Annotated in this window: 57 protein-coding genes and 2 pseudogenes (1 of these 59 running past the window's edge); 48 read left to right on the forward strand and 11 right to left on the reverse strand. The window is 46.7% G+C overall.

Annotated elements, in window-relative coordinates:
• From Q4G98_RS08940 to Q4G98_RS08955, 5 genes and pseudogenes are all read left to right on the forward strand, one after another.
• Window positions 1–968 (forward strand): annotated as a pseudogene (locus Q4G98_RS08940) (hypothetical protein); the annotation flags it as partial.
• Window positions 969–980: 12 nt separating this feature from the next.
• A complete protein-coding gene (locus Q4G98_RS08945; protein WP_177561359.1) occupies window positions 981–1,493 on the forward strand; it encodes a hypothetical protein in 513 nt (170 codons plus the stop codon).
• A 578-nt stretch (window positions 1,494–2,071) separates the two neighbouring features.
• Window positions 2,072–2,254: a hemagglutinin repeat-containing protein gene (locus tag Q4G98_RS12405; protein WP_366916991.1), complete on the forward strand. Its 183-nt coding sequence runs from the start codon at window positions 2,072–2,074 to the stop codon at window positions 2,252–2,254.
• Between the two features lie 266 nt (window positions 2,255–2,520).
• On the forward strand, window positions 2,521–2,763 hold the full coding sequence (locus Q4G98_RS08950; RefSeq protein ID WP_293662377.1) for a hemagglutinin repeat-containing protein: 243 nt from the start codon (window positions 2,521–2,523) through the stop codon (window positions 2,761–2,763).
• 108 nt (window positions 2,764–2,871) lie between these two features.
• Window positions 2,872–3,324, forward strand: a complete 453-nt coding sequence (locus Q4G98_RS08955) for a hypothetical protein (protein WP_177560579.1) — start codon at window positions 2,872–2,874, stop codon at window positions 3,322–3,324.
• 389 nt (window positions 3,325–3,713) lie between these two features.
• On the opposite strand, the gene Q4G98_RS08960 is transcribed toward Q4G98_RS08955, so the two are convergent.
• The gene (locus Q4G98_RS08960) at window positions 3,714–4,958 is read right to left on the reverse strand and encodes a M20/M25/M40 family metallo-hydrolase (RefSeq protein ID WP_298564474.1); all 1,245 of its coding nucleotides are present in this window, start codon (window positions 4,956–4,958) and stop codon (window positions 3,714–3,716) included.
• A 227-nt stretch (window positions 4,959–5,185) separates the two neighbouring features.
• On the opposite strand from Q4G98_RS08960, the gene Q4G98_RS08965 reads away from it, so the two are divergent.
• The 4 genes from Q4G98_RS08965 to Q4G98_RS08980 all read left to right on the forward strand — a co-directional run bounded on the left by Q4G98_RS08965 (window position 5,186) and on the right by Q4G98_RS08980 (window position 9,799).
• Window positions 5,186–5,746, forward strand: a complete 561-nt coding sequence (locus Q4G98_RS08965) for a DUF2284 domain-containing protein (protein WP_298564476.1) — start codon at window positions 5,186–5,188, stop codon at window positions 5,744–5,746.
• 167 nt (window positions 5,747–5,913) lie between these two features.
• Window positions 5,914–6,963, forward strand: coding sequence for an extracellular solute-binding protein (locus Q4G98_RS08970; RefSeq protein WP_298564477.1), 1,050 nt, complete (start codon window positions 5,914–5,916; stop codon window positions 6,961–6,963).
• A gap of 80 nt (window positions 6,964–7,043) precedes the next feature.
• Window positions 7,044–8,141 carry an ABC transporter ATP-binding protein gene (locus tag Q4G98_RS08975; protein WP_301961932.1) on the forward strand — a complete coding sequence of 366 codons (1,098 nt, stop codon included), beginning with the start codon at window positions 7,044–7,046 and terminating at the stop codon, window positions 8,139–8,141.
• Window positions 8,141–9,799: an iron ABC transporter permease gene (locus Q4G98_RS08980; protein ID WP_301961933.1), complete on the forward strand. Its 1,659-nt coding sequence runs from the start codon at window positions 8,141–8,143 to the stop codon at window positions 9,797–9,799. Before Q4G98_RS08975 ends, Q4G98_RS08980 begins: the two co-directional genes overlap by 1 nt.
• 66 nt (window positions 9,800–9,865) lie before the next feature.
• On the opposite strand, the gene Q4G98_RS08985 is transcribed toward Q4G98_RS08980, so the two are convergent.
• The 4 genes from Q4G98_RS08985 to Q4G98_RS09000 are packed head-to-tail and all read right to left on the reverse strand — an operon-like array spanning window position 9,866 to window position 11,380.
• A complete protein-coding gene (locus tag Q4G98_RS08985) occupies window positions 9,866–10,261 on the reverse strand; it encodes a hypothetical protein (RefSeq protein ID WP_298564483.1) in 396 nt (131 codons plus the stop codon).
• Window positions 10,258–10,851 carry a sigma-70 family RNA polymerase sigma factor gene (locus Q4G98_RS08990; RefSeq protein ID WP_293545799.1) on the reverse strand — a complete coding sequence of 198 codons (594 nt, stop codon included), beginning with the start codon at window positions 10,849–10,851 and terminating at the stop codon, window positions 10,258–10,260. Before Q4G98_RS08990 ends, Q4G98_RS08985 begins: the two co-directional genes overlap by 4 nt.
• 12 nt (window positions 10,852–10,863) lie before the next feature.
• Window positions 10,864–11,088 (reverse strand): hypothetical protein, encoded by a 225-nt coding sequence (locus tag Q4G98_RS08995; RefSeq protein ID WP_298564484.1) that lies wholly within the window; start codon window positions 11,086–11,088, stop codon window positions 10,864–10,866.
• Window position 11,089: 1 nt separating this feature from the next.
• Complete coding sequence (locus tag Q4G98_RS09000; protein ID WP_293545802.1) at window positions 11,090–11,380, reverse strand: hypothetical protein; 291 nt, start codon at window positions 11,378–11,380, stop codon at window positions 11,090–11,092.
• Between the two features lie 508 nt (window positions 11,381–11,888).
• Here Q4G98_RS09000 and Q4G98_RS12410 point away from each other — a divergent pair.
• The 3 genes and pseudogenes from Q4G98_RS12410 to Q4G98_RS09015 form a co-directional block, all read left to right on the forward strand.
• A pseudogene (locus Q4G98_RS12410) lies at window positions 11,889–12,185 on the forward strand (N-acetylmuramoyl-L-alanine amidase); the annotation flags it as partial.
• A gap of 42 nt (window positions 12,186–12,227) precedes the next feature.
• On the forward strand, window positions 12,228–12,398 hold the full coding sequence (locus Q4G98_RS09010; protein ID WP_301961935.1) for a hypothetical protein: 171 nt from the start codon (window positions 12,228–12,230) through the stop codon (window positions 12,396–12,398).
• 61 nt (window positions 12,399–12,459) lie between these two features.
• A complete protein-coding gene (locus Q4G98_RS09015; RefSeq protein WP_298564486.1) occupies window positions 12,460–12,687 on the forward strand; it encodes a DUF1659 domain-containing protein in 228 nt (75 codons plus the stop codon).
• Between the two features lie 30 nt (window positions 12,688–12,717).
• On the opposite strand, the gene Q4G98_RS09020 is transcribed toward Q4G98_RS09015, so the two are convergent.
• Complete coding sequence (locus Q4G98_RS09020) at window positions 12,718–12,888, reverse strand: hypothetical protein (RefSeq protein ID WP_298564487.1); 171 nt, start codon at window positions 12,886–12,888, stop codon at window positions 12,718–12,720.
• 578 nt (window positions 12,889–13,466) lie between these two features.
• Between Q4G98_RS09020 and Q4G98_RS09025 the strand changes: the two genes are divergently transcribed.
• The 8 genes from Q4G98_RS09025 to Q4G98_RS09060 all read left to right on the forward strand — a co-directional run bounded on the left by Q4G98_RS09025 (window position 13,467) and on the right by Q4G98_RS09060 (window position 20,504).
• Complete coding sequence (locus Q4G98_RS09025) at window positions 13,467–13,679, forward strand: DUF2922 domain-containing protein (RefSeq protein ID WP_293546195.1); 213 nt, start codon at window positions 13,467–13,469, stop codon at window positions 13,677–13,679.
• 5 nt (window positions 13,680–13,684) lie between these two features.
• Window positions 13,685–13,840, forward strand: a complete 156-nt coding sequence (locus tag Q4G98_RS09030; RefSeq protein WP_301961886.1) for a YvrJ family protein — start codon at window positions 13,685–13,687, stop codon at window positions 13,838–13,840.
• Between the two features lie 360 nt (window positions 13,841–14,200).
• Window positions 14,201–14,602: an Rrf2 family transcriptional regulator gene (locus Q4G98_RS09035; RefSeq protein WP_298564510.1), complete on the forward strand. Its 402-nt coding sequence runs from the start codon at window positions 14,201–14,203 to the stop codon at window positions 14,600–14,602.
• Window positions 14,603–14,648: 46 nt separating this feature from the next.
• A complete protein-coding gene (locus Q4G98_RS09040; RefSeq protein WP_298564512.1) occupies window positions 14,649–14,933 on the forward strand; it encodes a helix-turn-helix transcriptional regulator in 285 nt (94 codons plus the stop codon).
• Between the two features lie 20 nt (window positions 14,934–14,953).
• On the forward strand, window positions 14,954–15,160 hold the full coding sequence (locus Q4G98_RS09045; protein ID WP_298564514.1) for a hypothetical protein: 207 nt from the start codon (window positions 14,954–14,956) through the stop codon (window positions 15,158–15,160).
• A 71-nt stretch (window positions 15,161–15,231) separates the two neighbouring features.
• A complete protein-coding gene (locus Q4G98_RS09050; protein ID WP_301961936.1) occupies window positions 15,232–17,736 on the forward strand; it encodes an autotransporter outer membrane beta-barrel domain-containing protein in 2,505 nt (834 codons plus the stop codon).
• Window positions 17,737–17,959: 223 nt separating this feature from the next.
• The gene (locus tag Q4G98_RS09055; RefSeq protein WP_298564577.1) at window positions 17,960–19,993 is read left to right on the forward strand and encodes an autotransporter outer membrane beta-barrel domain-containing protein; all 2,034 of its coding nucleotides are present in this window, start codon (window positions 17,960–17,962) and stop codon (window positions 19,991–19,993) included.
• A 28-nt stretch (window positions 19,994–20,021) separates the two neighbouring features.
• On the forward strand, window positions 20,022–20,504 hold the full coding sequence (locus Q4G98_RS09060) for a hypothetical protein (RefSeq protein WP_298564518.1): 483 nt from the start codon (window positions 20,022–20,024) through the stop codon (window positions 20,502–20,504).
• Window positions 20,505–21,022: 518 nt separating this feature from the next.
• Here Q4G98_RS09060 and Q4G98_RS09065 read toward each other — a convergent pair.
• The 3 genes from Q4G98_RS09065 to Q4G98_RS09075 form a co-directional block, all read right to left on the reverse strand.
• Window positions 21,023–21,766, reverse strand: a complete 744-nt coding sequence (locus Q4G98_RS09065; RefSeq protein ID WP_298564519.1) for a pentapeptide repeat-containing protein — start codon at window positions 21,764–21,766, stop codon at window positions 21,023–21,025.
• 23 nt (window positions 21,767–21,789) lie between these two features.
• Window positions 21,790–22,494, reverse strand: a complete 705-nt coding sequence (locus Q4G98_RS09070) for an HAD family hydrolase (RefSeq protein WP_298564521.1) — start codon at window positions 22,492–22,494, stop codon at window positions 21,790–21,792.
• A gap of 91 nt (window positions 22,495–22,585) precedes the next feature.
• On the reverse strand, window positions 22,586–23,047 hold the full coding sequence (locus Q4G98_RS09075; protein WP_177561208.1) for an S-adenosylmethionine decarboxylase family protein: 462 nt from the start codon (window positions 23,045–23,047) through the stop codon (window positions 22,586–22,588).
• Between the two features lie 210 nt (window positions 23,048–23,257).
• On the opposite strand from Q4G98_RS09075, the gene Q4G98_RS09080 reads away from it, so the two are divergent.
• Both Q4G98_RS09080 and Q4G98_RS09085 read left to right on the forward strand, forming a co-directional pair.
• Window positions 23,258–25,417, forward strand: coding sequence for an ATP-dependent RecD-like DNA helicase (locus tag Q4G98_RS09080; protein ID WP_366916992.1), 2,160 nt, complete (start codon window positions 23,258–23,260; stop codon window positions 25,415–25,417).
• A gap of 52 nt (window positions 25,418–25,469) precedes the next feature.
• Window positions 25,470–26,156, forward strand: a complete 687-nt coding sequence (locus Q4G98_RS09085) for a ComF family protein (RefSeq protein ID WP_298564524.1) — start codon at window positions 25,470–25,472, stop codon at window positions 26,154–26,156.
• A gap of 41 nt (window positions 26,157–26,197) precedes the next feature.
• Here Q4G98_RS09085 and Q4G98_RS09090 read toward each other — a convergent pair whose 3' ends face one another.
• Window positions 26,198–26,815 (reverse strand): HD-GYP domain-containing protein, encoded by a 618-nt coding sequence (locus tag Q4G98_RS09090; protein WP_293548686.1) that lies wholly within the window; start codon window positions 26,813–26,815, stop codon window positions 26,198–26,200.
• A 442-nt stretch (window positions 26,816–27,257) separates the two neighbouring features.
• Here Q4G98_RS09090 and Q4G98_RS09095 point away from each other — a divergent pair, with 442 nt between their 5' ends.
• The 15 genes from Q4G98_RS09095 to Q4G98_RS09165 all read left to right on the forward strand — a co-directional run bounded on the left by Q4G98_RS09095 (window position 27,258) and on the right by Q4G98_RS09165 (window position 44,712).
• Window positions 27,258–28,040 carry a basic amino acid ABC transporter substrate-binding protein gene (locus tag Q4G98_RS09095; RefSeq protein WP_293663482.1) on the forward strand — a complete coding sequence of 261 codons (783 nt, stop codon included), beginning with the start codon at window positions 27,258–27,260 and terminating at the stop codon, window positions 28,038–28,040.
• Window positions 28,041–28,147: 107 nt separating this feature from the next.
• Complete coding sequence (locus tag Q4G98_RS09100) at window positions 28,148–28,927, forward strand: basic amino acid ABC transporter substrate-binding protein (protein WP_177561212.1); 780 nt, start codon at window positions 28,148–28,150, stop codon at window positions 28,925–28,927.
• Window positions 28,928–29,031: 104 nt separating this feature from the next.
• Window positions 29,032–29,688, forward strand: coding sequence for an amino acid ABC transporter permease (locus tag Q4G98_RS09105; protein WP_177561213.1), 657 nt, complete (start codon window positions 29,032–29,034; stop codon window positions 29,686–29,688).
• An 8-nt stretch (window positions 29,689–29,696) separates the two neighbouring features.
• Window positions 29,697–30,416: an ATP-binding cassette domain-containing protein gene (locus Q4G98_RS09110; protein WP_177561267.1), complete on the forward strand. Its 720-nt coding sequence runs from the start codon at window positions 29,697–29,699 to the stop codon at window positions 30,414–30,416.
• A 204-nt stretch (window positions 30,417–30,620) separates the two neighbouring features.
• Window positions 30,621–31,154 carry a ribosome-associated translation inhibitor RaiA gene (raiA, locus tag Q4G98_RS09115; protein WP_177561214.1) on the forward strand — a complete coding sequence of 178 codons (534 nt, stop codon included), beginning with the start codon at window positions 30,621–30,623 and terminating at the stop codon, window positions 31,152–31,154.
• 151 nt (window positions 31,155–31,305) lie between these two features.
• Complete coding sequence (gene secA, locus Q4G98_RS09120) at window positions 31,306–33,828, forward strand: preprotein translocase subunit SecA (protein ID WP_177561215.1); 2,523 nt, start codon at window positions 31,306–31,308, stop codon at window positions 33,826–33,828.
• A gap of 94 nt (window positions 33,829–33,922) precedes the next feature.
• Window positions 33,923–35,030, forward strand: a protein-coding gene (gene prfB / locus Q4G98_RS09125; protein ID WP_177561216.1) for a peptide chain release factor 2 whose coding sequence is annotated in 2 segments (ribosomal slippage) — window positions 33,923–33,994 and window positions 33,996–35,030 — 1,107 coding nt in all. Because the reading frame shifts where the segments join, the coding sequence is not laid out codon by codon here.
• A 40-nt stretch (window positions 35,031–35,070) separates the two neighbouring features.
• Window positions 35,071–37,173: a DUF5693 family protein gene (locus tag Q4G98_RS09130; RefSeq protein WP_298564528.1), complete on the forward strand. Its 2,103-nt coding sequence runs from the start codon at window positions 35,071–35,073 to the stop codon at window positions 37,171–37,173.
• A complete protein-coding gene (gene csaB / locus Q4G98_RS09135; protein WP_298564529.1) occupies window positions 37,166–38,257 on the forward strand; it encodes a polysaccharide pyruvyl transferase CsaB in 1,092 nt (363 codons plus the stop codon). The genes Q4G98_RS09130 and csaB overlap by 8 nt, the downstream gene beginning before the upstream one ends.
• A gap of 82 nt (window positions 38,258–38,339) precedes the next feature.
• Window positions 38,340–39,026, forward strand: a complete 687-nt coding sequence (gene ftsE / locus Q4G98_RS09140; RefSeq protein ID WP_021717958.1) for a cell division ATP-binding protein FtsE — start codon at window positions 38,340–38,342, stop codon at window positions 39,024–39,026.
• Entirely contained in the window at window positions 39,016–39,903 is an 888-nt protein-coding gene (ftsX, locus tag Q4G98_RS09145; protein ID WP_177561219.1) for a permease-like cell division protein FtsX, read from the forward strand. The genes ftsE and ftsX overlap by 11 nt, the downstream gene beginning before the upstream one ends.
• A 15-nt stretch (window positions 39,904–39,918) precedes the next feature.
• On the forward strand, window positions 39,919–41,052 hold the full coding sequence (locus tag Q4G98_RS09150) for a murein hydrolase activator EnvC (RefSeq protein WP_293548680.1): 1,134 nt from the start codon (window positions 39,919–39,921) through the stop codon (window positions 41,050–41,052).
• A gap of 30 nt (window positions 41,053–41,082) precedes the next feature.
• Window positions 41,083–42,231 (forward strand): S41 family peptidase, encoded by a 1,149-nt coding sequence (locus Q4G98_RS09155; RefSeq protein ID WP_177561221.1) that lies wholly within the window; start codon window positions 41,083–41,085, stop codon window positions 42,229–42,231.
• Between the two features lie 99 nt (window positions 42,232–42,330).
• Window positions 42,331–43,776, forward strand: a complete 1,446-nt coding sequence (locus Q4G98_RS09160) for a glucose-6-phosphate isomerase (RefSeq protein WP_298564533.1) — start codon at window positions 42,331–42,333, stop codon at window positions 43,774–43,776.
• A gap of 51 nt (window positions 43,777–43,827) precedes the next feature.
• Complete coding sequence (locus Q4G98_RS09165) at window positions 43,828–44,712, forward strand: ComEC/Rec2 family competence protein (RefSeq protein WP_298564535.1); 885 nt, start codon at window positions 43,828–43,830, stop codon at window positions 44,710–44,712.
• Between the two features lie 37 nt (window positions 44,713–44,749).
• Here the strand turns inward: Q4G98_RS09165 and Q4G98_RS09170 are convergent, their stop codons facing one another.
• The gene (locus tag Q4G98_RS09170; RefSeq protein ID WP_298564537.1) at window positions 44,750–45,577 is read right to left on the reverse strand and encodes a transglycosylase domain-containing protein; all 828 of its coding nucleotides are present in this window, start codon (window positions 45,575–45,577) and stop codon (window positions 44,750–44,752) included.
• 282 nt (window positions 45,578–45,859) lie between these two features.
• On the opposite strand from Q4G98_RS09170, the gene argC reads away from it, so the two are divergent.
• From argC to glmM, 11 genes are all read left to right on the forward strand, one after another.
• Entirely contained in the window at window positions 45,860–46,894 is a 1,035-nt protein-coding gene (gene argC, locus Q4G98_RS09175) for an N-acetyl-gamma-glutamyl-phosphate reductase (protein WP_298564539.1), read from the forward strand.
• Window positions 46,895–46,907: 13 nt separating this feature from the next.
• Window positions 46,908–48,113: a bifunctional glutamate N-acetyltransferase/amino-acid acetyltransferase ArgJ gene (gene argJ, locus Q4G98_RS09180; protein WP_177561226.1), complete on the forward strand. Its 1,206-nt coding sequence runs from the start codon at window positions 46,908–46,910 to the stop codon at window positions 48,111–48,113.
• A gap of 110 nt (window positions 48,114–48,223) precedes the next feature.
• Window positions 48,224–49,111 (forward strand): acetylglutamate kinase, encoded by an 888-nt coding sequence (argB, locus tag Q4G98_RS09185; protein WP_021717949.1) that lies wholly within the window; start codon window positions 48,224–48,226, stop codon window positions 49,109–49,111.
• 36 nt (window positions 49,112–49,147) lie between these two features.
• Complete coding sequence (locus Q4G98_RS09190; protein WP_177561227.1) at window positions 49,148–50,338, forward strand: acetylornithine transaminase; 1,191 nt, start codon at window positions 49,148–49,150, stop codon at window positions 50,336–50,338.
• Window positions 50,339–50,359: 21 nt separating this feature from the next.
• A complete protein-coding gene (gene argF, locus Q4G98_RS09195; RefSeq protein WP_177561228.1) occupies window positions 50,360–51,301 on the forward strand; it encodes an ornithine carbamoyltransferase in 942 nt (313 codons plus the stop codon).
• 128 nt (window positions 51,302–51,429) lie between these two features.
• Window positions 51,430–52,650 carry an argininosuccinate synthase gene (locus tag Q4G98_RS09200; protein ID WP_177561229.1) on the forward strand — a complete coding sequence of 407 codons (1,221 nt, stop codon included), beginning with the start codon at window positions 51,430–51,432 and terminating at the stop codon, window positions 52,648–52,650.
• Entirely contained in the window at window positions 52,650–54,062 is a 1,413-nt protein-coding gene (argH, locus tag Q4G98_RS09205; RefSeq protein ID WP_298564544.1) for an argininosuccinate lyase, read from the forward strand. Before Q4G98_RS09200 ends, argH begins: the two co-directional genes overlap by 1 nt.
• Window positions 54,063–54,192: 130 nt before the next feature.
• The gene (cdaA, locus tag Q4G98_RS09210; protein WP_044491756.1) at window positions 54,193–55,026 is read left to right on the forward strand and encodes a diadenylate cyclase CdaA; all 834 of its coding nucleotides are present in this window, start codon (window positions 54,193–54,195) and stop codon (window positions 55,024–55,026) included.
• On the forward strand, window positions 55,023–55,937 hold the full coding sequence (locus Q4G98_RS09215) for a YbbR-like domain-containing protein (protein ID WP_177561231.1): 915 nt from the start codon (window positions 55,023–55,025) through the stop codon (window positions 55,935–55,937). Before cdaA ends, Q4G98_RS09215 begins: the two co-directional genes overlap by 4 nt.
• Before the next feature lie 16 nt (window positions 55,938–55,953).
• Window positions 55,954–57,555 (forward strand): FAD-dependent protein, encoded by a 1,602-nt coding sequence (locus tag Q4G98_RS09220; RefSeq protein WP_366916993.1) that lies wholly within the window; start codon window positions 55,954–55,956, stop codon window positions 57,553–57,555.
• Window positions 57,556–57,627: 72 nt separating this feature from the next.
• A protein-coding gene (glmM, locus tag Q4G98_RS09225) for a phosphoglucosamine mutase (protein WP_177561233.1) crosses the window boundary here: on the forward strand, window positions 57,628–57,671 show its 5' portion. 1,297 nt of this gene lie beyond the right edge of the window; only the first 44 of its 1,341 coding nucleotides appear in the window; it begins with the start codon at window positions 57,628–57,630; its stop codon lies off the right edge, out of view.

Below are 57,671 nucleotides of genomic sequence, written 5' to 3' on the forward strand. Positions count from 1 at the left end.
ATATCGAAGACCTGAACCGCGATACCAAAAATACGCTGAACCAGCTGGAACAGATATTTGACAAGCAAACAGTAGCCGAACGTAAAGAAATGGCAGCCTTGTTTGGTGAATTGGCGTATAATGTAGTACATAATATTGATGGTACGCCTGAACAAAAGGCAGCTTTACACGCTCTTGTAGGTGGTATTATGAGCGAACTTACAGGCAGCGGCTTCTTGGCGGGAGCCAGTGGTGCAGCAGTAAACAAACTGTTGAGCGATGAACTGAAAAAGATTGCCGGAGACGATCCGGCGCTGCATCAATGGTTAAGCGCAGCGTTAGGAGCGGTGGTGTCCGATGTTGTTGCAGGCAATGCACAGGCAGGTTCAAGTGCGGCGGCCAGTGGGACGAAGAATAATGATTTAATGTTAACACCAGAAGAATTATCAGAATTAGTATTTGACAATGATAGAGCAGAAGAATATTGTAAGCAGCAAGGTATCCCTGCAACGCAAGAAAATATTGATAATTTAAAAACAGGATTTACTAATTTTGTTGAAGAAAATAGTGAGTCTGATGCTGTTATTGCAACAGGTGGTTTTGGTGTGGAAGGTAGTTATATATATGATTTAAAAGCCCAAGAAAGTTATTTAGCAGCTGGAGGATCGGGAGGTAAAGGTGCTATAGGAGTCGCTTTATCATTAGTAGCAATAAAAATAGTTTCTTCTGATCCAAGTATTGATCTTAACGATGCCAAAGTGAGAAAAGAGATTTTATCTGGAACAAGTATTGGTGCTAATTTTTATGTAGGAGTCGGTGGGGGAATATCAATTCCGTTAAATTCCCAATATAGCGGGCGCATAACGATAATTGTTAAGGGTATAGGAACGCCACAAGTAGGAATTAGTGGTTCTAATGCTCAAGCTGGAAGTGATATTGCTAATGATAGACATAATGAAGCTTTGGATAATAAATATGGTTCAGATTGAGGAGGAAATAATATGTTTTTACAAAACTTACTTAGATTTTACAAAACACAGACTAAAGTTAACATTGTATCAATGGTGATTCTAGGTTTTGTTTTATTATCAAGTTGGTTTTGGACTGGTAGTACAGAAAAATCAGAACTAGAAGATGAAATAAGGTTGAATATTCCGGATATTATGGTTTATGATTCCAAAGAAGCTTTAAAAGAAACACTTATAGTAAGCGCTAGAACACCGAATACAGCAATGGCTTCTAAGATGTTTTTAATAAGTAAAGATGGGGAAGAGATAAAAAAATACTATACAGATAATTTGTTAAAATTAGGATGGAAATATAGTGGATATGAAGCTCAAATTGATTATAGAGATAACGAGCATGATGCAGATATATTCTTTTTTGATAAAGGAGAATACAGATTTTTGCTTTATTTTAGTCCACCTTTAGAAGTGAAAAAGGAAAGTAAATATTTTTATAAAAAACCACAATATACAATCCATTTTGCAAAAAAAAGAGTATTAGATAAATAAGAACTATTAAACAAAAAGTTACTATTTACTGACACCTGAATGCAGGCAACAACATCAGTAACGAAGTCACTTGGCAAAAAGGTTATAGATGATTGAGGTAACTTTGTAATAAGAAATTGATAGTATCTTCTTATTTGATTTTAGAGTTTAGATTATTTAATCAACAAAGGAAAATATCAGAAACTATAATTTATGCATCTATCTGAGTAAAAGCTAACCCGCCAATATGGCGGGTTAGCTTAAAATTTCTATTATTTTGTTACTATAATAGCTGGATCAGCAGGATTTATTTTTTGTGTAGTTGAGACATCAACAGATAAACTTTAGTCTCGAATAGAAAAATTCAAGAATGGTGGCGTTCCGCTTGATTGATAAATTGTTAGAGATATTATATTTTATTATGCTGTTAATATTTGCATTATTTATTGATTATAAATTTTTGCCAGTAGTTAGTAGCGAAAAAAAAGAAAAAAATTTTCTGTTGAGGAATCTAAAATTAGTAGAATTTATTGTTCTTCTTAGGATAATTTATTTAGTTGTAGTATTTATAACGGGATTCTTTTAATATTAGAATTGTAATAGGAAATGGTGTAAAAGTCTTAAACAATATCAGTGCCGGCTACTCCAAATACAATAGCAAAGTCAAAGAAAACGGCACAACGCATATAAACAGCACAGTTACTGCTAATGACAAGCTGACCATAGAAAGTGGTAAAGATACCAATATCATCGGCGTCAACGCCGGCAGCGACGGTAAGTAGGTGATTCTTTTTAATGTTAAAAGAAAAAGTAGTACTATATTTAATGATAGTATTTAATATTTTTTGTATTATTTATCCACAATATGTAAGAGGTAAATTTTCAGTAACTAATTGGGATGATAAAAATACTGATTATAATGATAAAAACAGGAAAAGAAGTATAAGAATAGTACATGGTATAATTTTGTTTGTTTTATTGTTAGTCAGTTATTATATGTTTTGGAAATAAATGATGTTAAAAAATATTTTAGCAGCTAGTAATTAAAATGGTAATAAGCAGTATGCTGAGCGGTGAAAAAGTGACCGGTAATGTGGGCGGCGATTTAAATATCAAAGGTCAGCAGGACAGCCAGAACTATGACGAAAAATATACTTCCGGCGGTTTAAACGTCAATATCAACTACACCTGTTGCGTAGTTGATATTGACGGAGCCAGCAGCGGCAAAACCAACTCCGAATACAACAGCGTCACCGACCAGAGCGGGATCTATGCAGGCGAAGGCGGTTGAGTTTAAAACCAAAGAGGTAAATAATGTTTATATTCGCTATTATGACAGCAAATAAAGGAATCAGTATTGGTAGTTATTTAGGAAAATAGAGGATAGGAGTAGAAGCGTATGTGGCTAAAGCTTGGTACAAGAGGAGATCCGCGAGTTATATATGTAATAATAATAGGGTTGATATTATTTGGATTACATCGAGGATATTATAGTCTTTATAATTTAAATAATGGACAGGAAAATCTAAAGGTAATTGGACAAGAAATAAAAAAAATAAACTATTTTGATTCGCATGTTAAATTACAGGCACGTACGTTGGATAAGCATATAGGTGGCGGAAGAGAAATAATAGATACATTGTATTATGATTTACCAGCAGATAGAAATGATATATATAATAAGTTTATGGAAAATGTTTACAAAAATAGTTGGAAAGAGGAGAATAATACTAATAGTTTTAAAAAAAATAACATAGTTATGTATGTTGTTTTTATGGAACCCAGCGAATATGAAGATATAAAACAGATGAAAGGGAAAGTTGCATGGAAAGTAAAAATGGAGATAAAATAAAAAATGAATGAACAAATATTAGTTATAGGAACTGTTGGTGTTTTAATTCTTACAATAATATTCACCAAAATAAATATTTTACACAAAAAATATTTCCAATTTATTTTTAATTTAATATTTTTTTCTTTTGTATATCTGTGCTTTCAATATAAGTATATGGATATCATGAGAAAGGGAATGATAATATATGGAGGTATTGGGCTATATTATTGGTTTAGAGAATGGAAAGAGAAAAAGAAATAATAAAAAGATATTTAATTTTGTAGATTTTTTTCAGTGATCGAAGGAAAGTATCAGCAAACGTAACAAGTGGTAAAGATACCAAAAATGCTCTGACGAATTTCGTCAGAGCATTTTGTTTGAGCAGGTATTGTTAAGTTAAGCACGCCTCACAGCTGCGGCGCTTCGGTGACACCGGTCAGTCCGGCCAGGGCCAACAGCAGCAGCAGTGATTTCTGCTCGCAGACGTGGACGCCGGCAGGATCGAACCATTCGTCCAGCGTATGCGTGCCGTATTCAGTGCCGCCGCGTCCCAGCGTTACAGCCGGGATACCGCTTGCGATCGGCATATTACTGTTGGTGCAGCCGCCTAAACGGGACTGGGGCGTAATGCCGCAGGCTAAAGTTGCCAGCTTGGCCGCCTGCACCATCCGGCAGTTTTCCGGCTGGCTGCCGGCCGGCACGTCCATGATCTTGGTAAACGCTACCTGTACAACGCCCGGCTTGCCCCAGCGGGCATTTTCGGCATCGGCGCCCAGCTGAAAGGCCGCCAGTGCCTGCTGCTCCATTTGCGCCAGCACCTCGGCGCTGTCCGAGCGCATATTGATCTTAAAATTGGCGCTTTGGGCGATACCGTGGATCGCCTGCCCACCGCTGGCCAGGCTCACAGTAAAGGTAGTTTTAGGCACCTCCGGCACCTGCATATCGCTTAAAGCGGCAATAGCCCGCCCCATAGCCTGTACGGCGCTGGGTGTGCCAAAGGCCAGGTAGGCGTGGCCGCCGGGGCCGCTATAGGTAACGTCGTAATTTATCATACCCGTCGCGTTAAAATACATCACGTCATTACTGGGCCCGTCGATAGAAATTGCCGCCAGGATTTCCGCACCTTTGGCAGCGACAAGATGCTTCATGCCGCTCATAGCGCCCAAACCTTCTTCGGCCACAGTGCCGGCTACCATGATATCGTGATAAGGCTTCAGGCCGCAGCCTGCCAAAGCGCGGATAACAGACAGATTGGCCGCCAAAGCCCTGGTATCGTCGCAAATACCCGGCGCATACAGCCGGCCGTCCTTTTCAATGACCTCATGCACCGAGCCGAAGCCGAAAACCGTATCCAAATGGCCTTCCAGCAGGATACACTTGCCGGTGTTGCCGCTGCCGTAGATTTTGCCGTACACGTTGAATTTATCGTCGATGACCACATCCTGCAGTCCTGCCTCACGCAGCAGCCTGGCATAGTGCCTGCTGCGCTCCTCCTCGTGGAAGGTCGGTGCTTCGATCAGCACCAGCTCCTTTTGCTGCGCAATGGTCTGAGGTGCATCCTGCTCCAAAAAGTCCAAAGCCTGCCGGACCTGCCTGTCAGTTGTCAGTTTTTGAAAAATAAGTTTCAGATCCTGATCGAACCCTGTTGTCATAAAAAAGCCCCCTCAATGATTTTGATTAAATTATAACAAAGAAACTTTAGCCGGCAAATGCTTTTTTAAAATTACGGTCAAATTCGGGGCCAAAAAACTTTTGCGGCGGGTAAAAGTGTAATAATTGAACGTTGTGCTTTTAATGCAGCCGCTGCATATCCGCTTTCAGGCGATAGTGGTATAATAAAAGCATAAATGCGTAAAGCTGCCAGAAAGAAGGGGATTTTGTGACTTTAGAAAAAGATTTACATAAGCTGATCGATAAAGCCCTGGCTTTAAGCGCTTCCGGCGCTAAGACAGTCGAGGTGGGCAAAATCAAAACCGGGGCCTGGACCCGCTGGAAATGCCAGTTCGGCTGTCCCAATTATGGCAAGACCCTGTGCTGCCCGCCATTTGTACCCCGCTACGAAGAAACGCAAAAATTTTTGCGTGAATTTGCCCAAGGCATCATCGTCCAATATACGTTCAGTCTGGAAAACGTTGACAGCACGGACTTTGCCGCCGCCGACCTGTCGATGAGCAACGGGCTGCTGGATATTTTGCTGACGCTGGAACGGGAAGCCTTTTTGCAGAACCACTACAAGGCTTTTGCCTTAAAAGCCGGACGCTGCCGGTTGTGTGACCAGTGCAATTTAACAAAGTGCGTCCATCCCACCAAAGCCCGGCCGTCGCTTGAAGCCTGCGGCATCGACGTGATGGCTTTGGCCAACGATAACGGCTACAGTGCGGAAATTTTGCAGGGCCCGGTACAGGAGCTGAAGATCTATGGTTTGCTGCTGGTTGAATAAAGCCTGCGGCTAAGCGGAAAAACTGCTGGCCGATATGGCTGTGGCGACCACGCCGCTGACCTTGTGCGCTTGACCCTCTTTTGTAAAAGGTTTATAATCAAATTAGTAAGAAAAGTTCGAAAATTAAGAACAAAATTGCAGTAAGAGACAGGAATGGAGGGTTTTTTATGAAAAAGTCAACTAAACTCATTTCAGCAGTTTTGGCATCGCTGATGCTGCTGGCCGCAGGCTGCGGCAGCGACAAGCCGGCCGAAAAGAAAGCCGGCGGCCCGGAAGAAAAGGTGCTGACGGTTTATTCTGCCCGCAGCGAGCAGCTGAATAACGCAGTCATCCCTCAGTTTGAAAAAGATACCGGCATCAAAGTCAATCTGGTCGTAGCCGGTACCGGCGAAGTCCTCAAACGCGCTAAATCCGAAAAAGACAACCCGCTGGGCGATATTCTGTGGGCGGCTGACGAAACCATGCTGTCCTCGTCCAAAGACCTGTTTACGGAATATACTTCCACCGAAAACGATAAAATGATGGACGGCTTCAAAAATAAAGCCGGCGTCTTTACCCCGGCCTTTGCCGATCCTACGGTGATGATCGTCAACACCGAACTGGCCAGCGGCATGAAGATCGAAGGCTTTGAAGATTTGCTGAACCCGGCCTTAAAAGGCAAGATCGCTTTCGGTGACCCTGTCAACTCCAGCTCGGCCTTCCAAAGCCTGATGGCTATGCTGTACGGTATGGGCAAAAACGGCGACCCCATGTCCCCGGAAGCCTGGAATTATGTCGATAAATTCATCGCCAATCTGGGCGGCAAAATGTGCAACAGCTCCAGTCAGGTCTATAAAGGCGTCGCCGGCGGCGAATATGTAGTCGGCCTTACCTGGGAAGACCCGGCAGCCAACCTGGTCAAAAACGGCGCTAAAGTACAGGTCGTATTCCCGGTAGAAGGGGCTATTTTCCCCGGCGAATCCGTACAGATTTTGAAGAACTGCAAGCATCCTGAAAACGCTAAAAAGTTTGTCGATTATATGCTGTCTGAAAAGATCCAGAACGCGGTCGGTATGAACCTTACCGTGCGTCCGCTGCGCAAAGGCGCGACCCTGGCTGCTTACATGACTCCTAATGATAAGATCAAATTAGCTCCTAATTATGATGAAAAATGGGTTTCCGAAAATAAAGCCAAGATCACCAAAATGTTCAGCGAGCATATGGAAAAATCCATGTAATTGATTTTCACTACAGCAAACAGGCAAGGGGACTCGCAGGAGTCCCTTTTGTCTTATCAAAATAAAAAGGCGGTTATTTTATGAGTGTAGCGATCAACATCGACAATGTCATCAAACGCTTCGGCAAGGATACGATTATCAACGGCCTGTCAGTAGATGTGCGCCCCGGCGAGTTTTTTACGCTGCTGGGCCCCTCCGGCTGCGGCAAAACGACTTTGCTGCGCATGATCATCGGCTTCAACTCTATCGAAGGCGGCACGATCAAAATAGATGACCAGATCATCAATGATATCCCGACCCACCTGCGCAATATGGGCATGGTCTTTCAAAACTATGCCATTTTTCCGCATATGTCCGTCAAGGATAACGTCGCCTTTGGCCTGAAAAACCGTAAGGTGCCCAAAGCGCAAATGGAGGCGCAGGTAGAGGAGATACTGGAAACCGTCAAGATCGGCCACCTGAAAGACAGGATGCCGACGCAGCTTTCCGGCGGGCAGCAGCAGCGTGTGGCTTTGGCCCGCGCTATAGTTATCCACCCGCAGGTGCTGCTGATGGACGAACCGCTCTCCAATCTCGACGCCAAGCTCAGAGTCGAGATGCGCAACGCTATCAAGCTCATTCAGCAGCAAATCGGTATCACCACAGTCTATGTCACCCACGACCAGGAAGAAGCGCTGGCCGTTTCCGACCGCATCGCCATTATGAACAACGGCATCATCCAGCAGATCGGCACGCCGAAAGAGATCTATCAGCGGCCTAACTGCGTCTTTGTCGCTACTTTTATTGGTCTGTCCAATATTTTGGAAGCGGAGCTCAAAACTGACGCCGCTGCTAAAATCCTTGATTTTGGCGGTTATCAGGTGCCGATGACTAATTTGGCGCCGGCAGCCGCTGACGGCAGTAAAGTAAAAGTCTCAGTACGCCCGGAAGAATTCGAGATCTGCCCTGACGGTACGGCAGGACTTGCTGCCGTAGTCGAGCACAGCGTATTTTTAGGCGTCACTACGCATTATTTTATGCGTCTGGAAAACGGACAGGAAATAGAAGTGATCCAGAACTCCGGCGTGGAAGACACCATACCCAACCAGACTACGGTACGCCTGCTGGTGCAGGCCGCCAAGATCAATGTTTTTACGGAGGACGGGAACACGACCCTGATAGTTAGGGGGGATCGCTGATGCCTGCTGCCAGAAAATTCAATCTGTGGCTGGGGATAGCCTTGGTTATTCTGTGTTTCTTTGTGGTTTTTGTCGTCTATCCGCTGATCCTGATCCTGTATAAAAGCGTTATCGACGCCGAATCGTCGCGGCTGACGCTGGACTATTTTACCAAATTCTTTGCCCGTAAATATTATTGGAGCACCCTGGTCAACAGCTTTTATGTCACCGTCTGCTCCACGCTCATTGCCTCCGTTATTGGCCTGCCCATGGCTTATGTGCTGCGCAGCGTCAAGATACCGGGCAGTAAATACCTCAACATACTCATAGTTATTTCCTATTTGTCGCCGCCGTTTATCGGCGCTTACGCCTGGATCCAGCTTTTAGGGCGCAACGGCTTCATCACGCAGATCGCCAACTCGGTCTTTGGCGTCAAGCTGGGCGGCATCTACGGCTTTGCCGGCATCGTGCTGGTTTTTGCCCTGCAATCCTTTCCGCTCATTTATATGTATGTGTCAGGAGCCCTCAAAAATCTGGATAATTCGTTGAATGAAGCGGCCGAAAGCCTGGGGCTGACCGCCTTTCAGCGTGTACGCCAGATCATTCTGCCGCTGGTGATGCCTTCGCTTTTAGCAGGCTCGCTGCTGGTCTTTATGCGGGTCTTTTCCGATTTCGGCACACCGATGCTGATCGGCGAAGGCTTTAAAACCTTCCCGGTCTTGATCTACACCCAGTTTATGGGTGAAGTCAGTACCGACGATCACTTTGCCGCTTCGCTGTGCGTCATCGTCATCGTCATCACCCTGCTGCTCTTTTTCCTCCAGCGTTATATCGCCGGGCACTATTCCTATTCCATGACGGCGCTGAAGCCCATGGAAGCAGTGAAAGCCAAAGGCAGCAAAAAATTCTTCTCCTATCTTTTTGTCTATGGCATCACCTTTTTAGCCATGCTGCCGCAGCTTACAGTCATCTTCACCTCGTTTTTAGAGGTCAGCGGCGGCGCAGTCTACACCGGCAGTTTTTCGCTGCAGAACTATATGAATACCCTGTTTGCCAAAGACAACAACTCTATCACCAATACCTATCTTTTTGGTATCTGTGCTATTTTCATCGTTGTTTTTATGGGTATTTTCATTTCCTATCTTACAGTGCGCAAGCGTTCCTATGTTACGGAAGTGCTGGATACGGTCACCATGTTCCCGTATATCATTCCCGGTTCGGTTCTGGGTATCTCGTTTTTGTATGCCTTCAACAAGCAGCCGCTTATTTTAAGCGGCACGGCGCTCATCATCATTATTTCCCTGGCTATACGGCGTATGCCCTATACCATCCGTTCCAGTACGGCCATCATCACCCAGATCAGTCCCAGTATCGAAGAAGCTGCTATCAGTCTGGGTGCGACCGAATTCAAATCCTTCTGGAAGGTGACGGTGCCCATGATGCTGCCCGGTGTTCTGGCCGGCGCTATCATGAGCTGGATCACCCTGATCAGCGAGCTCAGCTCCTCGATCATCCTGTATACCAGTAAAACCAGCACGCTGACAGTCGCCATCTATACCGAAGTCATTCGCAGCAATTTCGGCAATGCGGCGGCTTATTCTACCGTGCTCACCTTAACATCCATCATTTCGCTGCTGATCTTCTTCAAACTTACCCATAACAAAGACATCAGCGTGTAAACACACAACAAAAAAACAGTGGATATAAAAAACTAGGCTGGATCTTCTTCCAGCCTAGTTTTTTCTTTAAAAGTCAGTTTTTAGTTCGCTCACCGTATATTTTTGCTGCAAATGGTTGATGATCTGTCTGATGCGCTGCTTACTGTTTTCGATGTCGCAGTCCGGGCAGCGGGTAGAAGCCTTAGCCGCTTCGGGGTCAGTCAGCCGGGCCTGCATTTTGTGCCGGGCCCGTACTTCCGCCAGCGCCACGTCCATATCATACAGCCGTGGAAAATGGGTGCCGGCCGCTAAAAACTTCACGCACTCCATAAACAGGCCGGCGTCCGTAGCCTTATACCGCTCCAGCCATACCTGCTGCAACCGCTGACGGCTGGCAGCTGAATCGCAGGGCAGATACAGCCCGGCGGCCCGCCAGCGTTCCATCGCCTCGGTGATATGCCGGTAGCCGGTAAGCTCCGTCATATCGTTATCCCCAAAAGCAGCCGCAGCTTTTTGATCGCCCTGCTGCGGTGCAAACTCACTGTACGTGTATCCAGATGCAGCTCGCGTCCGATCATCTGCAGCGACTTGCCTGCCAGCAGTCCGGTGATCACGTTGGCCTGCTGCCGCGGCAGCAGCGGCAGACACTCCCGTACCAGCCACAAACGCAGCCTGCTCAGCTCGGATAACTGGAATTCACGGTAGGTTTGTACGTCCTGCTTCAGTGCGGCTTCCTGATTGCTGCCGCCCTCCATTGTTTCTACAGACTGCTGCCGCCTGATCGCGGTATGCAGCTCCGTACGCATTTTATTGGCGACAAAGGCCGCGATCCGGTGAATATCGTCGCCTTCCTGCCAATCCTGTACAGCCTTCAAGATCCCCAGGTTAGCTATCTGCAGGGCGTCTTCGCCCAGCCTGTCAGTGCAGACGCTCTGACGCGCCAGCTTTACGGCCAGCCCTTCAAAGCACTGCAAAAATTTCAGCAGCGCCGCTTCGCTGCCACACTTGGCGTCTTTCAATAAAGCTTCAAAATCAGGGATATCGTGTTGGCGTTTTGCAGATCTTTTTATCAAAACAACAGCTCCTTAGTCTGTATAAGCAATAGTGGTAGTCGATCCCAAAAGCGCACAGGCAAACTCGCGCGCCGTCAGCCCGTCCAGGCAGCAGCTGCACACCATGCCTGCGCAGGTCTCAAAATATTCTTCACCTGTGCAGATCGTTTCACCGCACAGGCAGCAGTCATATACCGCCCCGCAGTCCTTTTCCGGCGGCCGCAGCCAGTCAGCTTCCGCCCTGGCCAGGCTGCCCATGCTAAATAAGTCCCTCCTTCTTTAAACGGCGTTTCAAAGCCTTGCGCATCAGCTCGCTGCAGTTTATGCCTGCCGCCAGCGCTTCGCGGCGCAGCTTGTAGGGCAGGGTAACGTGCAGGCTCACCAGGTCGGCATCGTCAGCCGGCAGGTTCACTGTGCGTACTTTGGGCTGGCCTGATGCTGCGTGGCAGTTCTGTCCGGTCAATAACGGGCAGTGCGTCAGCAGATAAAACAAACGGCTTTTCAAAGTCTCCTCGTTTACTGTTTGAGAAATTGGTTTGATTTTTGTCATATTGCTGTCCCTTTCGCGAGTAAAATTGGCCTGTCCTTATCTTCTTCTTAGTACGTTAGCACTACTATAAAACATAACTTAACAATCTTTACTGGTTTTATTCAGGCTAACGCAGGAGATAATTGCTAACCCCAAACGCTGACCTACGCCAGAACGCTAACGTAAGAGCCAAAAGAAAATTTAATAAAAGAAAAGGTAGACCCTCTCACTATATATAGGGCTGCGAAAGGGGCAAAAAACATACAAAGCTAAAAAAATATTTTTCCAAAAAATCTGAACGCAAAAAAATAAAACGGCTAGAGCAAGCTCTGCTGCGGCTGACGAAGCTTTTGTAAAAAAATAAATAAAAATTTGCGCGGCCTTGTATGTTTTTTAGGGGTCTGCCTGCCCTATATATAGTGAGAGGGTAATGCGGCAGACCGCCGGCTGCCCCTCAAAAACATACAGGGAGGAATACAAAATGCTCGTATCATCACCACAAAAAGTATCACTCACACAAGTCGCCGTTATGGCGCAGGCAGCCAGGGGCCGCATCGCGCAGATCTATCTGCACTGGACGGCAGGCCGCTATGGACAGGTCTACGATGATTATCATCTGAACATCGACGCCGACGGCACAGTTTACTGCACCTGCGACAGCCTGACCGAACAGAAAAGCCACACCTGGAAACGCAACAGCGGCAGCATCGGCATCGCACTGTGCTGCGGGCTGGGCGCACTGGCTAACCACGGCCACGACGCGGATCTGGGCGTTTTTGCCCCCACCGAAGCGCAAACCGACAAACTGGCGCAGGTACTGGCCTTCCTTGCCAAAGGACTGGATATCTTCCTGCTGCCGTCTACTGTCATGACTCATTGCGAAGCCGCGCTCATTGATGGCTACGGCCCTTACAGCACCGATCCCCAGACCCGCTGGGACCTGTGGTATATCCGCGATTCACCCGGTGACGGCGTCATGCGCCACGGCGGACTGGTACTGCGGGGCAAAGCCCTGTGGTATTACAGCCGGCTGAACTGAAAGCAGGCCAGATGCCACAACAAAATAAGTAACCAATACAATAAACAGAGGAGCGAAAATCATGCCAACAACTAAAACAGCAACATCCTACAAATTATCCTTAGCAGTCGAAAACGGTGTCAACGCGCTGGGAGCGGCGCAGGTCAAGTCTGTATCTGTCGGCAGCGTCAAGCTGGATGCAGAAGACGACAAGTGCCTTGCCGTCGCCAATGCTTTGAACGAACTGATGAGCCATGAAGTAGTCAACGTCTACGTGACGGAAAAGGCCGAGCTGGCCAGCGCAGAATGAATTTAAGATTCATTCTGCGGCTGTTAAAGCTTATTGGCCGCGTTTTTCAAAAAACGCGGTAAACATTAAATTAAGGTTTTCTTTTTCTTTGCAGCTTTCTTCCAGAAGCAAGCTGCGCAAAGAAGCTTGCGCACTGTGGCGAGTCCTGTTTAGCTTTGTTCGCTGTCCGGCTTCCGGGCAACTTATTTTTTCAAGGTTCACAGAAATACTTTCCTATTCGGTCAGTATTTCTGCGGGCTTTCGGCAGTCCTGTTCTATGCGCTGCATATAACAGTGCCTCAATGCCTAGACCACAATGTGCGCTCAAAACCACTGCATCGTACTATTCAGTTTTAGATTTCATAAGCACAGTATCGAATTACTGATGAAACAATGCTTTCTAAACTAAAGAAGTAGAACGTAGGGTGTTAGGGCACATTGAGCAGATTTTGTTATGTGCGATGCGAATAAGGCGATAGCGGAGTGACTTGTTTGAGGCATTGTTGCTCAGATGATTTATCTTCGGCAACAATGCCGAGTTTCGCGGAGCCGCCGTTGAGCAAAGCTAAATAAAAATCTGCGACGTGCCGGTTTTTCTTTGGTTCGTTTCTTTTACCGCTAAAAGAAATGAACATTTAAAGAGAAAAATCTTTACGCAGCTTGCTTCTGGAAGAAAGCTGCATATAAAAAAGAAAACCAAAATTAAAATCTTTGAACCAAAATCCACAATCAAAATACAAAAGTCCAAAAAGACAAAAAAATAAAGTAGGCGCAAAACCTACAAAAAAGGAGCAACCACCATGGAAAAAACACTTGAACTCATCTTCACCAAAAGCGACGGCGCCAAAAAAACCCTCAGCATCGCCGACCCGCGCGAAGGCCTTACTCTTGCCGAAGCCAAAACAGCTGCCGATAAGATCATCGAAGCCAACGTGCTTACTAGCGGCGGTTTGGAACTGACCGAATTTACCGAAGCTCGCATCAAAACAGTCACCATCGACGTGCTGGCCTAGTGGATATGCAGGAAATATTCAAAGCAGTTGGCAATTTTGGCTTCCCGATAGTATTGAGCTGGTACCTGCTGCTGCGCATGGAGCAGCGGCTGGACAAGCTGGGCGACTGCCTGCATGAGCTGAGCAGCGCCATTGTCAAAGAACAGAGTAAAACTGAATAAAATACTGGAACCTGCTGTGCGGTCATGCCTTCGACGTGGCATAAGCCTGTATGGTTTTGGGACAAACAAAAAAAGATAAGGCGACGCAAACCGAAAGGTAAGCGTCGCCTTATCTTTTCTATTTTGTATTATACACCTAAAAATTATCAGTTGCAAGACCATCAAACAAATTTTTTTAAAAAGCGAACAAAAATGTCTTGCGGGGGGGGACGGATGTGGTATTATAGTAAAAAGGAAAAGATTAACAAAAAGATAAAAAAGATGCAATTTATAAAGATTTGTTTAAGGCTATAAAGCCGGAGCATATTTTTTTTGAATAAAAGAAACCTTACCAGGTAAGGTTTTGGAAGGGGAGCTGTAATGCAGCTTAATATTACGACGGATTATGCAATAAGGGCCGTGCTATATCTGGCACTGCGGCAGGAGCTTGTGACAGCCGGTGAGATATCTGCGGCGATGGGGATACCCAAAAGTTATATTTTGAAAATAACGCAGAAACTGGTGCAGGCAGGGAGCTTTACAAGAACTGTAGGGAAGCTTGGCGGTTTTATGCTGGCAAAAAACGCAGAAGAAATTACTTTGTATGAAATCATAAATTTAATGGAACCTACCAGTAAAATCAATCGCTGTTTGGAAGAGGATCGGTATTGCAGCCGTTTTGCTGCGGATAATTGTCCGGTCAGAAACTTTTATTGTTTATTGCAAAACGAGCTGGAGGGGAAATTGAAAGCAGTCACTGTTGCAGCATTATTGCCCAGGTAATAAATGCGTTGAATAAAGTGATAAAGAGTAGTGAAAGGATGTGAAAATGATGGAGGTTTTGGATACTTTAAAAGTCGGCGAGACGATCAAGATCAAAAGGATACAGAAACGGATTACTCAAGCTGAGCTGGCAAAGCAGCTGGGAGTATCGCAAACTCATTTGAGCAATGCCGAGAACGGAAGGGTGCTGTTGAGTTTGAGAGGATTTTTAAAATTAAAGGTTATTTTTGATTGTACATTGGATGAATTAGTGGAACCTGATGACGGTAGTAAATGGCTTAAAGGGGGTATAAGGGCAAAAAAATACAGGCTTGTACGTTGTGAGGATTAGTTTTAAGGGAGATGTTTTATGTGCAGAGCAAGATTTGTAATGATGGGCAGGAAGCCGAAAGTAACAGGTGGTGGAATGGCTTGATCGTGACCTGCCCCATCTGCGGCCGTGAATTTGGCTGCAATAAGGCATATCACGTTTATACAGCTTTGATAGGAAGAAAGCGGCAATATTATTGCAGCTATTCCTGTTATAAACAAAGACCCAATCCAAGGGAGAAAAGATGAAAGGAAGGGAAAGTTTATGAAAAATAAAGATTTAAGCAGTAAAGTGTTAGTGTCTTTGCTGACAATGTCGTGTGTATATCTGGGGGGGGATATCTGCGCTTGCTACTGTCGCAGCGGCTGAGAATGATCCGGATAATACTGTTGGAAAGGTCATTACCGTTGGCGATAGCTTAAGTGGCGGCGATGTGTTTAATTTTAAAGGCAGCGGGTCTAATAATACGGCGCTGCGTGTTTATGGAGAGAATTTAAATATCCCAATGACTGGCAGCGGTGTATATACGATCAATGGTAATGGCGCTAGTGGTATTACCGGGATGAAGTTTTCAAGTACGGAATCGGTTTCTACTGGTTGGGGTAATTCAGAGAGTTTTATCAGGGCTGTAGGCGTAATAAATGGTGACTGGAAGCTTAATCTGCAGGCTGGTGGTACTGCTTATGGTGTTGTGATCGATGGTGGAACCAAGTATACCAAGCCTGGAAGTATGGATAGTATTGATGATGCCAGTGATATAACTTTTACCGGCAAAGTTAATATCGATATCGAGGGTAATGGTGTGAATGCTGTGCAATTAAAGGGCGGGTCTAAAGGTGCTTTTAAAGATGACGTTACGGTAACTGGTACCAATAATGGTAATAATGCGTTATATGGTACGCAGATAAACAGCAGCAGCGCTGTTTTTGAAAAAAACCTTACTTTAAATCTGCAGAACAACAGCACGCAGCAAGGCAGCAATCCGGGGTATGGTATCAAATTATTAGGGAACGATTCTTCTGTTATGGTAAAGGGAAAAACAACGATCACTATCAATTCTGCCGGGCAGTATATTACCGGGATAGATTTTTCAGGCAGCGGCAATAAAGGGGAATTTGGTGATACTGAGATTTTACTGACCGGCGGTTCACAGCATAAAGGTATTAATATTTCAGGCGGTCAGGCTGATTTTAACGGTGATACTAAGATCAGCGTTGGGAATTATTCAGCCGGTACTGGTTCGCGTACAGCAACTGCCCTTAACAGTATTAGTGGCGGTATTATCAATGTCAACCAGAATAAGAACAAGACGGTGCAGATCAAGGGACATTTTGTTTCTACGTCTGATGGTGTTATCAATGTGGTGTTAAATAATGCACAGTCTTGGTGGGAAGGCGATGCACAGCTGAATGCAAGTGGTAAAGCTATCAATGTCGAACTGGCCAATGGTGCAGTGTGGTATCCTGGCTGCGGCATTGAGATCCATAATAAAGGTTTGAATTTGAATCTGCATGATAACGGTATTGTGGATATGACAAAAACTGCTTCTAAATATGATAACTTGACCATTGGCAGTTTAAATGGCAGTGGCGGTATGTTCCGTCTGGAGACGGACGTAGTAAATATGCAGAGTGACAAGGTCTATATCGAAGCTACTACTGATGTAGGCAAGCACAGGCTTGATATTATCGATGTTAATGAAGTGACGATGGATCAGATCGCTGCTGATGCAGGGAAGGGGCTGCTGCTTGCAACTGCACCAGATGCCATTAAATTTGCAGCTAATGACAGAGAACAGACTTTATTTTATGTGCGCTATAACTTGAAAGAAGAGGCGTTGGGTACAGGTATGACGGAATGGAAGCTGGACGGTTTTGAAATCGTAAAGGAAGATCCAGATAGCCCTGATTTAAAACCGACGACCAGCATTGATACGATTTTGTCGGCAAATGCACTTAACTACCATACCTGGCGGACGGAAAACGACAAGCTGCTGAAACGTATGGGTGAATTGCGCTATAACGGTGAGCAGGAAAAAGGAGCCTGGTTCCGTGTGCAGGGCAGCAAGATCGGCCGCGAGGGTCAGTTTGATTTTTCCAATAAGTATACAACATATCAGCTTGGCTATGATGAACTGACTAAATATACTGACAGCGTCAAACGCTATCAGGGCTTTGCTTTAAGCTATACCGACGGCAGCAGCGGCTACAGCAGCGGCAGCGGTGATAACAGCAGCAAGGCGATCAGCTTCTATAATACTGAGATCGGCAGCAAAGGCCACTATCTGGACTTTGTTTTTAAAATCAGCAATATGGATAATGATTTTGCTGTGTATGACAGTAACAGCAACAAGATAACCGGTGATTTCAATAATACCGGCGTGGCGCTGAGCGCCGAGTACGGCAGGAAAAATGATTTTGATAACGGCTGGTATATTGAGCCGCAGGCACAGTTTACTTTGGGCTATCTGGGCGGCGATAACTACACCGCCAGCAACGGGATCGAAGTAAGCCAAAGCGGTATTAAGAGCGCTGTAGGTCGTATTGGATTCAATATCGGTAAAGCAGTTGGCAGCAAGGGCGTTGTTTACGCTAAAGCAAATCTGCTGCATGAGTTTGGCGGTGGTTACGAAGTAGCTATGCAAGACAGCAGCGGTGCTGTGACAGTAAGCGACAGCTTCAGTGATACCTGGTTCGAGTATGGTATCGGCGCCGCGCTGCAGACAGGCAAAAACAATCACATCTATTTTGATGTGGAACGCAGCAGGGGCAGTGATTTCAAAAAAGACTGGCAGTGGAATGTTGGCGCCAGGTGGAATTTTTAAAAGAACCGGCCCTAGTTTAGACGGTGCCACAGAATAGGGAGGACGAAAATGATGAAAAAAAGGATTTGAGTAAAAAAGTATTCGTATCTTTGCTGACCATGTCGTGTGTATATCTGGGGGGGATGCCAACGCTCCCCGCTGTCGAAGCAGCGTATTTAGAAGGGAATTCTGTAGATGGCAATGCTACATATAGTTTTGCCGATGGTTATATGTTGTGACCAGTATGAATGGCGGCGCTGTCAATTTTGACCACGCTGTGGATATTTATGGCAGTGCGACTAAGAGCGGTGTTTATGGAATCTATACTACTGGTACCGGCAGCAGCATTCACGCTAAAGATAAGGTTGTTATTGAAACTGTTGGTGGTACTACGAATCGTGGTATTCAAGTCAGCGGTGGGGGAAATGCGTTATTTGAAAATTCTTTGATCGTTAAAACAAGTGGTGACAGCGGCAGCAACTATGGCATTTTTGTATCTTCTGGAGGCACGCTGAAAGCTGATGGTGATCTGCAGCTTGCAGTAAGCGGAGCGTATGCCCAAGCAGGTTTACTAGTAGATGGTGCAAATTCTGTTGTGCAAATCAATGGTCGGGCAGATATTGATTTTGTAACTGACAGTGCGAGTTTTGCGGTTAACGCATGGAATCAAGGGAAAATTGATTTTAATGGTGCGGTGTTTATTAATGCAAATAGTATCCGTGAGGAGCATTTAAATAAAGCTGTTATTGCTGTAATGGAAAATGGTACGGTGAATATAAACCAGTCCGGCGGGAAGCAGGTCGTTATTAAAGGCGGCATCAGTGCGTCCAACGGTAATCTGAATCTTACTTTGGACAGGTCTGATTCTGTGTTGGAAGGTTATATTCTTTCCAATGGAAGCAGTAATACTGCGCTGAAGTTATCTAATGCGTCTGCTTGGCGATTGTCAAATATGCTGCCCAGTAGAGTCGGTAAGGTCGAGCTTAGCAGCGATGCAACGATAGATATGACTTTTGGCGGGATGTCTGCTACTGAGCTCAGTATTGGCGATTACAGCGGTACCGGCGGTAACTTTATACTGTATACTGATCTGGCCAGCGAAGCAGACGGTGACAAAGTGGTTATTACTAACGCCGCTGCTGGAACGACTTATGTACAGGTGAAGGATGCCAGCCTTACTAATGGCAGTGTGGTTACTGGGAATAAGAATTTACTGTTGATTACTGATGCCAGTAAAAATGCCGCTTTTGTAGGTAAAAAACTGAATGCCGGCGGCTTGTGGGATGTGACGCCGACTATTGAAAACGGCTTGAAGGTGACGCTGAATGATGGAACGCAGGGCACAGAGGAGCAATGGTATCTGACGAAGATAGCAAAGGCTGTCAATAATGATACCGGTGTTTTGCTGAATGCAGCGGACAATAGCTATGCCTTGTGGCGTAACAGTAACGATACGCTGCGTAAACGCTTGGGCGAACTGCGCTATAGAGCCAATAAGAACGATGGCGATGGCATTTGGGCCCGTTATACAGGCGGCAAATTTGGCAGCAGCGGTTTTGACGGCAGCTACAATATGTATCAGCTGGGCTATGACAAGGCGGATAATGCTAAAAGCACCTATGGCTTTGCCGTGGAAAGTGGCACCGGCCATGCTGACTACAGCTTCGGCAGCGGCAAGGATAAGCTGTGGGCCGGCAGCTTGTATGGTACTTGGCAGGGCGGGCAGGGCAATTATACCGATGTGGTCGCACGAGTAGGGCAATTTGATACGGACATAAATTCGTACGGCGATTATCCCGATAAGGCCAATAGTAAGAACCATGCTTATAGCCTGAGTGTGGAATACGGTAAAACAATAGAATTGAGTGAAGCACACGGTACCTTTATTGAGCCGCAGGTGCAGTTTATCATGGGCCGTCTAGGCAGCAGCAGCTATACGACTGACCGCGGCAATAATGTTTATTTAAGCGGTGTCAACAGTTATATCGGCCGCTTGGGCATAGTTGCAGGACAAAAAATGTCTGATGGTAACGATATTTATTTGAAAGCAAATTTGCTGCATGAGTTCGGTGGTGACCGTGATATTTATATGCGGGCTGCTAACGGTGAGATTTTGAGCGATAGCCGTGATTACGGCGATACCTGGTTTGAGCTTGGACTTGGGGGCAATGTCAAATTAAGCAATAACAGTCATTTTTATGGCGATATTGAACGCAGCTTTGGCGCTGATATCCAAAAGAAATGGCAAATCAACGCCGGCGTACGCTGGACGTTCTGAGTTAATCAGAGGAAAGGAAATCGCAGTTATGAAAAAAATCTTTGTAATAATGATGGCACTGGCGGTAATGGCTTTTTGTAATGTCGTTGGGGCAGCCAATGATTTTGCGGATGTAAAAGTAATGTTAAAGGCAGCGGAGCAGGTATTACCATCAGAGGCTGAGATAGTCAGCCTGGAAGAGGAGGGGGAAACGACGCTGCTGGTATATGTGGACGAGGCAACGATGACTTATTATGATTTGTCATTTAATACGTCTACCCTGAGGCTGGAAAAACTGAAAGCGCAGAGCAGTAATATCATTGGCAGTACGATGATGTCTAAAACAGTAGAGGATATCGGGAAAATTGTTTTGCAGGAATATCCTGAGGCTGTCGATCTTGAAATTAGAACAGTGAAAGACGGATTGAATACCTATTATAAGGCTGCTTTTGATATGGCGGGTTACCGCGCTGTGTTGAAGCTGAATCCTGTAACAGGAGCTATCGGCGAACGGGAATTGTTTTACAAGTGATCAGGAATAGCAATGATGTTGCGAATAAGAGCAATATTATAGAGCAAAGAAAAACACAGACCATTTCGGTCTGTGTTTTTCTTATTTGTCCAAGAATACAGCAATGCAGTTTCTTACTTGCAAGAGTTACTGAGAAAAATGCACATTCAATTTTATTCATTGTTTAAGTTGTGTTAATAAAGAAAGCAAAACAGCTAATTTACTTAGTGATAATTTAAATATTGTCAATCGCTAAATTTATGAAAAAAGAACATAATAAAATTAAAGAAAAGGTTTAGGTATTATTTAGATATTAGATAAAATTTAATACTTTTATAATGCAGTCATATATTTTGGAAAGGAGGCGTACATCATGGGTGTCCATATTTTGGCAGCGAACATTTTAGGCAGTGGTTTACTGGCAGTAATTTTAGGCGTTTGTTGGTGGCTTATAAAACAGTGATAGTTGAAAGATGCGCCGCCGGAAAAAGGAAGAACAGGCAGATAAGATCAAAAGATCTTGTCTGCCTGTTCTTTTTCTATTCAAAAATAGCTTCGTTTTTGAAGGCGGTGCCGAAATCGGTAAAGTTCAGGCTGGCGCCTTTAAAATCGGTTTCATTGAGGAGTGCTTTGTCAAGGGTCGCGTTATTGAGGTTGGCGTTCTGCAGCAGGGCCTGGCTCAGGGTAGCGCCTGTCAGATCAGCATCGCTCAGGTTGGCGTTGTTCATTTTGGCGTTAAAAAGATTGGCGTTATTTAAAACAGCGCCGTGCAGATTGGTGTTATAAAGCCAGGCATAGGCCAGGTTAGTCTGTGTAAAATCGGCTTCCAGGCAGTTGCTGCTGTCCAGTGTTGCTTCCTGAAGGTTGGCCAGGTAAAACACGGCAAATTGCAGGTCGCAGTTGGCTATTTTGGCTCTGAAGGCGTTGGCCTGGGTAAAGTCGGCCTTTTTCAGGCTGCTGCCGCTCAAGTTGGTATAGTTGAGCTGCGCTGCTTTAAAGCTGGCGTTGTCGAGTTGGGCGTTGGTCAGGACTGTTTTGGTCAGGACGGCTTTGTCCAGAAGCGCTCCGTCCAGTTTGGTTTTGACCAGTCGGGCCCCGGTCAGATTGCTGCCTGTCAGGTTGGCGCCTGTCAGGTCCAGATTGCTCAGTTCCGCTCCGGAAAGGTCGCCGTAGGGGCAGCTGCCGCTGCTGAGCAGGGTATCAAGATCGTAGCTGTTGTAGGCCGAAACTGGTGCTGCAATAAGCAGCAGGGCCAGCACAGCGCCGTAAAAAATATTTTTCATGGTGTTCTCCTCAAAGTAAAGTATCAGTTTTCGTCAAGCAGGGCCACAAGCTCCTGCGGGTCATCGGGCAGTCTGTCTATGAGCCGCCAGGGCCGGCAGGCTGCCAGTTCGGCTTCACTGTGGGTGGAGCCGGCCAGCACGATCAGGCTGCGGGCGTTGATGGCCTGGGCGCAGCGAATATCGTTGGGGGTATCGCCGATGATGATGATGTCGTCTGGCGTTACGGCAGGGTCGAGCAGGTAGAGCCGTTGCCAGGCTGTCCGTGCCAGTTCGCAGCGGTCTTCGCTCAGTTCGCCGCAGGCGCTGCAGCGGCTGTCAAAATATTGGTCGATGCCGTAGTGGCGCAGCTTGGTAAAGGCGCCCATCATGGTATTGCCTGTCAGCAGGCAGGTTTTATAGCCGGTTTCATGGTCGGCAAAGTATTGCAGTGTTTTTTGGACGTTGGGCATCAGGCTGCCTTGATGTGTGGGCAGGTATTGCGGCAGCAGCCGGTGATAGAGGATCATGAGCCCGGCGGCATCGGCGGCGTTGCAGCTGCCTTTGATGTCGCGGATGACCTGCTTGAAGATGTGCGAGTCTGTGGCGCCGCCCAACATATGCGAGAATTGAAAGTTTTCGATGCCGAAACGCAGCTTGATGGCGTCGCGTACAGCGTCTACGCCGGCCAGTCCTGTTTTTAAAAGCGTTCCGTCGATGTCCCAGAAAATATATTTCATAGTTTGCTCCATAATAATCATTGATATGCTTAGTTACTATTTTAACAGAGAATTGGCGTTAGGAACAGAGGGAAAGAAAAAAGCTGCCTTAAGGCAGCTTTTATTACATTGAACGTGGTTTCATTATGAGCTTGGAGAGCTTGTTGCCGATAGTGCGGGCGCGGCGGACAGTTTTGATATTGGATTTGCGGCGCGGTTTCATATCGCTTTCGCTGCCGAAATCACCGCGTTCGAGGTAGGTGATCTTGGATTTGTCAGGATCAAAATAATGACGCAGGAAACGTGCTAGTCCGTCAGGATCGGCATCTTTGAAGCAGGTAAAAACGTCGATGGTGACAAAGCCCAGATCAGGATACAGGTGCAGGGTAACATGGCCCTGTTTGCAATGGGCAAAGACGGAGTATTCGTTGATGCCGTCTTCGCAGTTGACGTAGGTTTCACGCGGCTGCATGGCAAAATCTGCGGCGGCGCTTTGAACTGTTGCCTGCACACCGGAGGCGTCGCTTAAAAGCAGATCGCTGCAATTATACATATCTATGGCTATTTGAGTTCCGATTGATTTCAAGGTAGTTCTCCTTTCACAGAGGCGAGCTTTAATTTTTAAAATAAAATCTTGGTTTAAGTATAAACAACTTAATATATTATAGCTAAAAAATAGCTTGCTGTCAAAGTTTATTGAGGGCTGCGTCGTTGAAAAGAACAGGTAAAAAGTTTTGTTTTATTGGAAAACGTGTTATAATAAACGAGAACATTTGTTTTGTACGGTGGTGGCATGATGCAGGAATTGCAGGGCGTTATTGATAATATAGTTTTTCAAAGTGAAGATAACCAGTTCAGCGTTTTCAGGGTGAAGACCGAGCATGAGGGCCGTGTGAGCGTTGTGTACCGGGGGCCGGCGCCCTTTTTGGGAGAGACGGTGGAGCTCAGCGGCAGCTGGGGCGAGCACGCCAAGTTTGGGCGGCAGTTCCGGGCTGAGATGTGTCAGGCGATCAAGCCTTCGACGACGGACGGCGTGGAGCGGTTTCTGGCTTCGGGCGCGGTGCGGGGGATCGGTAAAACGATGGCGGCCCGGATCGTGGAGCATTTCGGTTCGGAGACGCTGGATATTTTGTCGTTGTCGCCGCATCGGCTGACTGAGATTTCCGGCATTGGTAAAAAGAAAGCCGATGCTATCGGGATGTCGTATGCGGAGCTGTCGGATATGCGGGAGCTGATGGTCTATCTGGAGTCGCACGGCGTCAGCGCTAATTATGCGCCGAAGCTGCAGGCTCAGTATGGCGCTACGGCGCTGAAAAGGATTCAGGAGAACCCTTACAGTCTGGCCAGCGATATCACAGGTATCGGCTTTAGAACGGCGGATAAGATCGCCCTGGCTACCGGTATGGATGGAGCCTGCGAGGAACGGATCAAGGCAGGCTTGGAATATGCGCTCAATCAGGCGGCGTCGGCAGGTCATACCTGTGTGCCGGAGGAGCTGCTGCTGCGCGAGACGGTGCGGCTGCTGCAGGTGAGAGGCAGTATCGTCAGCGATGTTTTTCAGAAGCTGCTGGCGGAGGACAGGCTGCGGACGGAGGAGGTCGGCGGCTTACGGCTGATTTATCCCGAGTATTTGTATCAGGCAGAGGTGCAGACCGCTAAACGGCTGTTGAAGCTGCGCGATCTGGCGGGGACGATTGAAAAGGTGAATGTGGATAAGATCATTGCGCAGTGGGAAGCTGAGGCAGGGATCGCTTTGGCTGAGGCGCAGAAAGAGGCTATCCACGCTTCTTTGAAATACGGTGTGTTCGTGCTTACGGGCGGTCCCGGTACAGGTAAAACTACTGTTATCAAGGGGATACTGGCAGTTTTGGAAAAGGCCGGCTGCAGGATCTTACTGGCAGCACCTACGGGGCGTGCCGCCAGAAGACTGGCCGATTCGTCCGGGCATCCGGCGGTGACGGTACACAGGCTGCTGGAGTATACGCCCAATGGCGGCGGTTTTAATTTCGGCAAGAATGACGGCGATCCGCTGGATGCGGACGCGATCATTATCGATGAAGCGTCGATGCTCGATATTACGCTTACTTATCATCTTTTGAAGGCGGTTCAGGGCGGGTGCCGGCTGATTTTTGTCGGTGACGTCGATCAGCTGCCGTCTGTTGGCGCCGGTTCTGTTTTAAAGGATATTATCCGTTCGCAGAAGATGCCTGTTGTAAGGCTGGAAAATGTTTTTCGTCAGGCTGAGATCAGTCCTATCGTGCGCAATGCGCACAGGATCAACCGCGGGCAGATGCCCGAGTGGGAGACAGGCAGCGATTTTACTTTTGTGGAGATCGAAAATGAGTTTGACGCGGCGGAATATGTGGCCAATGTCTATGCCAGACTGACGCAGCAGAGTGACTGGCAGTCGGTGCAGGTCTTATCGCCGATGCATAAGAATCCCTGCGGGGTCCAGAACCTTAATCATTTGCTGCAGCAGCGTCTCAATCCGCCGGCGCTTGACAAAAGCGAGGTCAATACACCGGGGAATGTGCTGCGGGCCGGCGATAAGGTGATGCAGATCCGTAATAATTATGAGAAGGATGTTTTTAACGGCGATATTGGCAGGATCGTGTATATCAATGGGCGCAATGTTACGGTGGACTACCCTGAACGCGCCGATGGCGAGTATGTTACTTATACCGCCAGTGAGGTTGACGAATTGCAGCTGGCTTATGCGATGAGCGTGCATAAATCGCAGGGCAGCGAGTATCCGATGGTGATTTTGCTGATGGTACCGGGGCATTATATCATGCTGCAGCGTAATTTGCTGTATACTGCGGTGACCCGTGCCAGACAGAAGGTCATTTTAGTGGGGACGCGGGCGGCGGTGCAGACTGCGGTCGATAACGACAGGACCAGAAAGCGTTATTCACTGTTGGCTGAGCGGCTGCAGGAGCAGGGCGATATTTTTTAAAGCTGCTATAAATCAAGATCACTGGAAATAAGGAAAGGTGCTGGATAGCCCCATGCTGATACGGCTGCTGAAAAACTGGTATAAGGTCTTGCTGTCGGTGTTTGGGCCCAGAAAGTGTGCGGGCTGTGGGCAGATCGCCGAAGAGGGATTGTTGTGCGGTGTTTGCAGAGCGGCTTTGCGGCAGCCGCTGTGGTTGCCGGCACGGGACGCTTTAGACGGGGCGGGGATGCTGTTCAGGTACAGCGGCGCGCTCAAGACGGCTTTGCAGAAGGTCAAGTTTGGCAGCCGCAGGGAGATACTGGAGCTGCTGGCTGAGGAATATTGCCAGTTCAGCGCTGCTGACTGGCCCGGAACGCTGCGGGGTATTTTACACAGGCGGGCGGTGATCATCGTTCCCATACCGACGGCGCGGCAGCGGGTAAAAGCGAGAGGCTTTGATATTCCGCTGGTATTGTTTGAGAAGTCTGGCGCCGGCCACTGTCTGACACCGGCTTTGGCGAGAACACGGGAAACACTGCCGCAGTATGATTTGCGGCCGCTGGAGCGCCGTCTGAATTTAGAGGGCTGTTTTGCAGTCACGCAAAATGTTGCCGGCAAAACTGTCGTTGTGGTCGATGATATTTTTACTACGGGAGCGACGATGGAGGAGGCGGCCAAAGCTTTGAAGGCGGCCGGGGCTGCCGAGGTCTATGGTCTGGCGTTTTGCGGCAGTATCGAAAATTATGGCGCGGGGCAATAAAAAACTTGCTGCCAGTTGCTGACAGCAAGTAGTTGATGCAATTATTTTTTTGTTTTAGTGACTTTACTGGGAATGACTGACTGCATGAAGGCTTTGACAACATTGGGGTCAAAATCCAGCCCCGCCTTGTTCTGCAGCTCGATGATTGCTTCGCTGTGGGTTTTCTGCCACTGCTGGGTGCAGGGGTTGATGAATTTATCATAATGATCGGCTACGGAAATGATTCTGGCGCCCAGAGGGATGTTTACGCCTTTGAGCCGCTTGGGATAACCGGTGCCGTCCCATTTTTCATGGTGTGCATGGATAATGGGGATGATATGGCTGAAGCCCTGGATATTTTCCAGCATACTGGCGCCTGCCTGGCAATGCCGTTTGTAGATCGACATTTCGCGGGTGCTCAGATAGGGTGCTTTCATGAGGATCATGTTGGGCACGGAAAGGCTGCCTATATCATGCAGCAGAGCTGAGGTCTTGATACAGGAAACTTCGGCCGGGGGCAAGCCCAGCTTGGCGGCAATGCTGGCAGCATAGTTGGCGACCTGCTGACTGTGCATGTAAAGCGCCTTATTCTTATGTTTTAACATTTTCAAAAAGAAATCGCAGATTTCCGCGGTTTGTCCTTCGTCGGGGAAATCCAGGAATTGGGGTATGGCAATCATAAACAATCCGTCCTCATTTACATGGTGATAATAGTATACTACGAAAAAGATGATTAGCAAAGATACTTGCAAAAATTTTTGCTTAATGTATAATTATAACTACAACTCAGGTCTGTGGTTGCAAGTCGATGCCAGTTGCGGGCAAAACGATCCACGTAAGCAATCAAAGTATTGTGAGCACGGCGCAGCTTAGAAGTAAGTCCTGCCGCAAAGGCGAGAGGGGTAGTAGTGGGGAGCTCTGCAAAGCTTATGAGCGAACCCTCCAGCAGGCGAGTGTGGGGGCGAAAACCAGGTCAGCTGAGTTGTCTGTGAAATTTGTACCGTTATTAAAAAAATAACGGTATTTTTTTATTGCCTGACTGCGGATTTAGTACTATAATAAAAAAATATTATAAATATAGAAGCGGTTTTAGAGCTGCGGAATTGATTTGGAGGGGTAAAAATGAAAAAAATCGTATTTTTAGTAATGGCCTTAGCGGCAATGCTTGCGCTTCTGACAGCCGGCTGCGGCGGGTCCCAGGAAGCGCCTAAGAAGGCGGAAACTGCAAAGGTATTGCGGGTCGGTACTGAACCGGCTTTTGCACCGTTTGAGTTTCAGAAAGAAGGCTCGAACGAATTTACAGGCTTTGATATGGACCTGATCCGCGCGATCGGTACGAAGCTTGGTTATAAGGTAGAGATTTCTTCCATGGGCTTCGATGCTTTGATCCCGGCTTTGAATTCGGGCAATATCGATGTAGCTATTGCCGGTATGAGTATTACTGATGAACGTAAAAAAGTAGTGGTGTTTTCTGATCCGTACTATACTTCCGGGCTGATCGTCATGGTCAAAAAAGCTGATGATAAGATCAAGGGCTTCAATGATCTGGAAGGCAAACGGATCGCTGTGCAGATCGGCACTACCGGCGCTAATAAAGCCGGCGAAGTTAAAAATGCTCAGGTAACTGCTTTTAATGATAATACCGCAGCGGCGATGGAGCTGAAAAACGGCGGCGCTGATGCTGTGATCAACGACAGTCCTGTTTTGAAGTATTATCTGCAGCAGGGCGGCAGTGCTGATGCCAAGGTGGTCGGCGATGTCATGAATTCGGAAGATTATGGTATCGCGGTCAAAAAAGGCAATGAGAAGCTGGCCGCTGAGATCAATAAAGCTTTGGCGGAAATGAAGCAAAACGGCGAATATGATAAATTATATAAAACCTGGTTCGGCGAAGAAAAGAAATAATATTCGTATAACTTTAGGTTGCGCCAGGCCGTTTTTAGTTATATAATTAACAATTATAAAGGGCTGTGGGTTGGGTGCAGTCCAGATATTTTTCTGGAGGTTGGAAAATGAAAAAATATTTACTTTTGGCAATGGCTGTTCTGGCAGCGTTGTCCTTGATGGTAGCCGGCTGCGGCGGCAAAGAAGAAGCGAAGAAGGCTGAGCCTGCAAAAGTTCTGCGTGTAGGTACGGAACCTACTTTTGCGCCGTTTGAGTTTCAAAAAGAAGGTTCTAAAGAATATACAGGTTTCGATATGGACCTGATCCGTGCTATTGGCAAACAGATGGGTTATAAGGTTGAGATCATGAATATGGGCTTTGACGCTTTGATCCCGGCTTTGAGCTCCGGCAATATCGACACTGTAATTGCCGGCATGAGCATCACTCCCGAACGTCAGGAGGCAGTTTTGTTCTCCGCTCCTTATTACAGATCCGGTCTGGTAGTCATGGTACAGAAAAACAATGACACGATTAAAGGTATCGAAGACCTGGTCGGCAAAAGGATCGCCGTACAGATCGGTACTACTGGCGCTGCTAAGGCAGAAAGCGTTAAAGATGCCAAGGTAACGGCATTCAATACCAACACGGAAGCCGCTATGGAATTGAAAAACGGCGGTGTTGACGCTGTGATCAACGACAGTCCGGTAGTTGGCTACTATTTGGCACAGGGCGGTAGCGCTGATGCCAAAACTGTAGGCGATGTGCTTGAAGCTGAAGAATACGGCATTGCAGTTAAAAAAGGCAATGATAAATTAGCTGCTGAAATCGATAAAGCTCTGGCCGAATTGAAGAAAAACGGCGAGTATGACAAGATTTACAAAACCTGGTTTGGTGAAGTAAAGAAATAATATGGTCATATCTGGATGCGGAGTACATCAACGGTGACGGTGGTGTGCTCCGTATTTTCTTTGCTGAGTTTTCAAGAGCTGACAATGAAAGGGAGACAAACTGCATGGATATTAATTTCAGCCTGATCTGGGATGCCTTGCCCTTACTGCTGGCCGGCGCCGGGATTACGATCGAGATAACGGCTTTGAGCGTAGGTTTCGGCCTTTTGATCGGTATGACGGTCGGTATCGCGCGTCTTGCCAGTATCAAACCAGTACGTTATTTTGCTAATTGTTATGTGGATTTTATTCGCGGAACACCGCTTTTGGTACAGATCTTTTTGGTCTATTTTGCGTTGCCCGGTATTATTGGTCATCGCGTTGATCCCTATTTTGCGGCTATTTCAGCCTGTTCTATCAACAGCGGTGCTTATATCGCAGAGATTTTCCGCGCCGGTATCCAGTCGATCGACAAGGGTCAGATGGAAGCCGGGCGTTCTTTGGGTATGAGCTGGGGGCAGACTATGCGTTATGTTATTATGCCGCAGGCCTTCAAGCGTATCATTCCGCCTCTGGGCAACGAGTTTATCGCGATGCTGAAGGATTCTTCGCTGGTTTCTGTTATCGGGTTCGAAGAGCTTACGCGCCGTGGACAGCTGATTATTGCCCGTACTTATGCCTCCTTTGAGATCTGGATGGCTGTAGCCGTTATTTATCTGATTATGACTTTTACGGTTGCCCGTCTCGTAGGAATGCTGGAACGGAGGTATGATACGAAATGAATAACGAAATGATCAAAATAACCGGCCTGCAGAAAAGCTATGGCAGTCTGGAGGTTTTAAAGGGTATCGATCTGACGATCGCCGAACGTGAGGTCGTGGTGATCATCGGGCCTTCCGGCAGCGGTAAAAGTACGCTGCTGCGGTGCATCAATTATCTGGAGGAACCGACCGGCGGCAGTATCGTCATTGACGGTATCCCGCTGACGGGGGAAGCCAATATCAACGAAATACGCAAAGAAGTAGGCATGGTTTTCCAGCGTTTCAATCTGTTTCCGCATATGACCGTTTTGGAAAATCTGGTGCTGGCGCCGATGAAGGTGCGCGGCAGCAGCCGCAGCGAGGCTGAACAGACAGCACGGGAGCTTTTGGTAAAAGTTGGTTTGGGCGACAAGGAAAACGCTTATCCTGACCAGCTTTCTGGCGGCCAGCAGCAGCGTGTGGCGATCGCCAGGGCTTTGGCGATGAAGCCGAAGGCATTATTGTTTGACGAACCGACTTCAGCGCTGGACCCGGAAATGATCAATGAAGTATTGGACGTTATGAAAAGCCTGGCTAAAGAAGGCATGACGATGGCTGTAGTGACCCATGAGATGGGCTTTGCCCGTGAGGTCGGCGACAGGGTGATTTTTGTTGACGGCGGTGTTATCGTAGAGCAGGGCGAGCCGGAAGAGGTGTTCCTGCATGCTAAGGAAGAGCGCACACGCAGCTTTTTATCCAAAATATTATAAGTAGCGTTTCAGTGAACTGTGTGTTTTATTACCCCAAGTGTTACATTAGTAGCAGTTGTAAACTCGCATGTGAAATTTTTGAGACATGCGAGTTTTTTGTTACTTTATCAGCAGGAGATTTGCAGAAGGCGGCGAATTATTATATTAAAGCAAGCAGAGAGCTTGCGATCCCATCACCTTGGGGATTTCAAGGAGGTATGAATTATGAACGTAAACGTACGTGGTAAAAACATTGATGTAACTCCGGCTTTAAAAGATTATGTAGAAAAAAAGATTACGAAAGTAACGAAACAGTTTAAAACTGTCGGTGATATTTCAGCAGTTTTGAAAGTGGAAAAAGGCAATCACATTGTGGAAATTACTGTACCGGCCAGCGGCATTCTGCTGAGAGCACAGGAAACGACCAAAGATATGTATTCTTCTATCGACCTTGTGATCGAGAAGATCGAACGTCAGATCCACAAATATAAGACTCGCCTGATGAAGAAAAAATACAATAACTTCCAGGATGCGGCAATTCCTGCTTCGGTGGAAGCAGTGGAGGATGACGGCGAATTCAAGATCATCAAAAATAAATCCTTTGCGATGCATCCAATGACTGCGGAAGAAGCTATCCTGCAAATGAATCTTTTGAATCATGATTTCTTCGTTTTCTACGATCCTGATTTCGGCGGCGTGAATGTTGTTTATCGCCGGAAAGACGGCAACTACGGTTTGCTGGCTCCGGAATTAAAATAAGCGGTAATATTAAATAGGAAAATAATTTACTGAAAGTTCACAAAAAGCCCGGGGTTGAGGCCCCGGGCTTTTTGACTTTTGCAGGCTTTTCTGCTAAAATTTTAAGTTAGGTATAGTGTTTTTTATTGTAAAAATTTAAGGAGTGATTATTTTGCTCGAAGGCTTGTTGAAAAAAATTTTTGGTGACCCGAATGAGAAGGAACTAAAAGAGATCGGAGTCATTGTCGATAAAATCAACGCATTAGAAAAAGATATGGTAGGCTTAAGTTCTGCAAATCTGGCCGCTAAGACAGCTGATTTTAAAGTACGTTTGTCTAAGGGTGAAACCCTGGATGATATTTTACCTGAAGCGTTCGCAGTTGTCCGTGAAGCGGCCAAACGTGTTTTAGGCATGCGTCATTTCGATGTGCAGCTGGTCGGCGGCTGCGTGCTGCACCGCGGCAAAATTGCCGAGATGCGTACTGGTGAAGGTAAGACCCTGGTGGCTACTTTACCGGCCTATTTGAACGCGTTGACCGGTAAGGGCGTGCATGTCGTTACAGTCAATGAGTATCTGGCCCGCCGTGACAGCGAGGATATGGGACGCGTGTTTAAATTCCTGGGCCTTTCCGTAGGCCTGATCGCCCATGCGCTGGATTATCCTGACCGTAAGGCTGCTTATGCCGCCGATATTACTTACGGTACTAATAATGAGTTTGGTTTTGACTATCTGCGTGACAATATGGTCGTCGATGAAGACCAGATGGTACAACGGCCGTTGAATTACTGTATCGTCGATGAGGTCGACAGTATCCTGATCGACGAAGCAAGAACGCCGCTCATCATTTCCGGCCCTGGTGAAAAATCTACCGAGCTTTACAAGGTTTTGGCGCAGGTTGTTGCCAAAATGGATGAAGGTGAAGATTATACCGTTGATGAAAAGCTGAAAACAGTTGCTCCTACTGAAGTCGGCATTGCCAAAGCAGAAAAAATGCTGGGTATCGAAAATATGTATGATACGGAACACGGCGTTGACTTTTCGCATCAGCTGATGTGCGCACTGAAGGCCAAAGCTATCATGCACCGCGATAAAGATTACGTAGTCAAAGACGGTGAGGTCATTATCGTCGATGAGTTTACAGGCCGTCTGATGTTTGGCCGCCGTTTTTCCGAAGGTCTGCATCAGGCTATCGAAGCTAAGGAAGGCGTTAAGGTCGAGCGCGAAAGCCAGACTTTGGCAACGATCACCTTCCAGAACTACTTCCGTATGTATGAGAAGCTTTCCGGTATGACCGGTACTGCTAAAACGGAAGAGCAGGAGTTCCAGAAGATTTACGGGCTGGATGTTGTTGTTATTCCGACTAATAAACCTATGATCAGGGTTGATTATCCTGATGTCATTTTGAAGACCAAACGCGCTAAATATAAAGCGGCTGTCAACGAGATCGAGGAATGCCACAAGTCCGGACGTCCGGTGCTGGTTGGCACTACTTCCATCGCGCAGTCGGAAGAATTATCGGCGATGCTGAAACGGCGCGGGATTCCGCATAATGTTTTGAACGCCAAATATCATGAAAAAGAGGCGGAGATCATTTCCGGTGCAGGTCAATATGGCGCAGTTACCATTGCTACTAATATGGCCGGACGTGGTACTGATATCGTTTTGGGCGAAGGCGTACCCGAATTGGGCGGCCTGCATATCATCGGTACGGAAAGGCATGAAAGCCGCCGTATTGATAATCAGCTGCGCGGACGCTGCGCACGTCAGGGCGATCCCGGTTCTTCCAAGTTCTTCCTGTCGCTGGAAGATGATCTGATGCGTTTGTTCGGTTCTGATAATATTTCCAGTATCATGGATAAACTGGGTATGGAAGAAGACGAGCCGATCGAGCATAAGCTTGTTACCCGTTCTATCGAATCGGCGCAGAAGAAAGTGGAAGCGAGAAACTTTGCCATTCGTAAACAGGTTCTGGAATATGACGACGTTATGAATCAACAGCGCGAAGTCATTTACGCACAGCGTAAAAAAATCCTGCAGCAGGCCAATCTGCGTGATACTATCATGGATATGGTCCATAAAGTAGTAGACCGTACGATGGCGATGTACGCGCCGCCTGAGGTTTATTCGGAGGATTGGGATCTGCAGGCTCTGATCGCTTATGCTGAGGAGTTCTACGCTCCGGAAGGTTTGCTGCAGATCGATTATCTGCAGAATTTCAGCCGTGAAGAGCTGGAAGAATATCTGCATAAGGTTGCCGATGAGCATTACGCAGAACGTGAAGATGCGATCACGCCTGAATTGATGCGCGAACTGGAAAATCTGGTCATGCTCAAAGTAGTCGATAATCATTGGATGGAACATCTGGATTCGATGGATCTGCTGCGTGAAGGCGTGGGCCTGCGTGCTTATGGACAGAAGGACCCTCTGGTTGAGTATAAATTTGAAGCCTATGATATGTTCCAGGCTATGATCGATGCGATCCAGGACGATGTGGTGCGTTATATTTACCGCGTAAATGTTGTGGCGCAGCCGAAGGTAGAAAACCGTCTGGAAAATGCTTCGACCAATAATCCCGGCGAAGGCGACGATGTCAGGAAGCAGCCGATTGTCAAAGGTGAAACGACAGGCCGGAACGATCTTTGCCCCTGCGGCAGCGGGAAAAAGTATAAAAACTGCTGCGGTCAGGATAAATAATGATTCGGGGAAATTTATAGTTGGGTTAGATACAGTAAAGTTGGAGCGGTAAGTTTCAACTTTACTGGTGTTATTAAGAGAGGATGTGAAGTTAGTGTTGATTGAGGAATATAAACCTGAGATTGCCGCATTAAAACAGAAACTAGAGGAAATGAGGGGATCTCTTTGACGTAGTTGTCAAAGAGGACCGCATTGCTGAATTAGAACATAAAATGGGGGCGCCCGGCTTCTGGGATGAACCGGAGACGGCCCAGAAAACAGCTCAGGCTGTAACGCAGTTAAAAGAAGAGGTTGAAACGTTCAGGTCTCTGGAGACCAGAGTGGATGACATGGAAGTGCTGTGCGATCTGGCAATGGAAGAGCAGGATGAAAGCTTGCTGCCGGAGCTGGAAGAGCTGCTGGCAGCTGTTCGTGCTGATGTGGAGCATTTGGAACTTGGTATGCTGCTGAACGGCGAGTATGATGCGAATAATGCCATTCTTACCTTGCATGCCGGCGCTGGCGGAACCGAAGCGCAGGATTGGACTTCCATGCTGCTGCGTATGTTTTCCCGTTTTGCTGAACGCGAAGGCTATGAAGTGGAAATGCTTGATTATCTTCCCGGTGATGAAGCTGGTGTGAAAAGTGCTACACTGCAGATCAATGGGCATAATGCCTACGGTTATCTGCGCAGTGAAAAAGGCGTGCATCGTCTGGTGCGGATTTCGCCGTTTGATGCGAATGCCCGCCGTCATACTTCTTTTGCAGCGGTAGATGTTATGCCGGAGCTGGATGACAGCGTGGCGATCGACATCAATCCTGCCGATCTGAAGGTTGATACCTATCGTGCCAGCGGCGCCGGCGGTCAGCATGTCAATAAAACAAGCTCTGCCGTACGTATGACGCATCTGCCTACCGGTATCATCGTGCAGTGCCAGACCCAAAGGTCGCAGATCCAGAACCGGGAACGGTGCCTGCAGCTTCTGCGCGCAAAGTTATATGAATATGAAAGGGCCAAGCAGGATGCCTTGAAGAACGATATTGCCGGTGACTATCAGGATATAGAATGGGGCAGTCAGATTCGTTCATATGTATTCCAGCCTTATAAACTGGTCAAAGATCACCGGACTAATGCCGAAACAGGTAATGTGCAGGCTGTTATGGACGGCGGTCTGGAAATGTTTGTCGAAGCGTATCTGCGCAGCCAGCAAAAGAAACTGTGATTGCTGAAAAAGAAATTTTGAATTAGGTGGAGATCAGCTGATGAAAAGCCGTTATAACCCGGTACTTGTTGCGATAATAGCTATAGGTCTGATAGTTTCGCTGTGGTTGAACTATCAGCGTTATGAGATCGAGCAGCGCAATGATACTGTTGAGATGGCAATGGAATATGAAGGGATGGAGCATATAGCCAATTGGGAAGGCTTGTCCTTAAATGACGTCCTGGAAAAGTTTAAAGCTGCGGGAGTCACGAGCCTGGTGGTTTTTGATACTACTCTGGAGAAGCTCAATAACAATGGCTCTATCGTAGCTGTGACCGGCGAGGAACTGCTGAAAGGTTCCGCTTTGGGCGGCGCCGGCGGCAAGTTCGCACCGGTGCTGGCAGAAGGGATCGTTGTGCCCAATGCTGTCTATGTGACTGTTGGGACGTCATACGACGTTTTAACAGAAGTGGTGGAGGATCTGTATCTGCGCTATGGTAAGGATCGTTTGCGGATTGTGAACAACGACCCGCAGATCATTGAGATTTTAGGTAATCCCATGGTCATCACAGAAGAAAATTACGACAGTAAGCCGGGCGTTATGCAGGCTCCTTTAGGCCTTTCGACAGAAGAGATGCGTAAAGCAAAGGCTTTTGGTTTTAACGTCATCGTCAGACCAATGAATTATTTGCCTAATGATTATGATAAGATCAGAAGTATTTTCCGCAGGATCGATAAATCGGGCGCGAATGTGACCGGATATATAGGCTGCGGCCGTGAAGTTGTTGGTTATCCGGATTATATTGCCTATATGGCGCATAAGCTAAAAAAGAAAAATATGACTTTTGGCATGGTAGAACATTATACGCAGCTGCAGTTTGCCCCAATGGATGGACTGCTGCCTTTGGCGGAGCATATGGACTATCGTGTTGCCCGTACCTATATAATTGATAAAGCTGAGCAGAGAAAACTGAAAATGCCGGAAGCGTTAAGACGCTGGGCTTTAACAGATGAAGAACGTAATATTCGTATCAACTATATCAAGCCGTTCATGATCCCGCAGGAAGGCAGGGATATTTTAGAGCTTAATCTGGATTATGTGTCTAAAATTGCTGCCGATGTGCAGGCAAGAGGCTATAAGCTTGGCCCGGCGGGAGTATTTTCCAAAAATGTTGCCGATGGCGGTTTTGCTCCTTATTTCCCGGAACGGATCTGGTTTGTTCCGCTGGCCTTTGCTATCCTGGCGGGTGGCATCATGTATCTGACGCTGTTATTTAATTTCAGCAAAAAACTTCAGTATATGTTATTGCTGGCTGGCGGCGTTGTTGCCAGTATAACTTTACTGAAATTTGGCGGGGTACTGACCAGACAGCTTTTGGCTCTGATGGCAGCTGCTGTTTTCCCGGTGCTGTCGATGACAGTTATCGTCGAGCTGTGGGAGTCCTGTAAAAAGGCTGCTTCCGGCACGTTGAAGATCATTGTCAGCGCTACCTGGCAGCTGGCTTTGGCTGTCACGCTTTCTTTGATCGGAGCATCTTTTATATCGGCTGTTTTGGGTGACAGCAGATTTTTCCTGGAAATCGACATTTATAAAGGCGTTAAATTAACGTTTATTCTGCCGGTACTGCTGATCTCTTTATGGTATATGCAGCGCTTCAATGTTTTGAGCAGGGGCCGGATGGGCAATCTGGCTGTGCATCTGCAAAACTTTTTCAGTACCAGAATAACAGTGAAGCACGTGGCTTTTTTAGGGGTATTGGCTTTTGTGGCGTATATTTTTGTCGGCCGCAGCGGTCATACTGCCGGGGTCCCTGTTCCCGCGCTGGAAATAAAAATGCGTCTGTTCCTGGAACAGGTCATGTATGCCCGGCCGCGTGAAAAAGAATTTATGATCGGTCATCCGGCGTTTTATTTAGCGGCTTTTGCTGCCTATAAACAGGCGCCGCGTTTGTGGCAGATGCTGTTGGTTGTCGCCGCTACGATCGGTCAGGGTTCTTTGGTACAGACTTTTGCGCATATGCGGACTCCTGTGATTATGAGTTATATTCGTGCCGTTGACGGTTATGCTTTAGGTGCCTTTTTAGGTATCATCGCTGTTATCGCCGTTTCTATTTTGCTGCCTTATGTGCAGAAATGGCAAAGGAGATTCTTGGAGCATGAGTAAAATTTTGATTTCCGGTTATTACGGTTTTGCCAATGCCGGTGACGAAGCCATGCTTACTGCTATCATAGAATCGTTACGGCAAGTGGAAGAGAACGTAGAGCTGACTGTGTTGTCAGGTAATCCGGAGGACACTGCGGCCAAACACCAGGTTCGCAGTGTATACCGTTTTAATCCCTGGGCGGTTATTCAGGCAATGTATGCTTCTGAACTGATTCTTTCAGGCGGCGGCAGTTTGCTTCAGGATGTGACCAGTAAGCGTAGTTTACTCTATTACCTGAGTATTATTGGTTTAGGAAAGTTTTTTGGCAAAAAAGTGATGCTCTTTGCTCAGGGGATTGGTCCTATCAGAGCAAAATGGGCCCGTAAATTGACAAGCTTTGTTTGCAATAAGGCAGATCTGATCACAGTAAGAGATCGTGAATCGGCCTCTGAACTTAAGGAAATGGGAGTAGCTGCCGCTAAAATAACAGTTACTGCTGACTCAGTCCTTTCGCTGAAGCCGGTTACCGGCGAAGGCGGCAGAACCCTGCTGCAGAAAGCCGGCGTAGATTTAACAAAGCCCGTTATCGGGATCTCTGTACGGCCCTGGGCCGGCGATGCCAGATGCTTCCAGGTTCTGGCTGAAGCCGCTTCTAAACTGCAGCAGCGTTATGGCGCGCAGCTTATCTTGCTGCCGCTGCAGTATTCAGTCGATGTCAAAGCCTGTGAAAAACTGCGGAAGGCGTTGGCCTGTCAAAAAGATGTATTTCTGTTAAATGAAAGATATAATACCGAGGAATTTCTTTCCATTATAGGAAACTGCGATCTTTTGATTGGCATGCGGCTGCATGCACTGGTTTTTGCCGCGGTAATGCAGACGCCGATCCTGGCAATATCCTATGATCCTAAAGTAGATAGTTTTGTAAATGCTATTGGTGAAAAACCTGTTGGCACTGTTGAAAAAATCGATGGAGATATGGTTGTTCAGGCTGCTGTAGCCGGTTGGCAGAAAGCACCGCTTGAACAGAATAAGAATATTGAGATATTGAGGCAGAAAGCGCAGATCAATTCTGATAAAGCTTTTGCTTTGCTAAAAAAAGGTTGAAAAAAACGATGAATTGGAATTTGTCGTGATGATAAAGACTGACTTAATTGTTTGAGTGTTGAAGAGAAGGGAGCTTTCACCTATGCTTTTAATGACCGATGTCAGTAAAACATATCCAAGCGGTTCAGTAGCTTTGCGTGATGTCAATATCCATATCCAGCCGGGCGAGTTTGTTTTTGTCGTCGGGCCAAGCGGCGCGGGCAAATCTACTTTTATTAAGATGCTTTTTCGTGAGGTAATACCTACCACTGGCAATATATATGTAAATGGTGTCGATTTACTGGAACTGAAAGAAAAGGAGATCCCTTATCTGCGCAGGCAGCTGGGAATTATCTTTCAGGATTACCGGTTGCTGCCTGACCGTACCGTCTATGATAATGTTGCGTTTGCCATGCAGGTTATTGAGACTCCCTATCGTAAAATCAAACGCCGCGTGATGAGTGTGCTGGATCTGGTTGGTCTGCGCAAGCGTGCCAATTCTTATCCAACAGAATTATCAGGCGGTGAACAGCAGCGTGTAGCGATTGCGCGTGCTATCGTCAATGATCCGCTGCTGGTAATTGCCGACGAACCAACAGGTAACCTTGACCCGGAAACAAGCTGGGATATCATGCGGATTTTCAGTGAGATCAACGAAAGCGGTACCACTATCGTGATGGCTACCCATGATAAGGAAATCGTTGATAATATGGAAAAGCGTGTTATTGCTATTGAAAAAGGGTCCATTGTTCGTGATGATTTAAAAGGGGTATACGGTTATGAGTCTTAGTACAAAGGAATATTTTATCCGGGAAACCTATAAATCTATCAAACGCAACGGTTTGATGAGTCTTGCCTCAGTATCTACAGTAGCGCTTTCGCTACTTGTTTTAGGTATGTTTCTGTTGATTTTTATCAATACCAATAATCTGGCTCAATATCTTGAAAGCCAGGTCCAGATCACTGTTTATATGGAGGATTCCGTTGAAGGTTCAGGGTTAAGCGATATGAAGCAGACACTGGAAAACCTGCCGGGGGTCCTCAGTGTAACAGAGGTCAGCAAACAGGAGGCTCTGGCCAGGTTCAAGGAGCGGTTAGGACAGCAGGAGAAATTGCTGCATTCATTAGGAACGGACAACCCTTTTCCTAATTCGTTCGAGGTGCAGGTGGACAAGCCTGACCGGATCAATGAACTGGCGCCGCAGATCCATGAGATGGAAGGCGTAGAAACTGCTAAATTTGGGCAGGAAATTGTGGAACATATTTTTCAGATGACGAAAATACTGCGTATTGGCGGCGTCGTGCTGGTTATTCTGCTGGCGCTTGCAACACTGTTTATTATTGCCAATACTATCAGGCTCACAGTTTTTGCCAGGCGTAAGGAAGTCAATATCATGAAATATGTTGGCGCGACAGACTGGTTTATCAGGTGGCCGTTTATTTTGGAAGGTATGACGCTGGGATTTTTTGGGGCGTTGATCGCCAATTTTGTCATTAACGGTACTTATGCGGCACTTTTGTCGCGTATTTATGCGACGCTGGCTTTCCTGCCGATGGTGCCTGCTTATCCGATGCTCACCTATGTTGATATTTCTATTGTTTTAGCCGGAACGGCGATTGGTGCGGCAGGAAGTTATATTTCCCTGCGTAAGTTTTTAAAAGTTTAACAGCGGAGGCCGATTATGCCAAAAAAGAAAGTTCTGATGGCTGTATTGGCGTTGATGTTCGCTGTTATGCAGATCCTGCCGGCTTTTGCAAATGAGCTGGAAGATAAGCAAGCGGAATATGACGACGTACAGCAAAAAATGCAGCAAATGGAAATAGCTAAAGAACGGGCCCGTCGCGAGGCTGAGGCTGCCAGCGACAGGATGGAAGAGATCGTCGCCGAATTGAATCGTCTGCAGGTCGAAATCAAAGAAATTGAAGCCAAACGGGATAAACTGCAGCCGCTGATCGACGAAAATCAGGAAGTTTTAGCTGAAAAGAAAGCTAAAATGGAAGGACGCATGAAGATTTACCGTCAGCGTCTGCGCGATATTTATATCAATGGTCAGATCAATTATCTCGATGTGCTGCTGGGCGCAAAAGATTTTTCTGATTTTTCTTCAAGGATGTTTTTACTGCAAAAAATCATCAGCCGCGATCTGGCTATGATGGATACGATCATGAAGGAAACGGCTGAAATCGAAGCGCGTCAGAAAGAACTGGATGCACAGATGGCTGACATTGAAAAAATGCGCAGCGACCTTGAGGAAAAGCAGCAAAAAGCTGAAGCAAGTAAGGAAGAACGTGCACAGCTGCTTTATAAAGCAGAGGAAGAAAGCCGTCAGGCCGACGAAGATTATGATCGTTTGCTGGCTATTTCTGAGAACATCGCCAGTATGTTAAGAAGCCTGGAACGCAGTTCTTCTATGCCTACAAGCGGTGGGACCGGCAAATTCATCTGGCCGGTGACCGGTGAGATAACTTCTTATTATGGCTGGCGCACACATCCTGTGTTTGGTACTACCAGATACCATTCCGGTATGGATATTGCCTGCGATTATGGCACGCCGATCGTGGCTGCTGATTCGGGGACGGTAATTTATTCAGGTTGGATGGGCGGCTACGGCTATGCAGTCATGATCGATCATGGTGGCGGGCTGGTTTCTCTTTATGGTCATAATCAGGAACTGGCTGTCAGTGAGGGACAATATGTCAATCAGGGTCAGGTGATCTCGTATGCAGGCAGCACTGGCTGGTCGACTGGTCCGCACTGTCATTTTGAAGTACGTATCCACGGTGAAGTGACCGAACCATTGGATTATTTACCTTGAGTTCAGAAAAGATAAGCGGGGGCAGAAGTTATGTTTAAAAAGCGTTTTAGTATGATGACAGTGCTTATAGCCTGCCTTTGCGCTATAGTTGTTACACTTGGAGCCGTATTCTACGGTATGGAACGAGTTACCGGCGATGCTTTAGGAAGTCTCAAGTTTCTTAAGACTTTAGTTTTGGTCCGGGAAAAATTTGTGGAACAGCCGAATGATGGAAAATTATTTGACGGGGCAGCAACAGGTCTGGTCAAAGCCCTGGATGATCCGTACTCTGTTTATTTGGATCAGCAGAATTTCAAGGATATCAGCAATGTAACAGAAGGCTTTTTTGGCGGTATCGGCGTAGTCGTTGGCAAGAAGGACAATAATTTTGTTGTAGTTGCGCCTTTGGAGGGAACTCCTGGAGAAAAAGCGGGCATCAAGGCCGGTGAGAAGATAGTGCAGGTCGATGGCAAAAAAACTGCCGGGATGCAGCTGGAAGACGTTGTTGCCATGATTCGCGGTACTCAGGGCACCGAAGTAGAGTTGGTTTTGGATGATAACAAGGGCAATGAACGTACAGTAAGAGTGGTACGCGGTGATATCAAGATCAAATCGGTTGCAGGTGAGATGCTGCCGGATAGTAAGATCGGTTATATCAGGATCGCTATTTTCAATGAGAATACCTCCGGTGAGTTTGTCAGGAAGTACCAGGAACTGGAAGAACAGGGTATGCAGTCTCTGCTGCTGGATTTAAGGCAGAATCCGGGCGGTATTTTGGGAGAGTCTGTACGCGTTGCTCAATATTTGGTTCCTAAGGGGCCGATCGTGTCCGTTATCGATCGTGAAGGCCGTAAATATACGGAAGAATCTTATTTGGAAAAAGTTAAGTATCCTCTGGCTGTACTGGTCGATCACGGCAGCGCCAGCGCTTCTGAAATTGTAGCCGGAGCGGTGCAGGACACTAAGTCAGGTAAGCTTTTTGGCACGCAGACTTTTGGTAAGGGCTCGGTGCAGACTGTATACAGACTGCCGCAGAATACGGGCTTAAAACTAACTACAGCTAAATATTACACACCTTCAGGACGTTCTATCAATGGTACGGGCATCACGCCTGACGAAGTGGTAGAACTTCCGGAACAGGCAACCAGGGACATCCAGCTGGAAACAGCAGAGAATTACCTGCGTAATCTGAAGAAATAATATTCAAAGAACCAATGCTTTCAGGCATTGGTTCTTTTGCTTTTACTATAGTTTTATGATAAAATATTTAAGTATATAAATAATTGATATGGTGATATTATGAAATTATCAGGTAAAATAACATTAGCCAGCGGCTTTGTTTTTGATTACGGCAATATGATAAACACTCCGACAGTGACAGTTGCTGCCATTGAAGCTTTGCAGAGCAGAGCAGCGGCTGCGGCAGAGGCTTTACTGAAGATACGTGAGCAGGGTGTAGCCAAAGCCCATTTATCTAAAGATGGCACACCGGAGCCTGTTTTTTTTACGAAATTACCTTTTGTTCAGGAAGGCAATCCTAATACACCGGCTTCTATCAGCAAATTAAAACAGTTCGGCAGATATTTACAGCAGGAAATAGATGCGGTTGTTTTTTTGGGAGTAGGCGGCTCCTATCTCGGCAACAAAGTACTGTTTGATGTTTTTGCCGGTTCCGGCTGGAATGTCGGCTGCGAAAAAAGCAGACAGGGTTATCCACGGATATATTTCTCGGGCAATAATTTAGATGGGGATCAGTATCATGAAATTGTCAGCGAACTGGAGTATTTGGCGCAGCACAGGCTGGGAAAACAGGAACAGTTCAGGGTACTGCTTGTGACGATTTCCAAATCCGGTACGACTTTGGAAACATTAGCGGCATTTACCTATTTTTATGAGCAATGCCAGAAATCTTCGCTGTTGCAGCTGGAAGTAGCTGTTGTAACTGATCTTGCTGAGGGAGCGTCGCCTTTATGCAGTTTGGCTAAAGAGCGGTCATGGCCTTGTTTCGATATTAAAGAAGGCATTGGCGGGCGTTTTTGCATCTTCAGCGATCCGGGCTTGATCACTGCTGCAGCTATTGGTATGGATATAGATGCCTTTCTGCTTGGTGCAAAAGATATGGAAATGGCCTGCCGCGCATCTTCGCTTGAAGAAAACCCGGCACTGCTGAATGCTGCCTTGAAGTATACGGCAGCTGAAAAGGGCCTTGATATTGAAGTCTTTATGCCGTATGCTGCGAAAATGAAATCCGTGGGCGAGTGGTATGTACAGCTGCTGGCCGAATCGCTGGGCAAGCGCAGAGATCGCGCAGGCAATATTGTTTATTATGGACGGACTCCGGTGGTGGCCGTCGGTTCTACTGATATGCATGCGCAGACGCAGCAGCACCAGGATGGCAAAAAGGATAAAGTTGTGCAGTTTGTTGAAATCTTGGAACGCGATCAGCAGATTACTTTGAACAATCCTTTTGATCATATCGCCGCTTTTAAAAAGTATGAGGGACTGGCAGTAGATACCGCGCTGAAAATTGCTTTGGCTGCCAATGCAGAGGCGCTGGCCAGCGATGGACGTTTAAATGCGAAATATATTTTACCGCGTCTCGATGCCTATTATTTGGGCCAGCTGCTTTATTTTCTGATGCTTTCGGTAGCCTATGAAGGCGAACTGGCTGATGTCGATGCTTATGACCAACCGGGTGTTGAAACGTATAAGCGTATCATGAAGCAGAAACTGTCCCAGCAGTAGATTTTTCAACGTGCCGGTAATTGACGGCACGTTTTATTTTTGTGAGGCAAGATGAAAAGATTTTTACAGATTATTTTAACGATCATTCTGGCAGTAGCTGCTTATAGCTATGCAGTTTTTGATTTCGCTTCGGAAGCGCATCAGGCAGCTTTGCCGCCGCAGGGGCAGCTGGAAGTAAAAATGCTGGACGTTGGACACGGAGACGCGATTTTATTGAGAACAGCAGCTGCGGCAATACTTATAGATACAGGTGATTACAAACACAGCGAACTGCTTGTTCGACGCTTAAAGAACTTGGGCGTCAGCAAACTGGACGCTTTGATCATTACACATCATCATTTAGATCATTTAGGCGGTGCCATTAAGGTATTGCAGAATTTTGATGTACCGAACTTTTACGATAATGGGATCACAAACTCTCAAAGTGCAATTTCCCAGGAGCTGGTAAAAATGGCAGCTTCCGGCAAATTGCGGCGGCAGGTGTTACGTGACGGAGCAAGCTTGCAATTTGGCGATGATCTGAAATTAAAATTTTTAGCGCCGGCGCTTAAACGGCGTTTTCCTGAAAAAGATTTAAATAACAATAGTCTGGTTTTTAAATTGCAATATGGTGACTTCTCGATGCTTTTTACAGGTGATATTGAGGCAAAAGCAGAACATGCGCTGGTGAAACATTACAGCAGTGAGCTGCACAGCACTGTTTTGAAGGTTCCCCATCATGGCAGTGGGACATCATCTACCTATAATTTTTTGCAGGCGGTGCAGCCAGGCCTGGCTTTGATAAGCTGCGGTGAAAAAGAAAAATATAATCATCCTAACACAAAAGTTTTGGGAACATTTCAGCATTTGCAGATCCCTGTTAAATTTACCAGCAGGGATGGAGAAATTACTCTATGGACTGACGGTGGAAAATATCATATTGTAACTGAGAAATAAAAATGGCATCTTAGCTTAGCTAAGATGCCATTTGCTTTTAAAACGTGGTGCCGTTGGCAAGATGCACAGGTGCGGAAGCAGCTTTTTCGGCCATGGTCGTGCCGATATAGCCGCGTTTGACCATTGTCTGCAGAACCAGCTGCTGCCTTTTTTTGCAGCCTTCAGGGTTTTCCAACGGATTGAGAGCAGAAGGTGCGTAAGGAAGGGAAGCGATAACGGCACATTCGGCCAGCTGCAGTTCCTGGGGCTGTTTAGCAAAATAGGTCAATGCTGCAGCTTTGAGTCCGGTGGCGCCGGCGCCAAAATAAGTCGTATTGAAATAAATCTCTAAAAGCTGGTCTTTGCTGTAATGCTGTTCCATAACTAAAGCCAGCAGGGCTTCTTCAGCTTTGCGGCTCAGGGTCTGCTCCTGCGAGAGAAAAAGATTTTTAGTGAGCTGCTGCGTGATCGTGCTGCCGCCCTGAACAACTTCTCCGGCAGTAATATTTACTAATGCGGCGCGCAGTATGCCGTCGATATCGATGGCGCCATGGCTGTAAAAATTGTGATCTTCGATTGCCAGTAAAGCCTGCTGCATTTCAATAGGGATCTCTGTGATCGGCACCCAGTCGATGTCTTTCGTACGTTCCTGAACAGCCTCTTCGATATTCAGGCTCAGCCAGATTTTCTGCACCGGATCAGGCCACTCCTGTTTGGGCGGCAAAAGTGAAAGCAAAAAAACAGTTGCCTGGCTGTGTTCGCTGGGCTGCTGCACAGTGTGCTGAGGTGCTGGCTTTGCAACATCTTTTTGGATGGGGTCGCCGCTGGCAGGATACCAGAAAAAAATACTCACGGCAGCAATGATAAGAACTAATATTTTGAACATAAGGTACCTCATAAAATAATGATAACTACTAAGTCTATTGTATCAGAGATTGCAGAAATAATAAAATGAAAAAAATCAGTTCTGAATGAATAAAAAATTGAAAAAAGTTTTGAAAAAAGACCTTTAAAGTAGTACAATATTAAATAAAATAGGGTTAGTGTTTCTAAGAATAGACAGATTTTTTTACAGTAAGATATTTTTGAAAAAAATTCAGGGAAATACTTGCAAAAATATGCAAGGTAGTTGTATAATTACAAATCATAAGTTTTAGGGAGGTTGGATATGAAAGCAAGTGTCATTGGAGCTACAGGTTTTGCCGGAGCTGAACTGCTAAGATTATTAGACGGCCATCCGGAAGTAGAACTTGCCGCGATAACTTCTGAAAGCAGTACCGGTGAAAGTATCGCCGCGATGTACCCGCATTTGTCTGCCCGTATCGAAATATCTTTGGGCAGTATGCAGGAGCTTGAGCAGATTGCTGACCAGAGCGATGTTATTTTTATTGCTTTGCCGCATGGACATGCTATGAAAATTGGCAGGCAGCTGAAAAAGCGTGCTGTAAAAATTATCGATCTGGGCGGTGACTATAGATTTAAGGATGTGCGGGTTTTTGAAGAATGGTATAAAGTAAAACATGAGGACCCGGAAACGCAGGCGGTTTATGGTCTGACCGAATTATATAGGGACCAGGTCAAAGCTGCGAAAATTTTAGCCAATCCCGGCTGTTATACGACCTGCAGTATTTTGGCATTGGTGCCGTTATTGAAAGCAGGGTTGATCGAACCACGGGGGATCGTCGTAGACGCGAAATCCGGAACTACAGGCGCGGGGCGCGGCTTAAAATTAGGCAGTTTGTATTGCTCTGTTAATGAGAATTTTCATGCCTACGGTGTTGCCAGTCACCGGCATACGCCTGAAATCGAGCAGGTCTACAGTGAATATGCCGGCGAAGATGTGGTAATTCAATTTACGCCGCATTTACTGCCGGTGGATCGTGGGATTCTGGCAACCTGCTACGCTTCTCATAAAGCTGGTGTCAGTGAAGTCCAGGTACAGGAAGCTTTTGCGGCAATGTATGGTGATGAATATTTCATTCGTTTGCGCGGACAGGGTGCCTGTCCGGAAATAAAAAATGTCAGAGCTTCTAATTATGTGGACATTGGCTGGCAGATGGACAGACGTACTGGGCGCATCATCGTTATGAGCGCGTTGGATAATTTAGTAAAAGGTGCGGCCGGTCAGGCTGTACAGAATATGAATGTAATGTTTGGCATACCGGAAAATACTGGTTTGACCCAATTACCGATCTATCCTTGAGGAGGCGTAAACAATGAAAAAAATCGAAGGCTGGGTAACTGCGCCGCAGGGATTTCTTGCCGCCGGTGTCAAAGCCGGGATCAAAGCCAGCGGTAATCATGATGTGGCTGTTATTTACAGCACGGTCCCTGCTGCTGCGGGCGCTGTTTTCACTCAGAACAAAATGTGTGCCGCGCCTGTCCTGGTAAGCAGGGAAGTGGCGCAGGAAGCGGCCGCTCAGGCTATCATAGTCAACAGCGGCTGTGCTAATGCCTGTACGGGTGAGCAGGGGCTGCTGGATGCTAAGGAGATGCAGACTTTTGCCGCCGGTCTTCTGGGGATCGAGCCGCAGCAGGTTTATGTTTGCAGTACTGGTGTCATCGGGCATTTTTTGCCGATGGATAAAATAAAAACCGGTCTGGCTGATGCCATTGACGCTATGGATGAAGCAGAAGGCGAAAGCTGCGCAATGGCGATCCAGACAACAGATACCTTTATTAAGCGGGCGGCTTATGAGTTTGAGGTTGGCGGCAAGACTGCCAAAATTGCCGGTATCGCCAAGGGAGCGGGGATGATTCATCCAAATATGGCGACTATGCTGACGTTTTTGACTACGGATGCAGCGATTGCCCCGGATGTTTTAAAACGTGCTGTTAAAGCTGCGGCGGATAAATCCTTTAATATGGTTGTCGTTGACGGGGACACCAGCACTAATGACAGTATGATCGTACTGGCCAACGGACTGGCTGAAAACGAGATCATTCTTTCCGAGGAGCATCCGGATTATCCGGCGTTTTTTGAAGCTTTGCTGACCTGTGCGCAGGATCTTGCGAAGCTGATTGCCCATGACGGAGAAGGGGCTACTAAATTTTTAGAGGTCAATGTTGTCGGCGCCGCTACCTGGGAGGATGCTAAAGCCGCAGCGATGGCAATAGCCAAGTCGCCGCTGGTGAAAACAGCCTTCTTCGGCGAAGATCCCAACTGGGGACGGATCGTCTGCGCCGCAGGTTACAGTGGTGCGGCGATGACTGCCGATAAAGTTAATTTGGAAATCGGCGGTGTGCGTCTGGTTGAACAGGGTATGAACTGTAATGTGCCGTTGGCCAGTCTGTCGCCTATCATGAGTGAGCATGATATCACTATGACTATCGATTTGGCTGCCGGTCAGGAAAGTGCCACTGTCTGGACCTGCGATTTCAGCTATGAATATGTCAAGATCAATGGCGAATACCATACCTGAGTATAGTTGTTGTTTTACTGAGGCGGGAGCTGTTGCCGCAGCAGATTTATAAAAATATCGAAATGGCGGTCCAGGGCCCGGTACTGCCATAAAAACAGGAGGAACTGTCTATGTTACGTAACGAAGAAATCAAAACTTTAGTGGAAGCGCTGCCCTATCTGCGTGATTTTAAAGGTAAAACTGTTGTAGTGAAATACGGTGGCAACGCTATGCTGAATGATGATATTAAAACTAAGGTACTGCAGGATATAGTTTTTCTGCAATGCGCAGGTCTGCGTCCGGTCGTTGTACATGGCGGCGGCCCTGAGATCACTGCCATGCTGGGCAAAGCCGGCAAAAAAACACAATTTGTCAGCGGTCTGCGCGTTACTGACGCAGAATCCGTAGGCATCGCTGAGATGGCGCTGGTAGGTAAGATCAATACCGATCTTGTTGCCCGTTTGAATGTTCTGGGCGGACGTGCAGTTGGTTTGAACGGCAAGGATGCCGGCCTGATCCGCGCTAAAAAACATTTGGCGGACGTATATGAAAATGGTGAAGTCAACCTGGTGGACATCGGATATGTCGGTAATGTCGAAAAAATCAATACAGAGCTTTTAGAAGTATTGCTCGATAATGATTTTATCCCGGTCATTGCGCCTACAGGTGTCGGCGCTAACGGCGAAACTTATAATATCAATGCCGACAGTGTAGCAGGAGAAATAGCCGGGGCACTGAAAGCGGAAAAACTGTTGGTGCTGACTGATGTTAAGGGTATTTATGCCGATTATCGCGACGAAGCCAGCTTCATTTCTACCCTGAGCTTTGAAAAAGCACAGGAACTGATCATTCGCGGCAATATCGACGGCGGGATGATTCCCAAAGTAAAGGCCTGTATCACGGCTCTTTCTGGAGGCGCTAAAAAAACGCATATTATTGACGGACGTGCCGAGCATACTATTTTGATGGAAATCTTCAGTGATGAAGGCGTCGGCACAGAAGTTGTCAAAGAGCTGTAAACACAGCTGAGAATAAAAAAGTTAGAGGGGATCTCAATGGACGCAAAAACAATCATCGACCAGACAGAGCAATATTATTTGCCGGTCTTTGGCCGTTATCAGCTGGCGCTTACTCATGGTAAGGGCTGTAAGCTTTATGATGCTGACGGCAACGAATATCTGGATTTTCTGGCAGGGATAGCGGTTAATTCTTTAGGGCATGCGCATCCTGCTTTGATAAAAGCTATCAGCGAGCAGGCTGCCAAACTGATGCATTGTTCTAATATTTACTATACTGATATTCAGGCATTGGCTGTTAAAGAGATTATTGAAGCAACAGGCTTTGACAGGGTCTTTTTGGCCAACAGCGGTGCTGAAGCCAATGAAGGCGCTATTAAACTGGCGCGTAAATATGGTCACCAGAAAAACGAGGGGAAATATCGTATTATCACTGCGGTACATTCCTTTCATGGACGGACGATGATGACTGTGACCGCTACAGGCCAGCCTAAATATCAGCAGGGCTATGAACCGCTGCCGGCAGGATTTGACTATGTGCCTTACGGCGATCTGGAAGCACTGCGCGAGGCTATGGATGAAGATGTCTGCTGCGTTTTGCTGGAACCCATTCAGGGTGAGGGCGGCGTTCATGTTCCCAGTGACACGTATTTGCAGGAAGCACGAGCTTTATGTGATAAATACGACGCACTGCTTATTTTTGATGAAATTCAAACAGGCGTCGCACGTACGGGAAAATGGTTTGCTTATATGCATAGCGGCGTTAAACCTGACATCATGACTTTTGCCAAGGGCATCGGCGGCGGTTTTCCGGTCGGTGGTTTTGTAGTTACAGAAAGGCTGGCCCGTGTGTTCAAACCTGGTGACCATGGCGGTACTTTCGGCGGTAACGCTTTGGCCTGTGCGGCTATTTATGCGACTTTGACTACGATAAAAAAGGAAAATATCGTAGAACAGGCTGCAGAAAAAGGCGACTATTTCAAAAAGCAGCTGGAGGCCTTGATGGCTAAATATCCGGATAAAGTTGTGGAAATACGCGGCTGCGGTTTGATTTTGGGTATGGAGCTGGCCAAAGATGGCAAAGCGCTTGTAGATGCTTGCCTGCAGCGGCATGTTATCGTCAATTGTACTGCCGGCAACGTGATTCGCTTAGTTCCTCCTTTGATCGTTACCAAAGAAGAAATAGATCAGGCAGTAGCTGCTTTAGATGCGGCGCTGGCCGAATTTTAACCAAGTTTGTGAGGGTGGAGAATGGGTTTAAGAAATAAAGATTTGATTTCAATTCATGATTTATCAGTGGGTGAAGTCGCGACTATTTTAGATGTTGCCAAGAAATTGAAACGTAAACAGAAGAATGGGGAACCGCATCAATATCTAAAAGGCAAAACCCTGGGAATGATTTTTTCCAAGGCTTCAACGCGTACGCGTGTATCCTTCGAGGTAGGCTTCTGGCAGTTGGGCGGTCATCCGATCTATTTGAACGATTCTGCTTCCCAGATCGGCCGTGGCGAACCTGTGCGCGATACGGCGCGAGTATTGTCGCGCTTTGTGGACGGGATCATGATCCGGACGTTTTCGCATGAATCTGTACTGGAGCTGGCTAAATATGCAAGTATTCCCGTTATTAACGGTTTGACTGATCTGCTGCATCCCTGTCAGGCGCTGACAGATTTGTTCACGATCATGGAGCACAAAGAAGTACTGAAAGGGCGGAAGCTTGTTTATGTGGGTGATGGCAATAATATGGCGCATTCTTTGATGTACGCCTGTGCCAAAGTGGGCATGAATATGGTTTGTGCCTGCCCGCAGGGCTATCAGCCTGATCCGGAAATCGTCAGGACCGCGCAGGAAGATGCTGTTCATACCGGCTGTACGATCGAAGTAGATGACGATCTGTTTAGGGCCGCTAAAGGTGCAGACGTGCTTTATACTGATGTTTGGGCCAGTATGGGACAGGAGTCGGAGCAGTCTATCCGTCAGGAGGCTTTGGGAGAATATCAAATCAATAAAGAACTGCTGGCAGTGGCCCGTCCTGATGCTATGGTGCTGCATTGTCTGCCGGCACACCGTGGTGAAGAAATAACCGAAGAGGTTTTAGAAGGACCGCAGTCAAAAGTTTTTGATCAGGCTGAAAATCGCCTGCATGTGCAAAAAGCTGTCATGGCCCTTTTGATGAGCGATGAAGTGCTGTAAATAAAAATACGGTATACATTCATAAAAACTCTTCCATTTTCCTGAAAATGTGGTATAATCATATTCGTTGCTACAAGTTTATACATAAAATCTTATATATTTAAACATTTTAGGAGGCTGTATCTACAATGAAAAAAGAAGACATCAAAAAAGTCGTACTTGCTTATTCCGGTGGTCTGGATACCTCGGTAATCATTCCCTGGCTGAAAGAAAACTACAATAACTGCGAAGTTATTGCGGTTACCGCAGACTTGGGACAGGGTGACGAGCTTGATCCTGTGCATGATAAAGCGCTGAAATCCGGTGCCAGCAAATGCTATGTTTTAGATTTGAAAGAAGAATTTATTGCCGATTACGTCTGGCCTGTTGTTAAAGCCGGCGCAGTTTATGAAAAGAAATATTTGTTGGGTACTTCTTTTGCCCGTCCGCTGATCGCTAAAAGATTAGTGGAAATTGCTGAAAAAGAAGGCGCTGACGCTGTTGCGCACGGTGCTACCGGTAAAGGCAACGATCAGGTCCGTTTTGAGCTTTCTGTAAAGGCACTGGCGCCGCAGCTGGCAATCATTGCCCCCTGGCGTGAATGGAGCATTCGTTCCCGTGAAGACGCTATCGATTTTGCCGAAGCTCATAATATCCCCATTCCTGTTACAAAAGAGCATGATTATTCCATGGACCGCAATATGTGGCATCTGAGTCATGAAGGTTCCGATCTTGAAGATCCCTGGAATGCTCCTAAAGACGCGCTCTTTATTGTAACTAATACGCCTGAAACCGCTCCTGACAAAGCTGAATATGTGGAATTGGAATTTGAGCAGGGCGTACCTGTTGCTGTTAACGGTAAGAAATTAAGTCCTGCTGCTATTGTTGAGACTCTTAACGAGATCGGTATCCGCAACGGCGTTGGTATCTGCGATATGGTCGAAAACCGTCTGGTAGGTATGAAATCCCGTGGCGTTTATGAGACTCCCGGCGGTTCCATTATTTATTACGCTCACAATGAGTTGGAAAACCTTTGTCTGGACCGCGCTACTATGAGTTATAAACAAATGGTAGGCATCAAATATTCTGAACTCGTTTATGACGGCATGTGGTTCTCACCGCTGCGTGAAGCTTTAGCAGCTTTTGTCGATGAAACGCAGAAAACTGTTACCGGTACTGTACGTTTGAAACTGTACAAAGGCAACATCATTTCTGCAGGCGCTAAATCTCCTTATTCCTTATACAGCCAGGAATATGTAACTTTCGGCGCTGACGAAGTTTATAATCAGGCAGATGCCAGCGGCTTTATCAATCTGTTCGGCCTGCCGTTGACAGTGCGCGCTTTGATGAAACAAGGAAAACTGAAATAATGGCTAAGCTTTGGGGCGGCAGATTTAGTAAAAATACCAATGAGCTCGTAGATGCGTTCAATGCGTCGATTGAGTTTGATAAACGGTTGTATCATGAAGATATCCGCGGCAGTATCGCTCATGCGCAGATGCTGGGAAAATGCGGCATTATTCCTGCCGAAGATGTGGAAAAGATCGTAGCCGGGCTGGAAACTATTCTTGCTGATATCGAAGCTGGTAATTTCAGTTTTGAGGTGGCTTTAGAAGACATCCATATGAACATCGAAGCACGTCTTACCGAACGGATCGGTGCGGCGGGGGCACGTTTGCATACTGCCCGCAGCCGTAATGACCAGGTTGCTTTGGATATGCATATGTATATGAAACGTGAGATCGTAGAAATCGGTGAATTGCTGCTGCAATTTGAAAAGGCGCTGCTGGCAGTTGCCAAAAAGCACGATAAAACACTGATGCCTGGTTATACGCATTTGCAGCGAGCTCAGCCGATCACCTTTGCACACCATCTGCTGGCGTATTTCAATATGCTGCAGCGCGATTTTCGCAGATTGCAGGGCGTGTGGGCCGGTGCGGATATGATGCCTCTTGGCGCGGGCGCTATTGCTGGGACGACATTTCCCATTGACCGCTTTGATGTAGCTGAACAGCTGAATTTCGGCAGCGTTTATGCTAATAGTATGGATGCGGTCAGCGATCGTGATTATGTCATTGAATTTTTGTCGTTTGCTTCCGTTTTGATGATGCATATGAGCCGTTTAAGTGAAGAGATTTGTCTGTGGTCGAGTACAGAGTTTGGTTTTATTGAACTGGATGATGCTTTTGCTACAGGTTCTTCGATGATGCCGCAGAAAAAAAATCCCGATATTGCCGAGCTTGTACGCGGCAAAACAGGTCGTGTTTACGGACACCTGCAGGCTATGCTGGTTACGGCCAAAGGCTTGCCCTTGACCTACAATAAGGATTTGCAGGAAGATAAAGAAGGCTTCTTCGATGCTGTCGATACAGTTAAATTCAGTTTGGCTGTTTACAGTGATATGATTTCTACGATGACGGTCAATGTTGAAAAAATGGAACAGGCAGTCAGCAAAGATTTTTCCAATGCTACCGATCTTGCAGATTATCTCGTCCGCAAAGGCCTGCCTTTCCGTCAGGCTCATGAAGTTGTGGGTAAGTGTGTGGCTTATGCTATCCATCAGGGAAAATTCCTGCCGGAGCTTTCGCTGGAAGAATATAAAACTTTTTCGGGGTTGTTCGAGGCAGATCTGCTGGACGCTTTGCAGCCGGAAAACTGTGTGGCGGCTAGAACTTCTTACGGCGGTCCTGCTTTTTCTGAAAATGCTAAGCAATTTGCCCGTGGTGAAGTGCTGCTGGCTGAACAGCAGGCTGTTTTAGAGGATTTAAAAGCAAGAATATAATTAATTTAAGAAATTTTTGCAAAATATATTAAACTCGTGCATTTCGCATAGCGAAGTGCACGAGTTTTTTGTTATAATGTATATTAGGATATTGTTGTCTGAAAAAATACTTAGGAAACAGGTGAAGAGTTTGTTATTGCAGCTGCAGGGATTATTAAAAACAATAAGCATTTTAGATGTTTTGGATATTTTAGTCGTCGCTTATTTCCTCTTTCGTATATATTTGATGCTGAAAAATACCAGGGCCGCAACTTTGGTAAAAGGCCTTTTGGTTTTGGCTGTTATTTTATTTATAAGTAAGTGGCTTAACCTGCATGTTATTACCTGGCTGCTGGAAAAAAGTATGACTGTAGTTATGGTGGCGCTGCCGGTCGTTTTCCAACCGGAACTGCGCCGGGCGTTGGAGCAGATCGGACGTGGACGGTTGTTTCACAAGCATAATGAGCTTGACGAAAAAGAACTGGAAGACATGTTGAATGCTGTTACCAATGCTACGGAAATTATGAGCCGGCGTAAGATAGGCGCACTGATGGTTTTTGAACGTGAAACCGGTTTGGAGGAACGGATTGAGACGGGTGTTCCGATTGATGGGCTGATTTCCGATAGTCTGCTGCTGAATATTTTTGAACCGGATACTCCTTTACATGACGGCGCTGTCGTCATTCGCGGTAATCGTATCGTGGCTGCCAGCTGTCTGCTGCCTTTGACTGAGGCGCGGAATCTGAGCCAGGAGTTAGGAACGCGGCACCGGTCTGCCATTGGTATCTCTGAACAGTCTGATGCTTTAGTACTGGTTGTCAGCGAAGAAACCGGGACGATTTCGTTGGCGCGGAATGGTGAACTGCATCGTTATCTTACCGGTGAGGATATTAAGAGTTTACTGAGAGCTGCCGTAGTCCAGCCTTCTTTGAACTGGAAGCAGGTTATCAATGATAAAATCAAAGAGATTCGGGGTGGCAAATGATGGGGAATTTCTTTGATCGTGAAAATATGCTGGCACGGGTCATTGCTTTTATTATTGCCTGTGCGCTATGGATGTATGTCATGAATGACCAGAATCCACTGGTGGAGCGTAACTATGTGGTTAATTTGGAACTGCGTAATGTTCCCGAGGGTATGATCGTGCTTGATGCTCCTGATAAAGTACGGGTTAAGGTACAGGCCCAGAGAACTGTTTTGGGAGACATAACGGAAAAAGAAGTTACTGCTTACGTTGATTTTGCCGATAAAAATATCGGACAGCAGACTTTACCTGTCAAGGCACAGTTTAATCAGGGGACTGTTTTAGAAGTCTATCCCAACAATATTTATGCTTATCTTGATTCTGTTACAGAAAAGGTCATGGAGGTCGAGACGCGTGTTATCGGTATTCCTGCGTCTGATTTTACTTTAAGCAAACGAGAGGTCATTCCTGACAGTGTAACGGTAAAAGGCGCCTCGCACCGTATCAATGAAATGGGCCGGGTCGTCGCTCCAGTCGATGTCAGTGAGCGTGAAAACGACTTCCAGGTTGAAAGTACTTTGATCGCCATGAGCAATAGCGGGCTGGAAATGCCTGATTTACAGATCACACCTGCCAAAGCGCAGGTCAAAGCCTCGCTGGTACGTCAGATGATCACAGTTGAAGTACCGGTAGTTGTAGAAACTACAGGCCAGCTGACTGGCGGTATGAGTATGAAGCGTGCCCTTTCTGAACCGGCAACAGTAAAATTGACTGCCGAGCCATCGGTTTTGCAGAATATAACAGAGGTCAAAACCCAGCCGGTAGATTTAGGTAAATTCAGTACTGACGGTAATGTCGAAGCAGTACTTTTGCTGCCCGAAAAAACTATGGCTGATACTCATACGGTCAAAGTCCATATTGAAGCAGAATGAGGAAGGATTACTAATGCTGTTAAAGGTGAATAATGTCAGGGTTCCTTTGTTGGAAGAGCTGTCAGTTAAAGAGGCGGCAGCTAAAAAGCTGGGGTTAAAAAAACAGGATATTGAAGATTTACAAATAGTGCGGCGGGCAGTTGATGCCCGCCGTAAAAATAATATTTTCCTGAATTACCACGTAGTAGTTAATTTGGGAATATCAGCCAAACAGGCAGGCAGATTACTCAAAGATAAAGATATCAGTTTGCTGGCAGCAGAGCAGCTTGCAGGGCCTGTTTTGGGTGGAGAAAAGATAACAGGTCGGCCGCTTGTTATTGGTGCAGGGCCGGCTGGATTATTAGCCGCGTTAGAGCTTGCCAGGTATGGTTACCGGCCGCTGGTGCTGGAACGGGGCAAACCTGTAGCTCAAAGAGTGACGGATGTGCAGCGTTTTTGGCAAAACGGGGACTTTGATCCCGATTCCAATGTTCAGTTTGGTGAAGGCGGCGCAGGTACTTTTTCTGATGGCAAACTGACCACCCGGGTCAATGATCCGGTGATGGGAAGTATTTTAAAAGATTTTGTGCAGGCCGGCGCGCCTAAGGAAATTTTATATGAGCACAAGCCGCATGTGGGAACGGATAAATTGCGCGCGATGGTTGCAGGGTTAGCAAATGAAATTCGTGCTCTGGGCGGTGAAATACGCTATCATGCCCATGTTACCGGGTTTATCGTTAACGGAAACGTTTTGACTGGTGTAACTCTTGCCGGCGGCGAAAAAATCATGAGTAATGCCATTGTATTGGCCTGTGGTCACAGCGCCCGCGATACTTATGCCAGTTTATTGAAGCTTGGCGTTGGCATTGAAGCCAAGCCTTTTGCGATCGGAGTGCGGATCGAACACCCGCAGGAGCTGATCGATAAGGCGCAGTATGGCGATTTTGCCGGGCATCCGCGTTTAGGTGCTGCTGACTATGCCTTGGTACACCATACTCCGGATAAAAGCCGGACAGCGTATTCTTTTTGTATGTGTCCTGGTGGTGTGGTCGTTGCGGCGGCATCGGAAACCGGCGGTGTTGTCGTCAATGGCATGAGTATGTACCGACGTGATTCGGGGATCGCCAACAGTGCGATCGTTGTCAATGTCGGCCCGCAGGATTTTGGTACAGATCCGCTGGCCGGTGTAGAATTTCAGCGGCACTATGAAAAACTGGCGTTTAGGGCCGGTGGAGGCTGCTATAAGGCACCGGCGCAGAATGTCGGCAGTTTTTTGAAAAGGCTGCCGCCTGATTTGCAGTGCGCTGTCGAGCCGACTTACAGACCGGGGCTTACTGCCTGGGCCTTAGACAGTGTTTTGCCGGATTTTGTGACGGATACTTTACGAGCGGGGATAGCTGCTTTTGACAGGAAGATACATGGGTTTGCGGATAGCGGCGCTTTACTCACAGGTATCGAAACAAGAACTTCTGCTCCGGTAAGAATTATGCGCAATAATGAAACTAAAGTTTCACTGACCCATAACGGATTGTATCCGTGTGGTGAAGGCGCCGGCTATGCCGGTGGGATCATGAGTGCTGCTTTAGATGGTTATCATGTCGCCAGAGCAATAATGGCAAAGTTCGCTCCTTTATCTTAAAGGCTTGTCACCCGACGATAAAAAGTTTATAATAAGCTGATAATAAAAAATCCTTAGTTCGGAGGTCTTGTAATGGCTCGTTTGTTTGGTACTGATGGTGTGCGCGGAGTCGCTAA

Origin of the sequence: uncultured Phascolarctobacterium sp., from assembly GCF_958349595.1 — a bacterium.
GTDB lineage: Bacteria > Bacillota > Negativicutes > Acidaminococcales > Acidaminococcaceae > Phascolarctobacterium.

Coding starts and splice junctions, on each gene's coding strand:
- Q4G98_RS08975 (WP_301961932.1), top strand. CDS start 7,044: ATGAGTGTAGCGATCAACATCGACAATGTCATCAAACGCTTCGGCAAG.
- Q4G98_RS09055 (WP_298564577.1), top strand. CDS start 17,960: ATGAATGGCGGCGCTGTCAATTTTGACCACGCTGTGGATATTTATGGC.
- Q4G98_RS09160 (WP_298564533.1), top strand. CDS start 42,331: ATGAAATTATCAGGTAAAATAACATTAGCCAGCGGCTTTGTTTTTGAT.
- Q4G98_RS08960 (WP_298564474.1), bottom strand. CDS start 4,958: ATGACAACAGGGTTCGATCAGGATCTGAAACTTATTTTTCAAAAACTG.
- argC (WP_298564539.1), top strand. CDS start 45,860: ATGAAAGCAAGTGTCATTGGAGCTACAGGTTTTGCCGGAGCTGAACTG.
- argF (WP_177561228.1), top strand. CDS start 50,360: ATGGGTTTAAGAAATAAAGATTTGATTTCAATTCATGATTTATCAGTG.
- Q4G98_RS09070 (WP_298564521.1), bottom strand. CDS start 22,494: ATGGAGCAAACTATGAAATATATTTTCTGGGACATCGACGGAACGCTT.
- argB (WP_021717949.1), top strand. CDS start 48,224: ATGTTACGTAACGAAGAAATCAAAACTTTAGTGGAAGCGCTGCCCTAT.
- Q4G98_RS09030 (WP_301961886.1), top strand. CDS start 13,685: ATGCAGGAAATATTCAAAGCAGTTGGCAATTTTGGCTTCCCGATAGTA.
- argH (WP_298564544.1), top strand. CDS start 52,650: ATGGCTAAGCTTTGGGGCGGCAGATTTAGTAAAAATACCAATGAGCTC.
- csaB (WP_298564529.1), top strand. CDS start 37,166: ATGAGTAAAATTTTGATTTCCGGTTATTACGGTTTTGCCAATGCCGGT.
- Q4G98_RS09080 (WP_366916992.1), top strand. CDS start 23,258: ATGCAGGAATTGCAGGGCGTTATTGATAATATAGTTTTTCAAAGTGAA.
- Q4G98_RS09065 (WP_298564519.1), bottom strand. CDS start 21,766: ATGAAAAATATTTTTTACGGCGCTGTGCTGGCCCTGCTGCTTATTGCA.
- Q4G98_RS08950 (WP_293662377.1), top strand. CDS start 2,521: ATGGTAATAAGCAGTATGCTGAGCGGTGAAAAAGTGACCGGTAATGTG.
- Q4G98_RS09010 (WP_301961935.1), top strand. CDS start 12,228: ATGACTCATTGCGAAGCCGCGCTCATTGATGGCTACGGCCCTTACAGC.
- Q4G98_RS09025 (WP_293546195.1), top strand. CDS start 13,467: ATGGAAAAAACACTTGAACTCATCTTCACCAAAAGCGACGGCGCCAAA.
- Q4G98_RS09100 (WP_177561212.1), top strand. CDS start 28,148: ATGAAAAAATATTTACTTTTGGCAATGGCTGTTCTGGCAGCGTTGTCC.
- Q4G98_RS09150 (WP_293548680.1), top strand. CDS start 39,919: ATGCCAAAAAAGAAAGTTCTGATGGCTGTATTGGCGTTGATGTTCGCT.
- argJ (WP_177561226.1), top strand. CDS start 46,908: ATGAAAAAAATCGAAGGCTGGGTAACTGCGCCGCAGGGATTTCTTGCC.
- Q4G98_RS08985 (WP_298564483.1), bottom strand. CDS start 10,261: ATGACGGAGCTTACCGGCTACCGGCATATCACCGAGGCGATGGAACGC.
- Q4G98_RS09105 (WP_177561213.1), top strand. CDS start 29,032: ATGGATATTAATTTCAGCCTGATCTGGGATGCCTTGCCCTTACTGCTG.
- Q4G98_RS08995 (WP_298564484.1), bottom strand. CDS start 11,088: ATGGGCAGCCTGGCCAGGGCGGAAGCTGACTGGCTGCGGCCGCCGGAA.
- Q4G98_RS08980 (WP_301961933.1), top strand. CDS start 8,141: ATGCCTGCTGCCAGAAAATTCAATCTGTGGCTGGGGATAGCCTTGGTT.
- Q4G98_RS09015 (WP_298564486.1), top strand. CDS start 12,460: ATGCCAACAACTAAAACAGCAACATCCTACAAATTATCCTTAGCAGTC.
- Q4G98_RS09110 (WP_177561267.1), top strand. CDS start 29,697: ATGATCAAAATAACCGGCCTGCAGAAAAGCTATGGCAGTCTGGAGGTT.
- ftsX (WP_177561219.1), top strand. CDS start 39,016: ATGAGTCTTAGTACAAAGGAATATTTTATCCGGGAAACCTATAAATCT.
- Q4G98_RS09000 (WP_293545802.1), bottom strand. CDS start 11,380: ATGACAAAAATCAAACCAATTTCTCAAACAGTAAACGAGGAGACTTTG.
- Q4G98_RS09165 (WP_298564535.1), top strand. CDS start 43,828: ATGAAAAGATTTTTACAGATTATTTTAACGATCATTCTGGCAGTAGCT.
- Q4G98_RS09090 (WP_293548686.1), bottom strand. CDS start 26,815: ATGATTGCCATACCCCAATTCCTGGATTTCCCCGACGAAGGACAAACC.
- Q4G98_RS08945 (WP_177561359.1), top strand. CDS start 981: ATGTTTTTACAAAACTTACTTAGATTTTACAAAACACAGACTAAAGTT.
- Q4G98_RS09170 (WP_298564537.1), bottom strand. CDS start 45,577: ATGTTCAAAATATTAGTTCTTATCATTGCTGCCGTGAGTATTTTTTTC.
- Q4G98_RS09200 (WP_177561229.1), top strand. CDS start 51,430: ATGAAAAAAGAAGACATCAAAAAAGTCGTACTTGCTTATTCCGGTGGT.
- Q4G98_RS08955 (WP_177560579.1), top strand. CDS start 2,872: ATGTGGCTAAAGCTTGGTACAAGAGGAGATCCGCGAGTTATATATGTA.
- Q4G98_RS09035 (WP_298564510.1), top strand. CDS start 14,201: ATGCAGCTTAATATTACGACGGATTATGCAATAAGGGCCGTGCTATAT.
- Q4G98_RS09040 (WP_298564512.1), top strand. CDS start 14,649: ATGATGGAGGTTTTGGATACTTTAAAAGTCGGCGAGACGATCAAGATC.
- Q4G98_RS09095 (WP_293663482.1), top strand. CDS start 27,258: ATGAAAAAAATCGTATTTTTAGTAATGGCCTTAGCGGCAATGCTTGCG.
- Q4G98_RS09060 (WP_298564518.1), top strand. CDS start 20,022: ATGAAAAAAATCTTTGTAATAATGATGGCACTGGCGGTAATGGCTTTT.
- Q4G98_RS09190 (WP_177561227.1), top strand. CDS start 49,148: ATGGACGCAAAAACAATCATCGACCAGACAGAGCAATATTATTTGCCG.
- Q4G98_RS09155 (WP_177561221.1), top strand. CDS start 41,083: ATGTTTAAAAAGCGTTTTAGTATGATGACAGTGCTTATAGCCTGCCTT.
- ftsE (WP_021717958.1), top strand. CDS start 38,340: ATGCTTTTAATGACCGATGTCAGTAAAACATATCCAAGCGGTTCAGTA.
- Q4G98_RS08970 (WP_298564477.1), top strand. CDS start 5,914: ATGAAAAAGTCAACTAAACTCATTTCAGCAGTTTTGGCATCGCTGATG.
- Q4G98_RS09130 (WP_298564528.1), top strand. CDS start 35,071: ATGAAAAGCCGTTATAACCCGGTACTTGTTGCGATAATAGCTATAGGT.
- Q4G98_RS09085 (WP_298564524.1), top strand. CDS start 25,470: ATGCTGATACGGCTGCTGAAAAACTGGTATAAGGTCTTGCTGTCGGTG.
- raiA (WP_177561214.1), top strand. CDS start 30,621: ATGAACGTAAACGTACGTGGTAAAAACATTGATGTAACTCCGGCTTTA.
- Q4G98_RS09215 (WP_177561231.1), top strand. CDS start 55,023: ATGATGGGGAATTTCTTTGATCGTGAAAATATGCTGGCACGGGTCATT.